Source organism: Roseateles puraquae, assembly GCF_002205845.1.
GTDB classification, from domain to species: Bacteria; Pseudomonadota; Gammaproteobacteria; order Burkholderiales; family Burkholderiaceae_C; genus Pelomonas; species Pelomonas puraquae.
Window position 1 is genome coordinate 1 of record NZ_NISI01000014.1, and the last position, 53,649, is coordinate 53,649.

The following is a 53,649-nucleotide window of genomic DNA, read 5'->3' on the forward strand; positions in this document are numbered from 1 at the left end:
CGCGCTCACGCACCTCGGGCGAGAACTTGTTCGACTTGCTCATGGCTCAATCCTCTCAGAGTGTTGAGCCTCCTCGAAACCCGGGGCGATTCAGTCCGTCTTGAACGGTGCTCCGTATGTACCTCGGTAGCCACATCGGCTCGCCTGTCCCAACCATGGAAGCACCTCATGAAAGTTGAAAGCTTGTCGCGACGCGCGCTGTGCGCCGCTGGCCTTGTTGCATTTGCCCTGACCGGCTGCGGAGGCGGTGGCAGCAGCTACCAAAGCGCCCCGATGTCCCAGCCGCCGGAAACCATCACGGCCACGATGACCGGCGACCAGGAAGTACCGGTTCGTGTGAACAGTGGCGCGACTGGTGTAGCGACCTTCTCGCTCACGCGATCCACCCGCACGCTCAGTGGCACCATCAAGGTCGATGGCGTGATCCCAACCGCTGCGCACATCCATCTCGGCGCGGCCGGAACGGCAGGCGCCGTTGCCATCCCGCTCTCCATCGCTGCGAACTACGACGTGACTTTGGCGGCGACGGTACTCACTCCGGAACAACTGGCCAGCCTCGATGCAGGTCAGCTCTACGTCAATATCCACAGCTCGGCCAACCCGAATGGTGAGATTCGCGGGCAACTGGGCCGCGAGGTCTACGTGGCACGCCTGAATGGAAGCCAGGAGAACCCTGCGGTGACCTCCGCCGCGACCGGCCAGGGTTACGTGGTGCTAAACCCAGCAACACGCGCGATCAGCGGCGAAGTAGAACTTGCCGGCATCACCGCGACGGCTGCTCACATCCACACTGGTGCCGTCGGCAACAACGGCGCAGTCCTGGTGCCGTTGACGGACCATGGTGGCCACGACCACTTCGTGATCCCTGACAACACGGTATTGAGCCCGTCCGACGTTGATGCGCTGCGCAGTGGTGGCCTCTATTTCAACGCGCACAGCGCAGCCAACCCCAACGGCGAGGTGCGAGGTCAGATCGGCCGACGGGTGCTCTACGCCTTTGCATCGGGCATGCAAGAGGTGCCCAGCACCACCTCTTCAGCGACAGGCAAAGGCGTCTTCGTCTACGACCCCGTGACACGCGGCCTCACTGGCAATTTCACGGTGTCCGATGTCACCGCAACGGCGGCGCATCTGCACACGGGCGCTGTGGGCGTCAATGGCGCCGTCAGCGTGCCGCTCACTGAATCCACCGCCGGCAGCGGCATCTGGGCTGTCCCTGCGAACACCGTCCTCGACGCGACCAAAGCCCAAGCTTTCCTCACCGGCGGCATGTATGCCAACGCGCACTCGGCCACATTCACCGGCGGCGAGATCCGTGGGCAGGTCGGTCGTGAGGTCTATAACGCGAGCCTCACCGGCGCACAAGAGACGGCAGTCATCGCGACCAACGCCACCGGGAAAGCCTTCGCGATTGTCGATCCGGAGACGTTGAGTCTCACCGCGGACCTGACCATCACCGGCCTCAAGGCCACGCTGGCTCACATCCATACGGCTGCGCTCGGCACGGATGGTCCCGTGACGTTCCCGTTGACAGACGCCGGCACAGGAGACCATTTCATGCTGGCCAACGGCAGCATCACCGCGGCGCAGCTGGATAGTCTGCGATCGGGTGGGATGTACTTTAACGCTCACAGCGCTGCGCATCCGACTGGCGAGATCCGCGGCCAGGCTGGCCTGTGGGTCCTGGCAGCCGCCGCCGCGGGGAGCCAGGAAGTTCCTGCAAACACCTCGACCGCGTCAGGCCGTGCGCTGTTCTCCATGACCCCCTTCACGCGGGAGATCAAGGGCACCTTCAGACTCACTGGCATCGCGGCGACGGCGGCACATATCCATGCGGCGCCTGTCGGAACCAACGGGCCAATCGTCCTTGCCTTCAGTGAGCTTCAGCCGCAGAGCGGCATCTTTGGCCCGGCGGCTGGTGCCGTGTTCACTGCCTCCCAAGCGCAGCAACTGATGACGGGCGGCATGTACGTCAACGCACATTCGGCAACGCTGCCCGCCGGCGAAATTCGCGGTCAGCTCTCTCTGCAGTAGTCGCCCACGCCACCTCGCGGCGGCCGAACCACCTGTTCTAGGGGTAGTCCGTCGCAGCCCAAGGCGCGTAGGTCTCACGGGTGGGCCCTGTGCCCACCTCTCTTACGTGCAACCTCAAGGAATCCGAATGAAATCTGTTTCTCTCAGTCGTACCTCGGCCACGCGCACGGTCGCGTTTGCCTCGCTGCTCGTGATGGCAGTCGCGGCCCACAAGAACGCCAGCGCTGATCCGGTGCTCTTGAATACTGACCCGTTTGCTGGTAGCACCGCGCTCACCACGCCAGGCCGTCAGATCTTTGCTGGTCAGGAACGGACCCTGCCCGGCTTCTCCACGCAGAACGACAGCTTCGTTTTCGACCTGAAGGCCTTCAGCGCCTATGGCGTGACCAGCCTGAGCTTCCTCAATGCCCCGTCCAGTGGCATTCCGAGCTCGGGTTTCAACGTCATCGTGTTGCAGGACTTCGACAATGACAACAACCCGGCCACACCGTTCGCCGCGGGCACCGCAGCCAACGTCATTGCGAACCGCATCGACACTGATGGGGCTGGTTTCTTCATCTACAAGAACAGCGCCCTCGACGTGAACCGCCTCGTGTTTTCGACGAACCTGAATAGTGCTTCCGCGGATCTGAGCATCCTGGCGCGTATTGCCTCACCGACCGGACAAGCGGCCATCGACGAGCTCCCCCGTTTCACCGCGGACAACTTTGTCGCTACGGTGCCCGAGCCCTCCTCACTCGCCCTGATTGGCGCCGGCCTTACAGGCGTTGCCGCCATCCGGCGCCGCAAGAAGGCTTGATCGACTGAGCAGGCAAGTCGGCCTTCACAGGTCGTCTTGCCGTTCAAGCGCGTTTGACAACCTAGGAGCTGAATATGAAATCAATGATGACGAAGAGCCTCGCGGCCACTGCCCTTGTCCTTCCGTTGATCTGCCAAACGGCTCGTGCGGCCGACATGTCGCCGCCTATCGCTGCCACTGGTCCCGCTACTGCCCTCAATCGCCTCGCTACAGCTCGCAGTCTTATCGAGTCCCGTCAGTGGGCCGCGGCGCTGGCCGAGTTGAAACGCGTCGATGACCGTGGTAGCGCCGACTGGAACAACCTGATGGGCTATACGCTGCGTAAGTCAGCGAACCCCGATCTGACTGCCTCGGAGCGCTACTACGACACTGCGCTTCGCATCGATCCCCATCATAGGAACGCACTCGAGTATTCGGGTGAGCTCTACCTCATGAAGGGCGACCTGACTAAGGCCCAGGAACGCTTGGCTCTGCTAGCAGCAGAGTGCAGGATGGGCTGCGAGCAACTCGCGGATCTAAAGGAGTCCATCTCGCGCTTCCAAGCCAACGGCAACAAGTACGTCGCCAAGGGGGGGTGAGCGCTTCTTCGGGCCCATTGTGGATTGCAGGTTTGCGCGCGATTGGCTCAGGGCCTTATGCATCTCGCGTTCGAGTTTCTTCACATGCTAGGCCTCGCTGGTCGTAACGCCCTCACGCACACAGGCATCGACGTCAGCGCGGTTAACCTATTCGTTCAGCGTCTGCGGCAGCGGCTGGTCTCGAGTTCGATGGTCACGATGGCCGTGTACCCCGACGGGTGTTCTCCTGGGCATTTCTGCACCTTCCTCACCGCGCGCTCACGCATCTCGGGCGAGAACTTGTTCGACTTGCTCTTAGCTCAATCCTCTCAGAGTGTTGAGCCCGCTCGATATCGTGGGGCGATTCAATCCACCATTGTGCCGAGCGACAGAGCGGCGGTCTTCAACTTCGCGGAGATCCGTGGTGGGCGGATCGCACGAGACTTCCTGCAGGTTGGCACCGCTGCCGGCTGGCGTGGTAGCCTGCGGAGACTTCCAAGGTGGCAACTCAATGCCGTTTGCGAATTGGTGCGTCTATTCCATTGCTTACCGAAATATCTCCCCATTCGGAGGGGTACCGACCCTGCTGAGTTCAGAGGCGGGGAGACGCACTTCGAATCTAGCCCCGCCCTCCAGACGATTCGACGCAAGCAACACACCCCCATGCTGCTCAACGATGCCGTAGCTGATCGATAGCCCTAGCCCGGTGCCCTTGCCCACCGGCTTGGTGGTGAAGAAGGGGTCGAAGATGCGGGATAGGTTGACCTCCGGGATGCCCGGCCCGTTGTCGTCCACGCGCAGCAGGTAGTGCGAGGGCATGGCGTCGATGGCGATGCTCAGCTGCGGCGTCTGGCCAGGGCGCTCGGCGATGGCGTCCAGTGCGTTCTCCAGGAGGTTCATGACGACCTGCTGCAACTGGCCGGCGTTGCCGCGCACCAGGTGCGGCTCGCCCGGCTGCCAGTTCAGCTGCAGGTCGCGCGGCGCGCCTTTGCTGACCCACAGCACCGAGCGGTCCACCACCTTGTTCAGGTCCACTTCCTGGCGGGTTTCGGTGTCTACCGCCGAAAAGCGCTTGAGCCCGTTGACGATGTCGGCCGTGCGCTGCGCGCCTTCGATGGTGCCCTCCAGCAGCGAGGGCAGATCGTCCAGGATGTGAGGCACGCGAAGCTTGGTGCGCAGGGCCTGCAGCTCGGCCGGCGTCAGGCCCTCGTGCACGGCGTGCAGGTAGTCGCGCAGACGCTCGCTGTAGCGCGAGAGCGCATGCACATTGCCGAGGACGAAGCTGATGGGGTTGTTCAGCTCATGGGCCACGCCGGCCACCAGGCGGCCAAGCGACGCCATCTTCTCGGAGTGCAGCAGCTGCTGCTGGGTGCGCTTGAGGGCTTCGTGCGCCGTGCGCAGCTCCTGGTAGGCGCGGCGGATCTCGGCGGTGGGGCGCGCCACCAGTACCGTGCCCACGCGGCGCTGCGAGGCCGCGAAACGCGGCGTGCAGTTGGCGTCGACCGGCACGCTGTCGCCCCCGGTGCCGCGCAGGTTCAGCTCGATCGAGTCGCCGCGCCGCGTCGGGCTGCGGTTGCCCATCACGGCGCGGGCGGCGGCCACGCTGGCCTCGTCGGCCAGCAGGTCGTAGAGCGAGGTGCCCCGCAGCTGCTGGTCCGTGCGGCCCACGAGCTCGCACAGCGCCGCATTGGTTTCCTCGATCAAGCCCTGCGCGTCGCAGACCACCAGCACATCCGACATCGCCGACAGCACGCTGAAGATGAACTGCTGCGACTGCTCCAGCTCGGCGTTCTTCTTCTCCAGCTCGATCTCGTCGGTGACGAGCTGGGAGTAGACCTCGTCCATCTTCTGGATCACGTCCACCCAGGCGGCGTCATCCATGCCTTGCGGAGGCGCGGGGGGCTGGGTGTCGATGCGGCGGCGCGGGGGCATGGCGGTCAATGAACGGTGCAGACCATGCACGGGTCGAAGGAGCGCACGACGTGCTGCACCGCCACCGGCGTGTCCTCGCCGTCCTGCACCGGCGTGTCGACGAGCGCCTGCTCCAGCGCGCCGGGCGTGCCGGCCGCGTCGCGTGGCGAGAAGTTCCAGCTCGTGGGCGCCACGATCTGGTAGTTGGCGATGCGCCCGCCGCGCACCTGCACCCAGTGCCCCAGCGCGCCACGCGCCGCCTCGTTCAGGCCCATGCCTTCGCCGTCCTGCGGCAGGCGCGTGGGCTCGCAATACGGCTGGCCGGGCTCCAGGGCGCGCAGCCAGGCTTCGATCAGCGGCACCACGCGCGCCAGCTCCAGCACGCGGGCCAGCACGCGCGTGAACACGGTGCCGCCGTGGCGACGAACTGCGTCCAGCACCAGCGGATGGCCCGCAGCGAGCTGGCGGGCGATGGCACCGGTCTCCACCACCTGCCCGGCCAGCCGCGGCGCCTTGTTCCAGGTGTAGGCGCCAGGCTTGTCGGCGTCGGGTTCGGTCACGCCCTCGCGTGGGTGGCGCGGGCCACCGGCGTCCAGCAACCAGGCGTGCGTGGCGTCCTCGGTGATGACGGCGGTGTCCAGCGGCTGCAGGGCACCCAGCGCCGCATCCCAGACGCCCGCCGCCAAGGCGTGGCCGCCTTCGGGCTGCGGGTAGGCGCCGTAGCTCAGGTAGCGCCCCGGCCCCGGGCCGAGCGCTGCCAGCGCCGGGTCCAGCATGGCACTGAGGAAGAGGCGGAAGTCGCCGCGCTCGGGCTGCTGCGCATGCCAGGCCCACAGCGCGTCCTCGTCGGGCAGCACATCGAACGCTTCCAGCGGCGTGCCGCCGAACAGCTCGCGCTCCAGGAAACCGCGGAACTCACGCACCCGCGCGAGCAGCCGCGTGCGCTCGGCAGGCTCGACGGCGCGGGACGAGCCGCCCGGCTCCAGCCCCTGGGTGTGCGGCCATTTGCCCGCCAGGGTGCCCAGCAGCTCGAACCAGCGCTGGCGCGCGGCAATCGCCTTGCGCGTTTGCTCGCCCCGATCCGGCAGGAAGCGCTCCACCGCCTCCGCATGCCAGGGCCGGCCGGCGTAGACGGCGCGGGCGAAGTCGGGCATGAAGAACAGGTAGAAGTGGCTCAGGTGGTCGGCCAGGTTCTCGATGGCCAGGATGGTGTTGGTGACGTGGCGACCGTTCGCCGGCATCGCCACGCCGGCCAGGTCGGCCAGCGCATGCGCCGCCGCGACGGACTGCGACACCGAGCAGATGCCGCAGATGCGCGGCACATAGACCAGCGCGTCGTGCGGGGCCTTGCCCTGCAGGATCTGCTCGAAGCCACGGTACATCGGCGCGTTGACATGCGCCGCGCGCACGCGGCCGTCGGCGATGTCGAGCGTGACCTCCAGGTCACCTTCCACGCGGTTGAAAGGACCGACGAGCAGGCGCTTCATTTCAGGCGGGTCTTGCGGATGGCCGGCGTGACGACGCGGTGGTCGGCCGTGGCGTTGAGTTTCACGCGCTTGGGCGTGGCCGACTTGGACAGCGAGGCCAGCGCCACGAACCAGGCCTTGGGCATGTCGGTGGGCAGGCCGATGGGGATGCCGGCGATCTTGGGCGTCTCGTGGAAAGGATGGCCGGGCTCCTGGAAGCCCGGCTCGGTGCAGGCGATGCAGGCGTAGCCGCCGCGCGTGCAGGAGCCCTCGCCATTCCACAGCCGCGTGTTGCAGTCGGCATGCACCTGGGTGCCCTTGCAGCCCATGTGTTCCATCATGCAGCCCAGGTCCGACGGCTTTTCGGCGCTGGCCTTGAACTCGTAGAACTCGTTGCGCGTGCAGCCGTGGTGCACGAGCTGGTCGGCATACAGGCGCGGCCGGCCCAGCGCGTCGAGCGACTCGGCCTGAAGCTCGCCCGCCGCCAGCGCCATCAGCGTGTCCATGACCCAGCCCGGGTGCGTCGGGCAGCCCGCCACGTTGACGACCGGCAGGCCCTGCTTAGACCGGAAGCCCGCGCCCAGCAGGCCGCCGATGCGGTCATCCTCGTACTGCAGGCCGCAGGCGTCGGTCGGGTTGGCACCGCCGGCGGTGATGCCGCCCCAGGCCGCACAGCTGCCGATGGCCGCGACGACACCCGCCACCTCCGCCAGCCGCTGCACCCAGTGGATCATCGGCAGCCCCGTGCCGGCCAGCACGTGGAAGCGCCCCGTGCCGTTGGGGCCGCGCAGCAGCGCGCCTTCCACGCACAGCGCGTCCAGCCGCATCCGGCCTTCGAGCACATCGTTCAGCAAGGCGACGACGCTGCCGCCGGTCTCCAGCGACAGCGACGGGTGCCAGAGCAGGTGGATGCCCGCGTCGCGCAGCTGGCCGTGGAAATCGGTCGTGTCGGCGCACAGCAGCGACATGCTGCAGCCACCGCAGCCACCCGACTGCAGCCAGAGCACGTTGAACGGCTGACGTTCCACTCTCAGTCCTCCAGCCCGAAGCGCTTCATCTTGCCGCGCAGCCCCACGCGCGACAGCCCCAGCTCCAGCGCCGCCCGCGTCTTGTTCCAGCGGTGGCGCAGCAGGGTCTCGCGCAGCAGCATGGCCTCCACGGCATCCAGCCGCTCGACCAGCGTGCCGCTGGACGGCAGCGCCTGCGACTGCGCCTGCACGCTGATCCCCGCCTGGCCCTGCAGCACGCGCGAAGAGAATGCCGACGCATTGATCGCATCGCCGTCGCTCAACGCCACCGCGCGCGAGATCTCATTGCGCAGCTCGCGGATGTTGCCCGGCCAGGGATAGGCCAGCAGCGCCGCCAGCGCGTCATCGCCCAGCCGGGCCTGCGGCCGGCCAAGCGCGGGCGCCACGTCGGCCAGCAGGCGGCGCGTGATGGGGCCGATGTCGCCACTGCGCTCGCGCAGCGGCGGCACGGTCAGCGTGACGCAGGCGATGCGGTAGTACAGGTCTTCGCGGAACAGTCCTTCACGCACACGCTGCTCCAGGTCGCGGTGGGTGGCGGCGATGACGCGCACGTCCACCGGCACCACCCGCGTCGCGCCCACCGGCCTCACCTCGCCCTCCTGCAGCACTCGCAGCAGGCGCAGCTGGAAGGCGGGCGAGGTCTCGCCGATCTCGTCGAGGAAGATGGTGCCGCCGTCGGCGCGCTGGAACAGGCCGATGTGGTCGTCGAAGGCGCCGGTGAAGGCGCCGCGCTTGTGGCCGAAGAGTTCGGACTCCAGCAGCGTGTCGGTCAGCGCCGCGCAGTTCTCGACGACGAAGGCGCCCGCGGCCCGCGGGCTGGCGTAGTGCATGGCGCGGGCCAGCAGCTCCTTGCCCGTGCCAGACTCGCCCTGCACCAGCACGCTCAGATCCACCCTCGCCATGCGCTCGGCGAGCGCACAGACGGCATCCATCGGGCTGCCGGCCAGGCGCTCGATGCGGTCGAAGTCGAAGGTGGCGCGGGCGCGCTCCAGCTTGCGCTCGGCGCGCTGGCGCAGCACCGGCGTGCTGGTGCGCAGCTCCAGGTCCAGCCGGTGCATGTCGCGCTGCAGCGTGCGCGCCTCGGCGGCGTTGCGCACCGTGCCCAGCAGGTGCTCGGGAATCCAGGGCTTGAGGATGTACTGGTAGATGCCGGCGTCGTTGATGCCGGCAATGATGTCCTCGGAGTCGGTGTAGCCCGAGATGACGATGCGCACCGTGTCGGGCCAGCGCTCGCGTACCTCCTTCAGGAAGGCCACGCCGGTCAGGCCGGGCATGCGCTGGTCGCACAGGATGACGCTGACGTCCTGGCGCTCCAGGTGCACGCGGGCCTCGTCGGCGCCGCTGGCGGTGAGCACGACGAAATCCTCGTCCAGCGTGCGGCGCATCGCATCCTGCGAGCGCACCTCGTCGTCGACGACCAGCACCACCGGCAGGGACAGCGCCAGGCTCATGTCAGGCAGCGGCGCCGCGCTCGCGGTGCACGGCAAGGTGGCGCGGCGTCCAGGCCTGCGGCAGCTTGTGGACGAAGTGGTAGCGCGCCACGTGATAGCTGGGATCGAAACCGTAGAAGTTGCGGTGCATGCGGGAGAGTTCGTCCTGGCGGTAGGCGGCGAGCGGGCGGCGCGCCTCGTCGGCGTGGCGCGCTTGCTGCTTGGCAGCGATGCGCTGCGCCAGATTGTGCGACAGGGCCAGGGCCTCGCCGTCGAGGATGGCGCCCGCCTCGAAGGCGGTCGCGTCGGCGTCGACACAGCGGTCGATCAGGCCCAGGCGCGCCGCCTCGGCCGCGCCCAGCGGCAGGCGCCGCCGCATCAGCGCCCGGGCGCCGTCGGCACCCAGCCGGCGCGGCAGCAGATAGGTCCAGTACTCCGAGCCATAGAGATTGCCCATGTTCTTGTAGTGCGGGTTCAGCACCACGCCGCGGTGGGCCCAGACCTCGTCGGCGGCCAGCGCCAGGAAGGCACCGCCGGCACCGGCATTGCCGCGCAGCACGGCCACGGTCAACCGGTCCGTCGTCGTGATCAGCTCCAACGCCACATCGTCCATCGCGTTGATGTTGCGCCAGGACTCGTCGGCGGCACTGTCGCCCGGGCGGTGGGCGGCGGCCTCGATGCAGTTCAGGTGGATGCCGTTGCTGAAGAAGTCGCCACCGCCCAGCAGCAGCAGCACCCGCGTGTCGCGGCGCTTCACCTCGCGCAGCGCCGCCAGCAGCCGCTCGCACTGGGCGGTGGACATCGCGCCGTTGTGGAAGTCGAAGGACAGGCAGCCGAGCCGCCCGCCCGGCGGGCCGGACTCGCGGTAGCGCAGCTCGCCCCATTCGTCGTCGGGGCGCTCCAGAGGCACGGGCAGCTGGGGCAGGCGCTCCGCCTGGGCGGCGAAGGCCAGCGCGGCGGGCAGCTTGAAGGGCTGGCCGTCGCCGCAGGCCGACGCGGCGCGCGCCTGGCCGATCCAGACCGCACCGTCAACGGTGCGGCGCAGCAGCGCGCCATCGCGGCGGGCCAGCAGCTCGCCCGGCAGGCCAGGCGGCAACGAGGCCAGAAGGGCCACGCTGGCGGCATGGCCGTCGCTCAGGTGGCAGGCATGGCCGAACAGCTCGTCGGCGACGCCGGGCTGGCCATCGGCGCTGCGCAGCTTGGCGAGCACGCGGGCGCTGCCGTCCTGCTGCCAGTCGATGCGCCGCTCCGACTGCGGCATCGCGGGCCGCCACGTGCCGGCCGCTGCCGCCGCCGCAACCGGCGCGCTCGCGCCACCCTCGGCGAAGCGCGCCAGCGCGCGCAGCACGGCCTGCACGGCGGCCTCAGCCACCTCGCGGCGGTAGAGGCTGCCCTTGGACGCAGCGCGCATGGCCACATGGCCATGGTCGCAGACCGGGCCGGCATCGAACTCGGCATTGGCCTGCAGCACCGTGACGCCCCACTCCGCCCGCCCTTCGAGCACCGCCCAGTCCAGCGCCGAAGGCCCACGATCACCCGGCGGGCCGGGGTGGACGACGAGGCAGGGCAGCCGCGTCCACACCGACTCGGGGATGCGCCGCTTCAGGAAGGGCGCGACGACCAGTTGCGGCTGGAAGAGCTCCACCGCCTCCTCGGTGACACGGTCGGCGATGTCGAACTCGACGGCCAGCGCATATCCGAGGGCGCCCAGCTCGACGAACAGCCGCTGCGTCAGGCTGTTGAAGCTGTGGCAGAGCAGCAGGATGCGCAGGGGCGCGGTCATGGCAGATCGCCCCCGGGGCGCAGGTCGGCGAGCAGGCTGCCGGCGCCCTTGCGGCCGAGATAGATGGCCAGCTTGGACTCGATCGCGGCCAGCGCCGTACCGTAGGCCTCGTTCGTGGCTGCCGCCAGCAGCGGGCGGCAGACGACATCGACATCGGGGCCGAAATGCGGCGTGAGCCGGACGATGGCCTTGCGCTTCAGTGATGCCAGACGCTCGTCGGCAGGGACCACCGGGGCGGGTGGCGGCGCAGGTGGCGCCGGGACGGGCGCGGCCACCACCTCCTCGATCAGCCTTCCGTCGAACAGCATCTCCACCAGCGCCACCGCATCCGCCCCCAGCTTGCCCGCCAGCAGCGCAAGCGAGTCGTGGCCGTTGACGAGGATCAACGCCATCCGGGCGCGCGGTGCGAGCGCGCCGGAGCGCGTGGCGAGTGCCGCCACGCCCCGTGCGGTCTTGCGGTAGACGCTGTCGTCGGCCCGGTTCATGCCGTTCGCGGGCCGGTCAGCAGATGCGCGGCAGCTGCTCGCCGCTGAGCCAGTCGACGACACGGCGGCCGCCGAAGCGCGTGGCCATCTGCACGAAGTGGTGCGGGTCTTCGGTCACGCTGCCGATGCGCACCGCCGCCGCGCCACGCGGGTGGGCGCGCATGGCCGCCAGCACAACCTCGGTCGCCTCGGGCGCGCAGACGGCCACCAGCTTGCCCTCGTTGGCGACGTAGAGCGGGTCCAGGCCCAGCAGCTCGCAGGCCGCGTCGACCTGGGGCAGCACCGGGATGGCCGCCTCGTCGAGCAGCATGCCGACACCGGACTGGCGGGCGATCTCGTTCAGCGTCGTCGCCAGGCCGCCGCGCGTCGGGTCGCGCAGCACGCGCACGCCGCCCGGCGCGGCTTCCAGCATGGCCGCCACCAGGGTGTGCAGGGCCGCAGTGTCGGAGGCGATGGTGGTCTCGAACTCCAGCGACTCGCGCTTGGACAGCACCGCCACGCCGTGGTCGCCGATGGTGCCGGACAGCAGGATCACGTCGCCCGGGCGGGCGTTGGCACCACCCACGTCGACGCCCTGCGGCACGACGCCCAGGCCGGTGGTGCTGATGAAGACGCCGTCGCCCTTGCCCTTCTCGACGACCTTGGTGTCGCCGGTGACGACCGGTACGCCGGCCTCGCGCGCGGCGGCCGCCATCGAGTCGACGATGCGCTTCAGCTCGGCCAGCGGGAAGCCCTCTTCCAGGATGAAGCTGGCCGTCAGATAGAGCGGGCGGGCGCCGCACATGGCCACGTCGTTGATCGTGCCGTGCACGCTCAGGCAGCCGACGTCGCCGCCAGGGAAGAACAACGGCGACACGACGTGGGCGTCCGTCGCCATCACGAGGCGGTGGCCGGCCGGGATGGCCAGCGCGGCGCCGTCGTTGCCCTGGCGCAGGTAGGGGTTGTCAAAGGCCTTGACGAAGACTTCCTCGATCAGCTGCGCCGCCGCACGGCCACCGGCGCCGTGGCCCATGTCGACACGGCCATGCTTGATGTCCAGCGGCCGTGTGTAGTCCTTGCGCGTCGTCATGCCGCAGCCCTCTCGACGCGGACCGGAATGTCGCGGAAGCGCCCGTAGGAGTAGTGCGCCGCGCAGGCGCCTTCCGACGACACCATGCAGGAGCCGACCGGGTTCTCGGGTGTGCAGACGGTGCCGAAGATCTTGCAGTCGGTCGGCTTCTTCACGCCGCGCAGGATGGCGCCGCACTCGCAGGCCTTGTTGTCGGCCACCGAGCGGTAGCCCAGTTCGAAGCGACGTTCGGCGTCGAAGGCCGCGTAGGCGGGCCGGATCTTCAGCGCGCTGTAGGGCACCTCGCCCAGGCCCCGCCACTCGAAGCTGGTGCGCAGCTCGAACATCTCGGACACCAACGTCTGCGCGGTGAGGTTGCCCTCCGGCGTGACGGCGCGGGTGAACTCGTTCTCCACCTCGGCCCGCCCTTCGTTGACCTGGCGCACCAGCATCAGCACGGCCTGCATCACGTCCAGCGGCTCGAAGCCGGCGATGACGACCGGCTTGCGGTATTCCTCGGCGAAGTGGTCGTAGGGCGCCGAGCCGATGACGATGCTGACGTGGGCGGGGCCGACGAAGCCGTCGAGGGGCACGGTGCCGTACTGGCGCACCTCGGGGCTTTCGAGGATGTGGGTGATGGCCGAGGGCGTCAGCACATGGCAGCACAGCACGCTGAAGTTGGCCAGGCCCTCGCGTTCGGCCGTGCGGATGGCCAGCGCCGTCGGCGGCGTCGTCGTCTCGAAGCCGATGGCGAAGAACACGACCTCGCGCTGCGGGTTCTGGCGTGCGATCTGCAGCGCGTCCGCCGCCGAATAGACCATGCGGATGTCGCCGCCGCGCGCCTTGGCCTTGACCAGCGACAGGCCGTCGGACGCCGGCACGCGCATGGTGTCGCCATAGGTGCAGACGATGGCGTCGCGTTCCAGCGCCAGCTGGATAGCGAGGTCGATGCGGCCGATGGGCAGCACGCAGACCGGGCAGCCCGGGCCGTGCACCATGCGCACATTGGGCGGCAGCAGCTCGGCCACGCCGTAGCGCGAGATGGCGTGCGTGTGGCCGCCGCAGAACTCCATGAAGCTGTACTGCCGGCCCGGCAGCGCTTCGGCGCGCAGGCGCTCGGCAATCTTGCGGGCGATGTCGCCGTCGCGGAACTCGTCGATGTACTTCATGTCAGCTCGCTTCCTGCGCCGTCAGCTCGCCGAACATGCGCAAGGTGCGCTCGGCTTCCTCGGGGTCGATCAGGCCGATGGCGTGGCCGACATGGACGATGACGTAGTCACCAACGGCGGCCTCGGGCACGAGGGCAATGGAAATTTCCTTGCGGATGCCGCCCAGGTCCACCAGGGCCTGCGCGCCGGGGCGGATCTCGATCAATCGGGTGGGAATGGCTAGGCACATGCGGCGGCCTCGGGTGAGATGACGAGTTGGTGGGCGGCGACCCAGGCCTGGCCCAGCGCCAGGCCGGCATCGCCGCAGTTGGTGGAGCGAGTGCCGAGCACGCGCAGGCCGTGCGACACCAGGCGGCGCACGACATGCTCGGTCAGCACCGCGTTGAAAAAGCAGCCGCCGCCAAGGCAGACGGTGCGCGTGCCGGTTTCGCGGGCGGCAGCGGCAGCCCAGTCGGCCAGGGCCTGGGCGAGCGACACGTGGAACCATGCAGCGTGCGCTGCGGCTTCGGCGGGCTCGGGGCTGTCGAGCAGGCGGGCCAGCAGCGGGCGCAGGTCGAGGCGCTGCAAAGCCTGCGAGTCGATCAGATCGGTACGTGGCTGCACGGTGGCCTGGGCCAGGTGCCGGGCGGCGAGCTTTTCCAGCGCGATGGCCGCCTCGGCCTCGTGAGCCTGGCGCACGCTCAGGCCCAGCGCGCCGGCGGCGGCGTCGAACCAGCGGCCGGTGCTGCTGGTGACGGGGCAGTTCAGGTTCGCCGCCAGCATGCGCTGCACACCCTTGGCGGCAGGCACCCCCACCACCGGGCCGAAGCGGCCCTCGATCTCGCCGCCACGGCCCAGCGCATGCAGCACCGCCGCGGCCATGCGCCAAGGCTCGCGGGCCGCCACGTCGCCGCCGGGCAGCTGCAGCGGCCACAGCCCGCCGAGGCGGCGCCATTCGCCGGGCGCCACCCACAGCAGCTCGCCACCCCAGGCCGTGCCATCGGTGCCCAGGCCCACGCCATCCAGCGCCAGGCCGACGACGGGCTCGTCCACGCCGTGGTCGGCCATCACCACGCCGATGTGGGCGTGGTGGTGCTGCACGGCCACGGCCGGCACACCCCACTCGGCAGCCAGTTCCAGCGCGAGACGGGTGCTGAAGAAGTCCGGGTGCAGGTCGTGCGCCACGGCCGCGACCAGCTCTGGCGATTGCGCGAAGAGCTGGCGCACCGACGCCTCCAGCGCGCGGCAGGCCTCCGGGTCGCCCAGGTCGCCGTGCACGGCCGACCACTGCGCCCGGCCGTCGGCCCGCAGGCAGGCGGCGTTCTTCAGCCAGGCGCCGAAGGCGAGCACGGCTGGCATTCAGCGCTCCAGTGCGGCGCGGGCCTGGGCCAGCTCGGCTTCGAGCGCCGCCACGCGGGCGCGCAGCGCGGCCTGGCTGTCGTCCTCGGGCGCCGTCCATTCCAGCAGCCAGTCCAGCCAGGCGTCCATGCCCTCCCCGGTCGTCGCCGACAGCTGCAGCACCTGCAGCGTCGGGTTCACGCGCCGCGCCATCTCGATGCAGCGCTGCACGTCGAAGCGCAGATGCGGCAGCAGGTCCACCTTGTTGAGCACCATCAGCTCGGCGGCGGCGAACATGTCGGGGTACTTCAGCGGCTTGTCCTCGCCCTCGGTCACCGACAGCACGACGACCTTGGCCGCCTCGCCCAGGTCCCACAGCGCCGGGCAGACGAGGTTGCCGACGTTCTCGATGAAGAGCAGGCTGGCCCGCTCGTCGTGGTGATGGTGGTGATCGTGGCTGTGCAGCTGGCCGAAGGCCTCGGCCACCATCGGCGCGTCCAGGTGGCAGCCCTTGCCGGTGTTGACCTGGATGGCCGGCGCGCCGGTGGCACGGATGCGGTCGGCGTCGAAGCTGGTCTGCTGGTCGCCCTCGATGACGGCCACGTCCACGCCCGGCGCGCGGGCTTTCAGCGCCTCGATGGTGGCGCACAACAGCGTCGTCTTGCCCGAGCCGGGGCTGGACAGCAGGTTGAGCGCCGTCACGCCATGGGCCTCGAAGTGATGGCGGTTCTGCCGCGCGATGCGACGGTTCTCGCCGAGGATGTCGGCCTCCAGCTTGACCGTGCGTGCCTGGCTCATGCCGGGCACCGACACGCGGGCCGCACCGGCGCCGAAGTGAAGGTCGCCATGGGTCGGGTCCACGTGAACATGGCCGTGGTCGTGCGCATGCCCGTGGGCATGTTCATGAGTCTTGGTCGTCGCCTCGCCACTGTCGGCGCATCCGCACACCACACACATCGTCGTCTCCTCAGTCATCTACAAGCAGGTCCACCACGCGCAGCTCGGTCCCGCCGGTGGGCTGCAGCTGGTGGCTTGAACATTGGGGGCAGGGGTCGCCGCGACGCGCCAGCGGCACGGTGGCAGCGCAGGGCAGGCACCAGGCCTGGCCCTCGGGCTCGTCGATGGCGATGCTGGCGCCCTGCAGCACCGTACCCGGGGCGATGGCCTCCAGCGCAAAACGCAGCGCGCGCACCTCCACGCCAGCCAGGCGGCCGGCCTCCAGGTGCAGCGCCGACACGCGGCGGAAGCCCTCGCGTCGCGCGGCGTCTTCCACCAGTTTCAGGATGCCGCCGGCCAGGCTGGCTTCATGCATGGGCGCCCTCCTCCTGCAAGGCCTGCGTCTCCACCTCGAAGCGCACGCAGGGATCGTAAGCGGCCATCAGCGCGGCAATGCGGCGCTGCGCGAACGCGCCATGCGCGGGGCGCAGGCCCTCCAGCGCAGCGGCCACGGCGCCCTCGGCGTGGAAGTTCCACTCCGTTGGCGCGAGCACGCGGTAGGCGGCCACGCGACCGTCACCGTCCAGGCAGGCATGGTGCACGAGCAGGCCGCGCGCCATCTCCACCCAGGCCAGGCCTTCGCACGGCGCGATCTGCAGCGCACCGAAGGCCAGCCAGCCACTGCCGCTGCGGCCGGGCTCGTCGGGCTGGCTCAGCCGCACCAGCTCGGCCACGCGGGCGCCCAGGCGCTGCCAGGGCGTGGTGGGCATGGGGCGGGCGGCGTCGTGCAGGCGGGTCCAGCTGCCGGTCTCGGCGCAGTCGTCATGCCAGCGGGGCTGGCGGGTGTAGCCAGGGTTCTCGCGCAGACAGGCGGCCAGCTGGCGAAGCGACACCGTACCGGCGTGCACATGCAGCGGCTCCGCGGCGGCTACGGGCCAGTCGGCTGCCGAGCGGGCGCTGCGCACCAGGGCCGGCAGCCAGCCATGGCCGGTGGCGCTCCAGTCGGCCCACCAGTCGGGCCGGGCCTCCCAGCAGCGAAGCCAGTCTGCCGCCGGCATGCCCAGCAGATGGCGTTGCAGCCAGAGCCGGGTGTCCCGGGAATCGGCCTCGCGCGACCGCAGGACCGGGCAGCAGCGCAGCGACAGGGCCGCGTCCTTGGCCGCAGCGGGCGACAGCGCGCCGGGCCAGTCCAACCCGATGCGCCGCGCGTGCTCGCACAGCGTCTCCAACTGCAGCGCACGGGCCGCACCAGCGTCAGCGTCCACCGCGCCCTGCTCGGCGGCGCGCAGTGCCATCTGCGAGCACAGGCGGTGGGCGTGGCCGCACAGGCTGTAGAGGCTGGCCAGCAGGCCCGGCACCTCCGCAGCCAGCTTGCCGCGCGCCAGCGTGCCCGCCCAGTCGGGCCTGTTGTTGAGCACGCTGCCCGGCCGAGCCTGGCCCGGACGCAGGCGCACCACGCCGGCCAGGGTGTCGAGACTCGTCATGCGCTGGCCTTCACGGCCGAGCGACCGAACAGGAAGCCGCGCCGCGCGCTGGACGCCTGCGGCGCGGCAGGCCGCAGCTCAGCCAGCACCGCCCAGGCGGTGGCGCGCGCCTGCGCCTGGTCGGGGAACTCGAACATCGGCGAGGCCAGCGAGCAGGCCTCGTAGGCCCCCAGGCCGGGCTCGTGCGCGCCGATGAATTCGAAGCTCGTGCCCCCCACGTCCCGTGCCCTCGCCTGCCCGACGCGATCCGCGCCGGCCTCGGGCTGCAGCGGCAGCCAGACGAGGTTCATGAACCATGGCGTGACGAGCACGCCCACGGCGGCGGGCGGCTCGCCGGCCTCCACGGGCACCGGCTGGAAGCCCACGGCCTCGACCGCCAGCGCCGCGTTCAGCACCGGCACGCCCGCCATGCGCGTGGCCTGCACGTGGCGGAACAGCGCCTCCAGCGCCTGCACGCGTGCCGTCAGCTCATTCATGCCGCCAGCACCATGAACTGCTCGGCATCGCCGTCGCACTGCGGGCAGCGCCAGTGCGGCGGCAGGTCGGTGAAGGCCGTGCCGGGCGCCACCTGCCAGACCTCGTCGCCCAGCGCCGGGTCGTACACCCACCAGCAGATCTTGCACTCCAGCCGCGCCGCAGCCGGCAGCCGCGCTGCGTCGCCGAGGTAGCTGCCCTCGAACGTCATGACAGCCCCTCGCCCGCCGCGAACGGCGGTCGGTCCCCCGAGGGGACGCGTGCCGGCTTGGGAGCGGCCCGGCGCTCGGCACTCATGCCTGCTCCACCCACGCCAGCACTTCCTTCAGGCGCTCCAGCGAATCCTCCAGGTCCTCGGCGGCGGCTTGAGCCACCTCGGGCAGCTCGCTGATCTCGACCGAGTTCAGGATCACGACGTCCTGCGAGTTGTAGTAGACGACCCGCCAGGTGTTGGGCCGGTGCGTGTTCGTGATGCGGCAGTTGCCGTAGCCGCGCGACAGGATGAGGACGCGACCGGTGCCCAAGTGATGGTCAAGGAAGCCAATGTCCTCGACCGACATGGGCAGCAGCGTGAGGTTCACGACATGCGCCGGCTGGCCCGGGCGCCACAGGCGCCACTGGTCCTCGATCTCGGCGAGCAGCGCCGGCGCGTTCTGCACATTGGGCGGCAGCCCGCCCTGCCAGCGCGGCACGACAGGGTCGACATCCTGGCGGGCCGCAAGCTTGAGCACCTCGGGGATGTGGCCCAGCTCGATAATGTCGGACACCACGCGGCCCTGGGCCGTGGTCACGACGCGCCAGACGCCGGCGAACACGGCCTCCTGCACCTGCACGCCGAGTGCGGCATCGCCAGCCGCGTGCACCACGGCGCTGACCTCGCCTTCGCCCAGCACCTGGTTCACGAGGGCCAGATCGTCGGCGTCCAGCCCGGCCAGGTCCACATGGCGGTTGCCACCGCCGCGGCAGACGACCTCGAGCTGGGCCAGCGCATCACGCAAGGCGGCGTGGGCGCGGTGCCGGCCGGCCAACTGCTCGGGTTCCGGCAGCAACGGCGCGCGGAAGGTTTCCATGCCCTGGGGCATGGGCATGTAGTCCAGCACCTCGTCCTCGACCTGGCTGCCGGGGCCGATGCTGCGCACGGGGATGGGGAAGTCTTTCATGGGGTGTGTGGTGTGAAGGTCAGTGGCAGCTGCTGTCGTTGGCGGCAGCGCTGACGAGGGGGATGCCGATGGTGGGCGCCCGCGAGACGGGGGCGGCAAGAGCCTCCTCGGTCAGGCGCAGGAAGTCCTCCCAGTCGTGCATGCCCGACAGCGTGGTGACGTACTGGCCGTCACGCAGGAAGAGCAGCGTGGGCCAGCGCTGCGAGCCGAAGCGGCGGGCCAGCGCCTCTTCCTGATGGCGCTGCACGACGCCGATCTGGAAGCGGCCGGGCAGGCAGCGTTGCAGCTCGGGCAGCACGACGGCCACGTCCTGGCCTTCGGGGAAGCGCACCGCATCGCCCGCGAACAGCACGACGCGGTCGCCGCCCTGGGCGGCCCAGGCGTCGATGCTGTCGCCGTCCACCCAGGTGGCGCCGCAGGACTCGGCCAGGCGGGTGACCAGGGGCGAGGTGTCGGGGCGGGATTGCGGCGCCTGCACGGGCAGGCTCAGCAAGGATTCGGTGCTCATGTCGTCGTCTCCATCGTGGGGTTGTTGGCGCCGGTCAGGGCCAGCAGTTCGTGGGCGCTGAGTTGCGAGGGCAGCGCGAAGGCGGCGTCGGCCCCGCCGCCCTCGCCCGCCTGCACGGCGGCCAGCAGGTCCAGCGTGGCGTTGACCTCGGCGGCGCGCTTGGCGGTGATGCGTTCCTGGGCGCTGTCCAGGAACACCAGCAGCCAGTCGCCCGGCGCCGGCTCACCGACGAGGGCCGTGCGCACGCGGCGGCGCTCGCCGCGGCCCAGGCAGACCGCGTGGCCCGGCTCCAGCTCGAACACCTGCATGGGAATGCCGATGCACATGGTCAGCCCGCCTCGCGCACGGGCATGAAGCGCTCGTCGCCGCTGCGGCAGGCGAGGTCTTCGGGCGGGCGCTCCGCCTCATAGCGGCCCAGGGCCAGCTCGGCGAAGGTCACCGTCTCGACGTCGCTGAGCGGCCGCTGGCGCGGCGTGGGCTGGGCACCCCAGTCGCGCAATGCGTCCAGCCCGAGGGCCAGCGCGTCTTCCAGCGCCTGCTTGACGACCGGGCGCAGGCTGCCACCGTAGTCCTCGATCTCCTGGGGCTGGCAGCCGATCAGCAGCACCTCCTTGGGGTACTTCTCGGTCAGCAGGGCCAGCATCAGCACCTCCTGGAAGCCGGTCTGGTGCAGGCTCATCTTCTTGGCGCCCATGAAGCGGGGCACGTCCTCGTTGAGCACGAGCTTGAGCTCGCCGGGTGCGAGGCCGTAGTCGATGGCATCGAAGATCAGCAGGCGGTCGGCCTGCTGCACATGCTGCACGAGGTAGAGGCCCTGCGTGCCGCCGTCGATGAGCTGCACATGCGGCGCGAACTCGTAGCGCTGCTGCAGAGCCTCGATGCAGCGCACGCCGAAGCCCTCGTCGGCCCACAGCACGTTGCCGATGCCGAGCACGCAGATGGACTCCAGGCTGTCACCGCCGGGGTGACAGGTGCTCGCAGGCGAAATGGGGCGTAGCGGGTCCATCACGAAACGATTCAGGGTTGGGGGAGGAGGCGCGACTGCGCGCGCATCTGCTTCCAGGCGTGGAAGCTGTCCCAGGCGGACTGCATGGCCAGCAGGAAGGCGGCGTCGCTGCCGAAGACCAGGGCGCAGCGCAGCGCGGTGTCGGGCGACACGGCGCGCTGGCCGTGCACCAGTTCATGCAGGCGGCGGCGCGACATGCCCAGGCGGCGTGCGGCGTCACTCTGGTTCATCGCCAGCGGCGCCAGGTAGTGGCGCTGCAGGAAACGGCCTGGATGGGGCGGCAGGCGCACCGGCACGCCGGCGGGCGGGTGCCGCAGGTGTTGACCGGTGCGCTGCACGAAGCTCATCGCGGGTTCAGTCTTTGAACGTGCGGTGGCCGGAGATCATGGTGCTCACGACGCTGGAGCGGCCCATGATGTCTTCGCGGATAGCGGCGTAGATGTGCAGGATGATGAAGCAGATCAGCGCCCACATGCCGACGTGGTGCCAGGTGTGCACGTCCTGCGACTGGCCGAACAGCGGGATGACCCAGCCGAACAGCCGCTCCTGCCACGACCCCATCTGCGCGCCCTCCGCGTAGAGCGCGAAGCCGGTGACGATCATGAAGAGCGTCAGCAGGAAGAAGCCGAAGAACATCGCGAAGCGCGCCAGCGGGTTGTGGCCCACGTAGCGCCCCGGCCGGGCGGCGATGAAGGCATACCACTTCATCATCCCCCACACCTCGGTCCAGTAGGCGCGCTGGAACAGCGGAACCCAGAAGAGCTCCCGGGCGTGGTGGTTGCCCACCAGCGCCCAGTAGAGGCGGCCGATGAGCCCCACCGCCAGCAGATAGCCAGCAGCGAAGTGGGCGAAGCGGATATAGCCCATCAGGTAGTTGGCGCTGGCCTCACCCGGCTGGGTGGGCAGGGGCGAGCCGATGAAGTAGCCCGTCAGGGCCAGCACCGTGATGGCCAGCGCATTGATCCAGTGCCAGATGCGCACCGGCGCCTCGTAGACATAGACCGACTTGATCGAGCGCGCCGCGGCGACCTCGCTCGCGTTGGTGATGTCCTCACGGCTGAGGCCGTGGTGGGTGGTGGTGTTGGACATGGGTTGCCCTCCTGTGGCGGCCGGCTCAGAGGCGCCCGGCCAGCAGGGCCAGGCCGCTGAAGCCCACCAGCCCGGCCGTGGCGCGCCAGGCCCAGGTTTGGCCGGCCTGCAGCAGCCAGCCGCCCACCGCCAGGCCCGCGCCGTGCAGCAGGGCCGAGGCGGTCATGAAGCCGACGGCATAGCCCGCGAAGGACTGGCCCGCGCCCAGCTCGGCGCCGTGCGCCAGGCCGTGCAGCAGCGCAGCGACGCCGACCAGGGCCAGGCCGGCCGGCACCGGAAGGCGCAGCGCGGGCGAGCGGGCTGCGATCATCAGCCCGGCCAGCGCCGTCACGCTCAGCGCGACACCGGCTTCCAGCCCCGGCAGCTGCAGGCCGAACTGCGGCAGCGCCGCGCCCAGCAGCAGCATCGTCAGGAAGGCGGCGGGGCCGGCGACGCGCCGGCCGGCCGGCAGCGCGGCCGCCGACCACAGGCCCACGGCCACCATGGCCAGCAGGTGGTCGAAGCCCGTGAAGGGGTGAACCAGGCCGTCGACGAGGCTGGTCGTGTCGTGGCCGGGGTGGGCCTGCGCGGCGCCTGCCGCGAGCAGGGCCAGCGTGGCCAGGCCGCCGCGGCGGGCCAGCGAGTTGAAGCGTGTCATGTTGTCTCCTGTTCTTGTGGGGTTCAGCGCACCTTGACGGTGGTGAGTTCCTGACCGTCGGGGCTCATCACGTGCGTGGAGCAGGCCAGGCAGGGGTCGAAGGAGTGCAGGGTGCGCAGGATCTCCACCGGCTGCTCGGGGTTGACCATGGGCGTGTTCATGAGGCTGGCCTCGAAGGCGCCGATCTGGCCCTTGGTGTCGCGCGGCGAGCCGTTCCAGGTGGTGGGCACCACGCACTGGTAGTTCTCGATGCGGCCGTCCTTGATCCTGATCCAGTGGCCCAGCGCGCCGCGCGGTGCGGCCACCGTGCCCACGCCCTTGGCCTCCTTGGGCCAGGTGGACGGGTCCCACTTCTCGACGTTGGCGGTGGTGAGGTCGCCGGCCTTGATGTTGGCGACCAGCTCCTTGTAGTCCTCCAGCATCATTTCGCCGCAGTACTGCGACTCCAGTGCCCGAGCCAGCGTGCGGCCGATGGTGGTGGGCAGCAGCTGCTTGGCCGTGTAGTTCGTCGTCGGCAGGCCCAGGGCCTTGGGGATGTCGGTGTTGATCGCGCGCGCCGAGCTTTCGACCTGCTCCTTCACGCGCTGCGAGTACTTGTGGCCCTTGAGCGCGTGGGCGTAGCCGAGGATGTAGCGCGACAGCGGCCCCACCTCCACCGCATGGCCGCGCCAGCGCGGCGACTTGATCCACGAGTACTTGGCGCTCTCGTCCAGCTCCTTGATGTCGGTGCGCGTGCCCTTGGTGTTGGCACCGAGCTGGTAGTTGGGCTCCGTGACGCCGTCCCACGGGTGCAGGCCCTTGCTCTCGTCGGCGTACTTGTACCAACTGTGGGCCACGAACTCCTGCACCTGCTCGGGGTCGCGCGGGTCCACGGGCAGGATCTCGTCCCAGTTGCCGCCGATGATGGCGCCGCCCGGCAGCTGCTGGGTGCCAGCCTGGCCCATCACCTTCTCGTAGGTGCCGTAGTCCATCACGTTGGTGGCCGACAGGCCGCCGCCGTGCAGCCAGCCGGCCTGCTTGTAGATCGTGCCGATGGCCAGCACGTCCGGGATGTAGACGTTGTTGTTGAACTCGATCATTTCCCGGATGCGGGCCTCGACGAAGTTCAGGCGCTCCATGTTGATCGGCGCACCGGCGGCGCCGTTGCCGTCGATGTTGATCGCGCAGGGCACACCGCCCACCAGGTAGTTCGGGTGCGGGTTCTTGCCGCCGAAGATGGTGTGCACCTTGACCCATTCCTTCTGCAGGTCCAGCGCCTCCAGGTAGTGGGTCACGGCCATCAGGTTGGCCTCGGGCGGCAGCACGTAGGCCTTGTTGCCCCAGTAGCCGTTCATGAAGGGGCCCAGTTGGCCGCTCTCGACGAACTTCTTCAGCCGGTTCTGGATGTCGCGGAAGTAGCCCGGCGACGACAGCGGGTGGGAGGGCGACACCAGCTGCTGCAGCTCGCTGGTCTTCTTGGGGTCGGCCTTCAGGGCCGACACCACGTCCACCCAGTCCAGCGCATGCAGGTGATAGAAGTGCACGGCGTGGTCGTGCACCTGCAGCGTCTTGGCCATGATCTCGCGGATCAGGTAGGCGTTCTTGGGGATGGTGATGCCCAGCGCATCCTCCACGGCGCGCACCGAGGTCAGCGCGTGGCAGCCCGTGCACACGCCGCAGATGCGCTCCACGAACGCCCAGGCATCGCGCGGGTCGCGGCCCTTGAGGATGACCTCCAGGCCGCGCCACATCGTGCCGGTGGAGACGGCGTTGCGGATGACGTTGTTGCTGTCGACGTTGACCTCGCAGCGCATGTGGCCTTCGATGCGGGTCACCGGGTCGACGACGATGCGCCGCCCCGAGTTGTCCATCTTGAAGCCTTGAGTTTCGTAAGCACCCATGTCGTGTCGTCTCCGCCTCAGACCTTGGAGGTCGTGTCGTTGTTCTGTTCGCGCTTCTGCGAGGCGCGCTTGATGGCCGAGGCCGCGGCGTGGGCCACCGCGGCGGCGCCAACCACACCGGCCGCCGTGCCACCCACCTTGTCGGCGTTGGCCTCGATGCCGAACTGGTGGATGTCGGTCAGGCGGTTGTAGAACGAGCCCTTGTCCCAGAAGCCGTCCTCGGAGCAGCCGATGCAGCCATGACCGGCCTTGATCGGGAAGCTCGTGCCCTCGTTCCACTGCACCGTGGAGCAAGCGTTGTAGGTCGTCGGGCCCTTGCAGCCGACCTTGTAGAGGCAGTAGCCCTTGCGCGCAGATTCGTCGTCGAAGGCCTCGACGAACTGGCCGGCGTCGAAGTGGGGCCGGCGGTAGCACTTGTCGTGGATGCGCTGGCTGTAGAACATCTTCGGCCGGCCCTGGCGGTCCAGCTCGGGGATGCGGTCGAAGGTCAGCATGTAGGTGATGACGCCCGTCATGACCTCGGCGATGGGCGGGCAGCCCGGCACCTTGATGATGGGCTTGTCGAAGATGACCTTGTGCACCGGCGTCGCCTGCGTCGGGTTGGGCTTGGCGGCCTGCACGCAGCCCCAGCTGGCGCAGCTGCCCCAGCTGATGATGGCCTTGGCGTCCTTGGCGACGTGCTTGAGCTGGTCGATGAAGGGCTTGCCGCCGATGATGCAGCTCATGCCGTCCTGGTTCAGCGGCGGGTTGCCCTCCACGGCCAGGATGTAGTTGCCCTTGTACTTCGTCATGATCTCTTCGAGGATGGCCTCGGCCTGGTGGCCGGCGGCGGCCATCAGCGTGTCGTCGTAGTCGAGCGAGATCATCGAAAGCACCACGTCCTTGGCGAGCGGGTGCGCGGAGCGGATGAAGGACTCGGAGCAGCAGGTGCACTCCAGCCCGTGCAGCCACAGCACCGGCGTGCGCGGCTTGGTTTCCATCGCGTGGGCGATCTGCGGCACGAAGGCCGGGCCCAGGCCCAGCGATGTGGCGGTGAGCGAGCAGTACTTCAGCAGGCTGCGGCGCGAGATGCCTTGCCGGCGCATGACCTCGTAGAAGGTTTCCATCTGGGCTTGTCTCCTTGGCCTCATCAGGCCTTGTCGTTGGGCCGCTCCTCGGCGGGTGACGTTCTTCTTACAAGTCGCGCGCCAGTTCCGGGGCGTCCAGGGAAAACACCGAACGGGCGCTGCAAGTCCTTGATCTGCCTCAACTAAAAAAAGGGCCTCGGCGACGCGTCGCGAGGTCCGTGCAAGCGACGCTTCCAGTCGGCTCGACGCACTGGAAGCCGCGCTTGCAGCCGACCTCAATCGAGATGCCAGACGCCTATGGCCGCCTGCAGCCGCGCCGTTTCCTGGCGAGCCTGGGCGCTGGCGTCCACGCTGTCGCGGGCCAGCGTGGCATTGAGTCGGGTGGAGCCGTCCAGCGCGCGCAGGCGGTCGTTGATCTGCTGCACGCCCTCGGATTGGGCCTGGGCCGCCTGGCGGATCTGTGCCACCTGCTCGCCCAGGGCGCGGATACGCTGCGCGGCGCCATCGACCTTGTCGGCCATGGCCTGCGCCAGGCGCAGGCCGGCCTCGGTCTTGTCGCGCGACTCACCACTCAGCGCGCGGATCTGCTGGGCCGCCTCGCCGCTGCCGCGGGCCAGCGAGCGGACCTCGGCGGCCACGACGGCGAAGGTGCGCCCCAGCTCCCGGTCCCGGCTGGCCGCGGCCGCGGCGTTCAGCGCCAGGATGCCGGTCTGCACCGAGATGCCGTCGATGCGGCCACTGATCTCGCCGATGCGCTCGCCGAAGGCCGAGATGTCCTGCATGGACGCCTGCAGCGTGCGGGCGATGGCACAGGCCTCGTCCGCCTGAGCCGTGGCCAGCTGCGACATCTCGTGGGCCAGCCGGGCCGACTCCGCCGTGCCCGTGCTCAGCCCGTCGATGGCCGCGGTGTGCTGGGCCACGTCGCCCACGTCGCCCGACTGCTCGGCCGAGCGCACGGCCAGCCGCTCGGCGCCGTCGGCCAGGCCGGCCACCTGCTCGCCGACCTGCACCGAGTGGTCGTGCGCGTCGCGCAGCACGGCGGCCATCTTGGCGACGAGCTGATTCAGCGCGCGGTTCAGGTCGCGCAGCTCGCCGGCCTGCGGGCTGTCGTCGAAGGGGCGATGGATGTCCCCGCCGGCAATCGCTGTGGCGGCATCACACGACGCACGCAGCGGCGTCACGATGCGCCCCTGGAAGTACACGGCAATCGCGCCCGAGGCCACGATGCCGAGCAGCCCGCCCGCCACGGCCCAGGCCTGCCAGCCACCCAGGCCCGCGAGCAGGCCGGCGACGACCTGCGGCGCCAGCGCACCGCCCACACCCGCCGCGAACAACATCGCCAGCAGCCCGGCCGAGCCCTGCACGCGGCGCTGCACCGGCAGGTCCAGCGGGTTGCGCAGGGCGCGCATCCAAGCCGTCCAGCCGGTCTCCACGATGCGGCCCTGGCGGATCTGGTGGCCGCTGCCATGGCCGGCCTGCCAGGCGCGGTAGACCGCTTCGGCACGCTCGATCTCGTCGCGCGACGGCGGCAACTGGATGGAGGTGTAGCCGATGGCCTCGTCGCCGCGCCGCGCCGGGATGACGTTGGCCTGCACCCAGTAGTCGCGCCCGTCGCGGTGGCGGTTGCGGATCAGGCCCGTCCAGGGCTGGCCGCGGCGCAGCGAGGCCCAGAGGTCGGCGAACACGCGCGCCGGCATCTCGGGGTGGCGCACCACGCTGTGCGGCGCGCCCACCGCCTGGTCCACCGCCAGCCCGGAGGCGCGCTGGAAGGCGGAGTTGGCATAGGTGATGCGGCCCTGCGCATCGGTGACGGTGACGATGGGCGCGCCGGCGGCCGCAGCCTGCAAGAGTTGAGGCAAGAGGATGTCTCCAGAGCTGTTGTTGTGCCTGGCGCCCTGCAAGCTCTGCGCCTGCACCCCTGGCGTGACATCCGCACGCCCTGCCGGGCCACAAGTTCAACAACACCGGTCATCGCCGTGCCGGAGTGGCAGCGCCACCGGAAGGCTGGCTTCCAGCGTCAGTGCGCCTGTGCGAGATGGCGCCGCAGACGCCGCAGGTTCCACATGACCGCCAGGCCCACGACGGGCACCAGGGCGCCGATGACCCAGGCCTCGTTGGCACCCACCGCCTTGGCCAACGGCTTGAGGGCATAGGCCGCCAGGCCCACGCCGTAGTAGCTCATCGCGATGACGGACAGGCCCTCCACCATCTCCTGCAGCCGCAGCTGCATGCCCTGGCGGCGGTCCAGCGACGCGAGCAGCGACTGGTTCTGGCGCTCGCGCTCGACCTCCGAGCGCGTCTGCAGCAGCTGGGCGGCGCGGGCGATGCGCTTGGACAGCTCCGCCTGACGCGCCGCCGTGGCCGCACAGCTCTCGACGGCCGGGCGGAAGCGCCGGTCCAGGAACTCCGACAGCGGCTGCAGCCCCGGCACCACCGCCTCGCGCAGCTCGGCCATGCGGCGGTCCACGATGCCGCCGTAGGCTCTTGTCGCCGAGAAGCGCGCGCCGTGGTCGGCCAGCGCATGCTCCACTCGGGCAGCCAGGCTCACCAGCTCGCCCAGCAGGGCTTCGTCACCGTCGGCCGCGCCGCGAAAGCGCTCCATCAGCGAGGCCAGCTGCGCCTCCTCGGCGCCCAGCTCGCCCATGCGGCGCGCGGCCAGCGGCAGGCTCAGCAAGGCCATCATGCGGTAGGTGTCGATCTCCACCAGCCGCTGCGCGGTGCGGCCAGCGCGGCGGCGGTTGAGCGCGTGGTCGAACACCAGGAAGCGTGTCACGCCGTCCACGGCACGCAGGTCCGTCACCACGGTCGCGGCGCCGTCGGCGATGCGGTTGCCCACCACCGGCTCGCTGCCGAACAACGGCGCCACCTCGCGCACATGCGGCGGCTCGCCCGCGCAGGGCACCAGGGCTACCAGCGTGGCCGACACCATCTCGCCGGGCAACCGTTCCAGCCAGCCATCGGGCAACACGTCCAGCCAGGCCGTGTCGAAGGCGCCGCCCTCCCCGCCTTCGCAAAAGAGGCTCAGGCTGAAGAACTCCGTGTGCCGCTCCCACTTGATGCGCAGGCCACGCCACTGCAGGCGCAGGTGTGTCGCTCCGCTGGCGGCGAGTGAGGGCTCCAGCTCGGTGAGGTGGGCCAGCCACTGCGCGTCCTGCGCAGCGCCGGTGCGCAGCGTGGCGATGGACAGCACCCGCCCCGGACTGGCCAGCGTCTCGAAGGGGCGGGCGTGCAGTTCATCGGCCAGGCGCTGGCGCTGCGGCAGCTCGCGCGGCAGCGCCAGGGTTTGCATGGAGGGCTGGAGGTTCATGCCCCCTTCTGCCGCACATTGCGTGCCTGCGCCGTTCTGGAACGCGGTGCGCGGGATGTCACGCCGGGGGTGGCAGCGCCCGTGCGCAGTTGCTCAAGGATGAGACGCTGCCCGTCGTCGGCCAGGAACTGCTTGAAGGCCGACGCCACCTGCGGGAGCCGGCGCGTGGCCAGGTGCATGACGTGCCACTCCCGGTCCAGCGGGTTGCCGGCCATGGGCAGCAGTGCCAGCAGCCCGGCCTGCAGCTCCAGCCCGCAGGTGTGCAGCGACAGGAACGCCGCGCCGAAGCCCGCCGCGCACATCTGCTTGATCGCCTCGTTGCTGGACATCTCGGAGCCGATGCGCAGCGGCAGCCCCGCGTCCTTGTACAGGCGCTCCAGCGTCGTGCGCGTGCCCGAGCCGCGCTCGCGCACCAGCAGGTTGGCGCTGTGCAGGTCCGCCAGCGTCAGGTCGCGCTGAGCCATCAACGGGTGCTTCGGCGACGCAAGGAAGGCCATCGGATGCTTGGCGAAAGCCGCCGACGTCGTCTTCAGCTCACCGGGCGGGCGGCCCATGATGGCGATGTCCACCTCCTGGCCCCCGAGCATGGCGACGATCTCGTCGCGGTTGCCCACCCGCAGCTTGACCTTCACGTCCGGGTGCTCGGCCGCGAAGGCCACCAGCAGCGGCGGCAGCAGGTACTCGGCCGTGGTCACGGCGCCCACGCGCAGCGTGCCGGAGAACTGCCCGCGCTGGGCCGCCATCTCGTCGCCGGCCTCGCGCCAGAGGTCGAGGATGCGCGCCGCGTAGTCGGCCATCACCTCGCCGGCCGCACTCAGGCGGATGCCACGCCCCTGGCGCTCCAGCAGGGGTGCGCCGGCACTTTCCTCCAGCAGCTTGAGCTGGATGGACACGGCCGGTTGGGTCAGGTGCAGCTCGCCCGCGGCACGCGAGACGCTGCCCAGCCGGGCCACCGCATGGAAGGCCGCGAGCTGGCGGAAGGTGGCGTTTTTCAACATCAGTCAAAGCCAATGATTGACGTAAAAGAATTAACTATTACGAATGTATTCGCGTCCCTACATTCGCGTCCATCGCCACCGACCGCAGCAAGGAGAGTGCCCATGGGCAACATGTCAGAAGCCACGCAGATCACCGACGCGAAGAAGCGTTATTCCGCCGGAGTCCTCAAGTACGCCCAGATGGGCTACTGGGACGCCGACTACGTGCCCAAGGACACCGACATCCTGGCCCTGTTCCGCATCACGCCCCAGGATGGCGTGGACCCCATCGAGGCCGCCGCCGCCGTGGCCGGCGAGTCCAGCACCGCGACTTGGACGGTGGTCTGGACCGATCGCCTGACCGCCTGCGACATGTACCGCGCCAAGGCCTACCGAGTCGATCCGGTGCCCAACAACCCGGGCCAGTACTTCTGCTACGTCGCCTACGACCTGAGCTTGTTCGAGGAGGGCTCCATCACGAACGTCGCGGCTTCCGTCATCGGCAACGTGTTCAGCTTCAAGCCCTTGAAGGCCGCACGGCTGGAGGACATGAAGTTCCCGGTCGCCTACGTCAAGACCTTTGCCGGCCCGCCGACCGGCATCGTCGTCGAGCGCGAACGCCTGGACAAGTTCGGCCGCCCGCTGCTTGGCGCCACGACCAAACCCAAGCTGGGCTTGTCGGGCCGGAACTACGGCCGCGTCGTGTACGAAGGCCTGAAGGGCGGCCTGGACTTCATGAAGGACGACGAGAACATCAACTCGCAGCCCTTCATGCACTGGCGCGACCGCTTCCTGTTCGTGATGGACGCCGTCAACAAGGCCAGCGCCGCCACCGGCGAGGTCAAGGGCAGCTACCTCAACGTGACCGCCGGCACGATGGAGGAGATGTACCGCCGCGCCGAGTTCGCCAAGTCGCTGGGCTCGGTCATCATCATGGTGGACCTCGTCGTGGGCTACACGGGCATCCAGAGCTTGAGCCACTGGTGCCGCCAGAACGACATGATCCTGCACCTGCACCGCGCAGGCCACGGCACCTACACGCGCCAGAAGAACCACGGCGTGAGCTTCCGCGTCATCGCCAAGTGGATGCGCCTGGTCGGCGTGGACCACATCCATGCGGGCACCGCCGTCGGCAAGCTCGAGGGCGACCCGCTGACCGTGCAGGGCTACTACAACATCTGCCGTGACACGCACACGGCCATCGACCTGCCGCGCGGCGTGTACTTCGACCAGGACTGGGGCGCGATCAAGAAGGTCATGCCCGTGGCCTCCGGCGGCATCCACGCCGGCCAGATGCATCAGCTCATCGATCTGTTCGGCGACGACGTCGTGCTGCAGTTCGGCGGCGGCACCATCGGCCACCCGCAGGGCATCCAGGCTGGTGCCACGGCCAACCGCGTGGCACTCGAAGCCATGGTGCTGGCCCGCAACGAGGGCCGCGACATCGCCAACGAAGGCCCGCAGATCCTGCGTGACGCAGCCAAGTGGTGCAGCCCACTGGCTGCAGCCCTCGATACCTGGGGCGACATCACCTTCAACTACACGTCGACCGACACCTCGGACTACGTGCCCACCGCCTCGGTGGCCTGACCTTTCCATCCCCAAGTCGCCAGCGTGGCCGCGCAGATTCGCGGCCAGCGCGGGCGGCGCTCGCCCCGACACACCAGGAGCGCACACCATGCGAATCACCCAAGGCACTTTCTCCTTCCTCCCCGACCTCAGCGACGCGCAGATCGTCAAGCAGATCGATCACTGCCTGGCCCGCGGCTGGGCCATCGGCATCGAGTACACCGACGACCCGCACCCCCGCAACACCTACTGGGAGATGTTCGGCAACCCGATGTTCGACATCGGCGACGCGGCCGGCGTGATGCTGGAACTCAAGAGCGCCCGCAAGAGTTTTCCCAGCCACTACATCCGGCTGAGTGCCTTCGACTCCACGCACGGCACGGAGTCGGTCGTGCTGTCCTTCATCGTCAACCGGCCGGCGGCCGAGCCGGGCTTCCGGCTGATCCGCACGGAGGAGCCGGGCCGGACGGTGCGCTACGCCATCGAGAGCTACTCGGTGCAGCGCGCCGCCGAGGGTGCCCGCTACTGAGGCCACCGCGATGACTGCCCTGACCACACCCCCTGTCGACCAGACCCCGGCCGCCCTGCTCGAATCCTCGGGCGTGCGCGAGGTGCTGGACCAGCTCGACCGCGAGCTGATCGGCCTTGCGCCGGTGAAGGGCCGCATCCGCGACATCGCGGCCCTGCTGCTCATCGACAAGCTGCGGGCGGCCCAGGGGTTGCAGTCCACGCCGCCCTCGTTGCACATGTGCTTCACCGGCAACCCCGGCACCGGCAAGACGACGGTGGCCCTGCGCATGGCCGCCGTGCTCAAGCAGCTCGGCTACGTGCGCAAGGGCCACCTCGTTGCCGTCACCCGCGACGACCTCGTCGGCCAGTTCATCGGCCACACGGCGCCCAAGACGCGCGAGGTCATCAAGAAGGCCATGGGCGGCGTGCTCTTCATCGACGAGGCCTACTACCTCTACAAGCCCGAGAACGAGCGCGACTACGGGCAGGAGTCCATCGAGATCCTGCTGCAGGTGATGGAAAACCATCGTGACGACCTCGTCGTCATCCTGGCCGGCTATCGGGACCGCATGGACACCTTCTTCTCCAGCAACCCCGGGATGGCCTCGCGCATCGCCCACCACATCGACTTCCCCGACTACAGCGAGGCCGAGCTGATGCAGATCGCGCAGCTGATGCTGGGGCAGCTGAACTACCGCTTCGACGACGCGGCCGAACCCGCCTTCGCCCGCTACGTGGGCCTGCGCCGCCAGCAGCCCCACTTCGCCAACGCCCGCTCCATCCGCAACGCGCTGGACCGCATCCGCCTGCGCCACGCCACACGGCTGTTCACCGCCGATTCGGCGCTCACACGCGACCAGCTGTGCACGCTGCGGGCCGAGGACGTGCTGGCCAGTCGCGTGTTCGCGCCGACAGGAGACCGCCATGGCGATTGAAGCCCTGATCTTCGACGTGGACGGCACGCTGGCCGACACCGAGGAGGCCCACCGCGTGGCCTTCAACCTGGCCTTCGAGCGCCATCGCCTGGGTTGGACCTGGAACCGCGCCGACTACCGCCATTTGCTGGAGGTAACCGGCGGCAAGGAGCGCATCGCCAGCTACATCGACACGCTGGCTGTGTCACCCGCCGAACGCGCACGGCTGCGCAGCCTGGTGCCGGCTCTGCATGCCGAGAAGACGCGCTTCTACACGGCCGCCGTGCAGGACGGCGGCTTGGGCCTGCGCGCGGGCGTGGCCCGCCTCATCGACGAGGCCCTGCACGCCGGCTGCCGCCTCGCCATCGCCAGCACGACGACCGCCGCGAACATCCACGCGCTGCTGGCCAGCACGCTGGGCCCGCGCGGGCTGGACCTGTTCAGCGTCATCGCCTGCGGCGACCAGGTGCGCGCCAAGAAGCCCGCGCCCGACATCTACCGGCTCGCCTTGGCCACGCTGGGCCTGCAGCCCGAGCAGGCCGTGGCGCTGGAGGACTCCGTCAACGGCCTGCGCTCCGCCACTGGCGCCGGCCTGTGGACGCTGGTGACACCGACCTTCTGGACCGAGGGCGGCGAGTTCGGCGCCGCCGCCCTGGTGTTGCCCGGCCTGGGCGAGCCCGACGCCCCTCTTGCCGGCGAGCCCGGCTGCCAGCTCCACACCGCCGGCTGGCTGCGCTTCGACGAACTCTGCGCCCGCGCCAGCCCACCGCCCGCCCTCACACCCCTTCAAGCACTCTATCGAGGCCTGACGACATGACCTCCCTGCGCATCGCTCCCAGCCTGCTGTCCGCCGATTTCGCCCGCCTGGGCGAGGAGGTGCGCGCCGTCATCGCCGCCGGCGCGGACCTCATCCATTTCGACGTGATGGACAACCACTACGTGCCCAACCTGACGGTGGGCCCCATGGTGTGCCAAGCCATCCGCCCGCACTGCCAGACGGCCGACGGCCGGCCCGTGCCCATCGACGTGCACCTGATGGTGCAGCCAGTGGACGCGCTGATCCCGATGTTCGCCGAGGCTGGCGCGTCCCTCATCACCTTCCACCCCGAGGCAAGCCTGCATGTGGACCGCACGCTGCAGCTGATCCGCTCGCTCGGCATGAAGGCCGGCCTGGCGCTGAACCCGGCCACACCTCTGCACCTCATCGACCATGTGATGGACCGGCTGGATCTGGTGCTGCTGATGTCGGTCAACCCGGGCTTCGGCGGCCAGGCCTTCATCGAGAGCAGCCTGCCCAAGATCGAGCTGCTGCGCAAACGCATTGACGCCAGCGGCCGCGACATCTGGCTGGAGGTGGATGGCGGCGTCAACGCCCGCAACATCCGCCGCGTCGTGGCGGCCGGTGCCGACACGGTGGTCGCCGGCTCGGCCGTGTTCACCGGCGGCGACTACCGCCACAGCATCGCTGCCCTGCGCGATGAAGCCGCTGGAGGCAAGGCATGAACCTCCAGGCCATCGCCTTCGACCTCGACGGCACGCTGGTGGACAGCGCCGCCGGCGTCGCCCTCGCGCTGAATGCCGCGCTGATGAACGCGGGCCTGGCGCGCTTCGACCTCGCCACCGTGCGCGGCTGGATCGGCGACGGTCCGGACGCCCTCATCCAGCGCGCACTGCGCGCCTCCGACCTGGACGGCGTGGCGCCCGCGACGCTGGCCTGGCGGCTGCGCCGCGACTTCGACGAAGTCACGCTGCAGGACCCGGCCGCGCAGGGCACGCCCTTTCCCGGCATGGCCGACCTGCTGCGGGCGCTGAGCGACGTCTACCCGCTGGTGGTCGTCACCAACAAGCCCACGCCGCTGGCACGCGCCGTGCTGGAAGCCGCCGGACTGCTGGCGTTTTTCTCGGCCGTCCACGGCGCCGACACCCCGGCGCAGCGCAAGCCCTCGCCGCTGCTGATCGAGCAGGCGGCGCAGCGACTGGGCCTGCCCACGGCCGAGCTGCTGATGGTGGGCGACGGCTCCGCCGACCTGCGCGCCGCCCGCGCTGCCGGCTGCCGCGCGGCCTGGGTGAGCTGGGGCTACGGCGAGCCGCCGGCCGTGCTGGTCGGCGACATCTGGCGCCTGGACACGCCGCGCGACCTCATCGCCCGCCTGCAGCCCGACACCGAATCCATTCAATAGGAGACAAGCATGCCCACCGGAGGACGTTCCACCCTCACCCAGTTCCTCATCGAGGAGCGCCGCCGCCACCCGGACGCCACCGGCGACCTCAACGCGCTGATCACCGACGTGTCGCTGGCCTGCAAGGCCATCGCTCGCAAGGTGGCCTACGGGGCGCTGGCCGACGTGCTGGGCAGCGCCGGCACGGGCAATGTGCAGGGCGAAGACCAGAAGACGCTGGACGTGCTTGCCAACGACATGTTCCTGCGCGCCGCCGAATGGGGTGGACACAGCGCTGGCATGTTGTCCGAGGAACTGGAAGCGCCGTATGCGCTGCCGTCCCAGCACCCGCGCGGCAAATACCTGCTGCTGTTCGACCCGCTGGACGGCTCCTCCAACATCGACGTCAACGTGTCGGTCGGCAGCATCTTCTCGGTGCTGCGCGCGGCCACGCCGGGCGAGGACCCGCAGCCGGCGGACTTCCTGCAGCCCGGCACCCAACAGGTCTGCGCCGGCTACGCCATCTACGGCCCCTCCACCATGCTGGTGCTGACGCTGGGCCGCGGCACGCACGCCTTCACGCTGGACCCGCAGCTGGGCGAATGGGTGCTCAGCCACCCCGACCTGAAGCTGCCCGAGAAGACCAGCGAGTTCGCCATCAATGCGTCCAACAGCCGCTTCTGGGAGCCGGCCGTGAAGCGCTATGTCGACGAGTGCATGGCCGGCAAGGCCGGCCCGCGCGGGCATGACTTCAACATGCGCTGGATCGCGTCGCTGGTGGCCGAGACCCACCGCATCCTGATGCGCGGCGGCGTCTTCCTCTACCCGCGCGACAGCAAGGACCCGTCCAAGGCCGGCCGCCTGCGCCTGCTCTACGAGGCCAGCCCGATCTCCTTCCTCATCGAGCAGGCCGGCGGCCGCGCCAGCACCGGCCGCAGCCGGCTGATGGACGTGCAGCCCGACGCGCTGCACCAGCGCATCGGCTTCGTCTTCGGCTCGGCGCAGGAAGTGGCGCGCATCGAGAAATACCACGCCGAGGAACCCGGCCAGAGCTACGACTCGCCCCTCTTCGGCCGGCGCGGCCTGTTCGCCGCCAACGCCTGATCCAGCAACCCGACGGGGAACCCCATGTCCGCCAAGCATCCCATCATCGCCATCACCGGCTCGTCCGGCGCCGGCACCACCTCGGTGACGCGCACCTTCGAGAACATCTTCCGCCGCGAGGGCGTGGCCGCCGCCGTCATCGAGGGCGACAGCTTCCATCGCCATGATCGCCAGGCCATGAAGGCTGCCATGGCCGAGGCCGAGAAGAACGACCAGCCCCACTTCAGCCATTTCGGCGAAGACGCCAACCTCTTCGGCGAACTGCAGGAGCTGTTCCGCAGCTACGGCGAGACCGGCACCGGCCAGAGCCGCAAATACCTGCACAACGACGAGGAGGCCGCGCCCTACCAGCAGCCCCCTGGCACCTTCACCGCCTGGGAGCCGCTGCCCAGGAGCGACCTGCTGTTCTACGAGGGCCTGCACGGCGGCGTGACCACCGACAAGGTGGACGTGGCCCGCTTCGTGGACCTGTTGATCGGCGTCGTGCCCGTCATCAACCTGGAATGGATCCAGAAGATCCACCGCGACCGCAGCACGCGCGGCTACTCCACCGAGGCCGTCACCGACGTCATCCTGCGCCGCATGCACGAGTACGTGCACTACATCTGCCCGCAGTTCACGCGCACCCACATCAACTTCCAGCGCGTGCCGGTGGTGGACACGTCGGACCCCTTCATCGCCCGCACCATCCCGACGGCGGACGAAAGCCTGGTCGTCATCCGCTTCGCCAACCCGCGCGGCTTCGACTTCCCCTACCTGCTCAGCATGCTGCACGACTCCTGGATGTCGCGCGCCAACACGCTGGTGGTGCCGGGCGGCAAGATGGAGCTGGCCATGCAGCTGATCTTCACGCCGATGATCATGCGGCTGGTGGAGCGCCGTCGCAACCTGCTGGCCGCGTGAGGGAGCGTGCGATGAAGAACGACCTCCCCACCCGCACCCTGCGCCAGAGCTGCGCCAACGCGCTGCGCATGCTGGCCGTCGACGCCGTGCAGGCCGCCCACTCCGGCCACCCCGGCATGCCGATGGGCATGGCTGACATCGCCGAGGCCCTGTGGCGCCACCACCTGCGCCACGACCCGGCCGACCCGGCCTGGCTGGACCGCGACCGCTTCGTGCTGTCCAACGGCCACGGCTCCATGCTGCTCTACGCGCTGCTGCACCTGAGCGGCTACGAGCTGCCCATGGACGAGCTGAAGCGCTTCCGCCAGCTGCACAGCAAGACCCCCGGCCACCCCGAGTTCGGCATGACGCCGGGTGTCGAGACCACCACCGGTCCGCTGGGCCAGGGCATCGCCAACGCGGTGGGCATGGCGCTGGCCGAGAAGCTGCTGGCCGACGAGTTCAACCGCCCCGGCCACGAGGTCGTCAACCACCGCACCTATGCCTTCCTGGGCGACGGCTGCCTGATGGAAGGCATCAGCCACGAGGTCTGCTCGCTGGCCGGCACCTGGCGGCTGAACAAGCTCATCGCCTTCTACGACGACAACGGCATCTCCATCGACGGCGACGTGAAGGGCTGGTTCGGCGACGACACGCCGGGCCGCTTCGAGGCCTATGGCTGGACGGTGCTGCGCGAAGTGGACGGCCACGACTTCGACGCGCTGGACCGCGCCATCGCCGCAGCCCACCAGTCCGACAAGCCGGTGCTGATCTGCTGCCGCACCACCATCGGCAAGGGCTCGCCCAACCGCGCCGGCACGGCCAAGGTCCACGGCGAGGCCCTGGGCGCCGACGAGATCGCGCTGACCCGCGCGGCGCTGGGCTGGACGGCCGCGCCCTTCGTGGTGCCGGCCGACGTGCAGCAGGCCTGGTCGGCCCGCGAGCGCGGCGCGGCGCTGAACGGCGCCTGGCGGCAACGCCTGTCCGCCTATGCCCTCGCCTACCCCGACCTCGCCCGCGAGCTGCTGCGCCGCTGCGACCGCCACGCACCGCTGACGCCCGAGACGGAAGAAGCGCTGGCCCACGCCTGCGCCACGGCAGAAACCAAGGCGGTGGCCGTCGCCACCCGCAAGGCTTCGCAGGACGTGCTGCAGGACCTCGGCCCCGCGACCCCCGAGCTGCTGGGCGGCTCGGCCGACCTGACCGGCTCCAACCTCACGGACTGGAAGGGTCACCGCGCGCTGAAGGGCACCGGTACCGGCAACCACGTGCACTACGGCGTGCGCGAGTTCGGCATGGCGGCCGTTATGAACGGCCTGGCCCTGCACGGCGGCTACCGGCCCTTCGGTGGCACCTTCCTGGCCTTCTCGGACTACGCCCGCAACGGCGTTCGCATGGCGGCACTGATGAAGCTGCCGGTCGTGCACGTCTACACCCACGATTCCATCGGCCTGGGCGAGGACGGCCCCACCCACCAGCCGGTGGAACATGCCAGCAGCCTGCGGCTGATCCCCGGCCTGGACGTCTGGCGCCCCGCCGACGCGACCGAAACGGCCGTGGCCTGGCGCGAGTCCATGCGCCGGCTGGACGGGCCCAGCGCGCTGCTGCTGTCGCGCCAGGCCCTGCCGCATGCCGGCGACGGCCGCGCGCGCCTGGACGACATCGCCCGCGGCGGCTACGTGCTGCGCCGGCCCGAAGGCGAGCGCGTCGCGCTGCTGGCCAGCGGCTCTGAGGTCGGCCTCGCACTGGCAGCGGCCCCGCTGCTCGCCGAGGCCGGCATCCCGGCCCGCGTCGTGTCCCTGCCCTGCCTGGATGTGTTCGACCGCCAGGACGCCGCCTGGCGTGCTGACGTCATCCCCCGCCACCTGCCCCGCCTGGCCATCGAGGCCGGCAGCACCGGCCTGTGGTGGAAGTACGTCGGCGAGAACGGCGACGTGGTCGGCATCGACCGCTTCGGCGAATCCGCCCCGGCCGGCGAGCTGTTCCCGCTGTTCGGCCTCACCGCCGAGGCCGTGGCCGCGCGTGCCCGCGCCCTGCTTTCATAACGACAACCCGAGAGACATTCCCTTGACCCTCCGCATCGCCATCAACGGCTATGGCCGCATCGGCCGCAACGTGCTGCGCGCGCTGTTCGAGACCCAGCGCACGCACGAGATCGACATCGTCGCCATCAACGACCTGGGCGACGCCCGCGTCAACGCCCACCTGACCCGCCACGACACGGCCCACGGCCGCTTCGGCCTGCCGGTGTCCTGCGAGGGCGAGCACCTCGTCGTGGACGGCCGGCGCATCCGCGTCACCTCCATTCGCAACCCCGCCGAGCTGCCGTGGCGTGACATGGGCGTGGACCTCGTCATGGAATGCACCGGCCTGTTCACCAGCAAGGCCAAGGCCGGCGCCCACCTGGCGGCCGGCGCGAAGCAGGTGCTGATCAGCGCGCCCGGCGGTGCCGACGTGGACGCCACCATCGTCTATGGCGTCAACCACGGCGTGCTGAAGGCCGAGCACCGCGTCGTCTCCAACGCCTCCTGCACCACCAACTGCCTGGCACCCGTGGCCCGGGTGCTGCACGCGGGCGTCGGCATCGCGCACGGCCTGATGACCACCATCCACAGCTACACGAATGACCAGGTGCTGACCGACGTCTATCACGAGGACCTGCGCCGCGCCCGCTCGGCCACGCAGTCCATGATCCCGACCAAGACCGGCGCCGCCGCCGCAGTGGGCCTAGTGTTGCCCGAACTGGCCGGGCGGCTGGACGGCTTCGCGGTGCGGGTGCCGACGATCAATGTCTCGATGGTGGATCTCGTGTTCACCGCCGGGCGCGACACGACGGTCGAGGAGGTCAACGGCCTGCTGCGCGAGGCGGCCTTCGCCGGCCCGCTGCAGGGCATCCTCGGCTACAGCGACGAACCGCTGGTGTCGGTGGACTTCAACCACGATGCGCGCTCCAGCATCGTCGACGCCAGCTGCACCAAGGTGGCCAGTGGCCGCCTCGTCAAGGTCTGTGCCTGGTACGACAACGAGTGGGGCTTCTCCAACCGCATGCTCGACACGGCCCTTGCCATGTCCCGCGCCTGAGGAGGCGCGGCATGGCCTTCAAGACTCTCCACGAGATCAACCTGCGCGGCCAGCGCGTCTTCATCCGCTGCGACCTCAACGTGCCGCTGGACGCCGCCGGCCGCGTGGCCGATGACACCCGCATCCGCGCCAGCCTGCCCGGCATCCAGCAGGCGCTGCAGCAGGGCGCCCGCGTGATGGTGACCTCCCACCTGGGCCGGCCCGCGGAAGGCAGGCTCGAAGCGCGTGACTCGCTGCGCCCCGTCGCCGAGCGGCTGGCGCATCTGCTGCGCACACCCGTGCCACTGGTCACCGACTGGCTCGACCAGCCCTTCGACGTGGCGCCCGGCGCGGTGGTGATGCTGGAGAACTGCCGCGCCAACCCCGGCGAGAAGGCGAATTCGCGCGAGCTGGCCCACCGCATGGCCGCGCTCTGCGACGTCTATGTGAACGATGCCTTCGGCACCGCCCACCGCGCCGAAGCCACCACCGAGGCCCTGGCCCGGCTGGCCGGCGAGGCCTGCGCCGGGCCGCTGATGGCGTCGGAGCTCCAGGCGCTGGGTCGCGCGCTGGCGGCGCCCGAGCGGCCCATGGCGGCCATCGTCGGCGGCTCCAAGGTGTCCACCAAGCTGGCCATCCTGAACGCGCTGGCGCAGCGCGTGGAGCTGCTGATCGTCGGCGGCGGCATGGCCAACACCTTCCTGCTGGCGGCCGGCCAGCCGGTGGGCAAGTCGCTGTGCGAGCCCGGCATGGTGGACGCCGCCCGCGAGGTGATGGCCACGCTGAAGGCCCGCGGCGCGCGGCTCTTCCTGCCGAGCGACGTCGTCGTGGCCGACGCCGTCTCCGAGACCGCCCTGCCCGCCATCAAGCCGGTGGCCGAGGTCGGCGGCAGCGACCTCATCCTCGACTTCGGTCCGCAGTCCATGCGCCGCCTCGTCGACGAGTTGGAGACCTGCAAGACCATCGTCTGGAACGGGCCGCTCGGCGTGTTCGAGATCGAGAAGTTCTCGCACGGCACGCGCATGCTGGCCACGGCCATCGCCAACTCCAAGGCCTTTTCCATCGCCGGCGGCGGCGACACGGTGGCCGCCGTCAACCAGTTCGACGTGGCCGACCGCATCGACTACGTCTCCACGGCCGGCGGCGCCTTCCTCGAATTCCTGGAAGGCAAGACCCTGCCCGCCGTGCGCGCGCTCGAAGACCGCGCCAACTGAATACTCAAACCCACCGGAGTCCCCGATGCCCATGATTTCCCTGCGCCGCCTGCTCGACCACGCCGCCGAGCACCGCTACGGCGTGCCCGCCTTCAACGTCAACAACCTGGAACAGATCCAGGCCATCCTGCAGGCCGCCCAGAAGACCGATAGCCCGGTCATCCTGCAAGCCTCGGCCGGCGCGCGCAAATACGCGGGCGAGCCCTTCCTGCGCAAGATGGTGGAGGCCGCCGTCGAGATGTATCCGCGCCTGCCCATCGTCATGCACCAGGATCACGGCGCCAGCCCCGCGGTGTGCATGCAGTCCATCCGTTCGGGCTTCACCAGCGTGATGATGGACGGCTCGCTGCTGGAGGACGCCAAGACCCCAGCCAGCTACGAGTACAACGTGGCCGTGACCCGGCGCGTCGTGGAGATGGCGCATGCGGTGGACGTGTCGGTGGAAGGCGAACTGGGCTGCCTGGGCTCGCTCGAATCCGGCACCGCCGGCGAGGAGGACGGTGTGGGCGCCGAAGGCGTGCTGACCCACGAGCAGATGCTGACCGACCCCGACCAGGCCGCCGACTTCGTCGCCCAGACCGGCGTGGACGCCCTGGCCATCGCCATCGGCACCTCGCACGGCGCCTACAAGTTCAGCCGCAAGCCCACGGGCGACATCCTCGCGATCGACCGCATCAAGCAGATCCACGCGCGCATCCCCGACACCCATCTCGTCATGCACGGCTCGTCGTCGGTGCCGCAGGAGTGGCTGACCGTCATCCGCGAGCACGGCGGCGACATCAAGGAAACCTACGGCGTGCCGGTCGAGGAGATCCAGGAAGGCATCCGCCACGGCGTGCGCAAGATGGGGTTTGGGGAGCAATGGAACCAAAAACCAACGTAAGCCCTACCAACGCTTTTCGGTGTCTTCTTCCCAGGCGCCCATCTCGACAAAACAGTTGCGCATGTCGGCCTCCTGGCTGATCTCGGTCAGCAGGTCATGCACGCTCTTGTCCAGCTCATCGTCGCTCCGATACGGAATGGTCAACTCATAGTGGCCGGCATCCAGCCGCTTCATGCCATAGGGCTCCAGGCAGTAGCGCTCAATGTTCTCCGTGGCCCGCTTCCGGCCGCGCACGAACTTGCTGTTATTCACCACCGCGAGGCGCAGGGTGACGGTGGCCACCCGCTCGGCGGCGGGCGGCTCTGCCGGCGACGCGGCCGAAGGCTGCTGGTCGCGTGACCTGGCGCTCTTCTGGTACGCGCCGATCTCGACACCACGGTGGCGCAGGTAGCTGTACAGCGTGCTCTTGGAGATGTGCAGCTTCTCGCCGATCGCGCTGACGCTCAGGCGACCTTCGCGGTAGAGGGTTTCGGCCGCCATGGCGGTGGCCTCAGCCTTGGCTGGCAGGCCCTTGGGACGGCCACCGATCCGGCCACGCGCCCGTGCGGCCGACAGACCCGCCTGAGTCCGCTCGCGGATCAGCTCGCGCTCGAACTCCGCCAGCGAGGCGAACAGGTTGAACACCAGGCGGCCTTGGGCGTGGGTGGTGTCGATGGGGTCATTCAGGCTCTGTAAGCCGACCTTGCGCTCTGCCAGCTCGCCGACCAACTCGACCAGGTGCTTGAGGGAACGCCCAAGGCGATCCAGCTTCCAGATCACCACGGCATCACCCGGCCGCACGTTGGCCAGCAGTTTGTCCAACTCCGGCCGGGCGCTTTTCGCGCCGCTGGCGATGTCTTGGTAGATGCGTTCGCACCCGGCCTGTTTCAGGGCATCGACTTGTAGGTCGGCTTTCTGATCCCGAGTGCTCACTCGCGCATAACCGATCTTCATCAAAAGTACTGTTTACTCGACTACGTTAGTAATAGTTGAACTTTGATTAAGCGTACCAGTTATTTGAACCGTAGCGCGGGGAGCTTAACGAACCGAGCCATTCCTCGATAGAGTTCGGCAAAACCTTCGTTTTGTCGAACCATTGCATCGCCCTTTGTGATTGGCGTATAAACACACAAACACCTATTAGCGGAGAACGCTATGAATACCATTCGCTGGAATGTCGCCGTCTCGGCCGACACCGACCAGTCGCTTCGGATGTTTCTGGCCAGCCAGGGCGGCGGCCGTAAGGGCGACCTGTCGCGCTTCATCGAAGAAGCGGTACGGGCACACATCCTGGAGCTGAGCGCTGAGCAGGCCAAGGCCGCTAACGCCCATCTGAGTGAGGCAGAATTGACCAACGCGGTTGACGAAGCGCTCGACTGGGCACGTAAGCGCTGATGCGGGTCGTGTTGGATACCAACATCCTGTTCAGCGCCCTGATCTCGCCACATGGCGCGCCCGATGCGATCTACCGTGCCTGGCGGGCGGCGCGTTTCGAGGTGGTGACCTCGCGGATGCAACTCGATGAAATTCGTCGAGCCAGCCGCTATCCCAAGCTTCAGGCCATCCTACAGCCCGCCAAGGTGGGCGCCATGATCAATAACCTGCAACGGGCTGTGGTACTGGAGCGCCTGACCATCGAGGTCGAAGCCGATGATCCGGATGACTCGTTTTTGCTGGCCATGGCCTTGGCGGGCGATGCGGACTACCTGGTAACCGGTGATCGCCGCGCCGGCCTGCTGCAACGCGGGCACATCGAACGCACGCGGATCGTCACGCCCGCCGTGTTCTGCGTCGAGGTGCTGTGATCAATGCCGGTCGGTTTTCTGACTCAAGAGCAACGCGACGGTTTTGGCCGCTATGTTGATTCGCCCAGCCGTGAAGAGCTGGAACGTTACTTCCACCTGAGCGATGAAGACCGTGAAGCCATCCAGGTGCTGCGGGGTAACCATAACCGTCTGGGTTATGCCGTTCTGCTGACCACCGTCCGCTTCGTTGGCGTTCTGCCGGACAAGCCCGCCGCCGTGCCGGTGGAAGTCCTGCAGGTGCTTTGCCGACAACTGGCGATTCCAGACCCCGACTGCCTCCAGCGCTATAGCGATCATCGCCGCTGGATACATGCCACCGATATTCAGAACCGCTTTGGCTATCGTCATTTCACCGATCCGGGCATCGGCTTTCGCTTGAGCCGCTGGCTGTATGCCCTCTGCTGGACGGGCACCGACCGGCCGGGAGTGCTGTTTGAGCGAGCCACCTCGTGGCTGTTCACACAGAAAGTCCTCCTGCCTGGTGTGTCTCAACTAGAGCGCTTTATCGCCCAGTTGCGCAGTCGGGTCGAAGAACGCCTCTGGTTTACGCTGGGCCGCAGCGTGACTGAGGAACAGCGATTGCAACTGCAAGACTTGCTGACGGTGGCCGAAGGCAACCGCAGCTCCCGGCTGGATCAATTGCGCTCCGGCCCGGTCATGGTCAGTGGCCCCGCGTTGATTCGGGCACTGCGCCGGCTCGATGACGTGCGCGGCATCGGCATCACCTTGCCGGCGGCGGCGCACATCCCTCCCAGCCGTATCGCCGCCCTGGCCCGCTTCGCCAACACGGCCAAGGTCACCGCGATTAATCGGCTGCCGGCGTCGCGGCGGATGGCGACACTGGTGGCCTTCGCACTCTGCCTGGAGGCGACTGCGCACGACGACGCACTGGAAGTCCTGGAGGCCTTGCTGCGCGACCTGTTCAGCAACGCGGAGAAGGCCGACAAGAAAGCCCGCATGCGCAGCCTGAAAGACCTGGATCGGTCGGCCGCGACGCTCGCCGCCGCGTGCAAGGTCGTGCTGGACAGCTCGATCAGCGATGACAACGTGCGCGCCCGGCTGTTCAACGACCTGCCGAGGACCACCCTGGAAAAGGCCCTGGAAGGGGTGATGTTGGTTTCGATGCAGGAACTGGCGGTTTAAAGTTAGCGTAAACCCGATGCTCCGGTGCCGATGTTTTCCGCAGCGCGGCCGAGCCGCAGCCCGGTCTAGGTGCCAGCAACGCCTGCGAGCGGTTTGTCCCAAACCGCCAGTTTTTGCACCGAAAGCCAGGCGCCTACAAAATCACCGCGCCTGTAAGTGCTTGATCTGTAGGTGCGCTTCTATCCAAGGCGCCAGTTTTTGCACGACCAACCATGGCGCCTTCGAGATGCTCAGCCCCTAGCCTTCCGCTTGGCGGACCCCTGGTTGCGCAACAGCGCATCGACGTACTTGTCGATGCTGAAGGTCAGCATGCCTCGGAAGTTCACGTGCCCGAAGTGAGCCGGGCCCATCCTGCGCAGCCAGGAATCCTCCAAGGGATGCTTGTGCTTCTCTTTGCGCCACTTATCGACGACGGACTGCATCTGCGCCGTGTTCCATGCGATGAGGATGTTGGACAGCAGCGCGTGCGACCCGGAGATCGCGCGCATCTCCGAATCACGGCGACCGCGCTCGGGCTCCAGCCGGCCGGAGTAGACCGCGCGCTGCAGTTGGTGCACCGACTCGCCCCGGTTCAGTAGCGTATGGATCTCGCGGCGGAACTCGGGGTTGCTGTGGTACTCGCAGAGATAGATGGTCCGCAGGAGGCGGCCCAGCGAGTCCAGCGTTTTGTGCAGTGGATCCCCCTGGGCCGCACTGCCGAGTTTTTCAAGGAGGAACTTCGGCGTGACTCGACCGGTCTTGACAGACGCCAGCATGCGCAGGTAATCGTCGTATCCGTCTTTGATCGTCTTCAACGCGATGGTCCCTACCGCGGCCCGCTCCAGGGATTCCGGCACTTCGAATCCCCTGGGGACGAACAGCTTCTGTTCGGAGAGGTTCTTCAGCCGAGGGCAAAGATCGAAGCCGAGACCCTTGGCCGTCGCCATCGCGGCGTTGGTGTATCCGTGGGTGTCTACCGCCAGCAGCGAAAGTTTGATCTCATCGCTTTGACGCGATGCGTTGTAGGTCTCAGCGCCGTGCACGGCCATGCTGTGTTGGCGGACGTTGAGCACAATGGCCTCGTCGTGGAAGATGCCGTACGAGCCCAACACGTGGGTGTAGATTCCCACGGCATGTGTGCGCCGCCGCGGATCCACGCGCGCGTTGTACAAGTGCTGGGTCGCGTCCAAGGACATCATGTCCGATGAGGCCTTGTCGCCGCGGTCCCAGAGCTTGGTGATCGCGAACTGGTGTTGGTAGGCCAGCACACGTTCGTTGGCCTTCCTCAGCCGCCCTGGCACTTCCAGCGACCGCATCGCAGACGTGATCTGCGACACCTCGATGTTGGGAATCATGGCCGCAACCGCCTTGGCAGAGACTTCAGTGCCGTGCGCCAGCAAGGCGCCATAGTTGGCCAGCAACTCGTTGACGGAGTCGGCCTTACGGCCTAGCAGCGCTTCGGTGAAGTTGCACGCCACGTCGACGGCGACCATCACGTCGCTGAGCTGCGTCTCACCGATGGCCTGGAAAATGGCGTTGCGAGTGTTGATGACGTTGTCGTCGACCTCCATTGCCTCGATGGGCGGGATGTGCAACTCGCCCTTCGGACCGATGGTGACCCTCTCCGCGTCCACGGTCTCGGCCAACGCCTGCAGACTGACTCTCAGCGTGGCCAGCAGCGGCTCAAGGAAACGCTCAGGATCGACGGGCATGTTCAGCGTGCCCATGAGGATGCTGCGCTTCTTCTTCCACTCCTCCTTGGAAATCAGCATGCCGTCGCGGCTACGGAAGTCCTCGCTGTGGTCGATCCACATCCGGCCACCCTTGAGGCATTTGCGCACCGCCATCAGCGCGCATGCACGCAGACCGGTGAGGCCTTGCTTGCGGTCTGCACCGTTGACGATCGAGTGCCAGACCGGGTCAACCATGCTGGCGTCGAAGCCCTCCGGCAGCTCGGCCAAGTCCTTCTCATGCAGATCGCGAAGCGCGGCGATCTGTTTCATGGCCGGGAGGCCATCGCGGCCTTGGAAGTCCAGCGCCATCATGTCCTTGATGAGGTTCTTCACGCGCACGTGGTCCTCGCTCAAAGCCTGGCGCACCATCGCGGCGTTGCTCATGTCGATGGGCTTGCTGTCGTCGGGGAACATCTCCTGGAGCGCGGAGATCTTCTGTTCAGCGCTCTTGCTGTCGTCATACAGCACCGACCGCGTCTGCGTCTCGCGCGTCCGGAACTCGCCCAGCGTCTGTATCTTGCGGCGGTTCACGGTCGTGCCGGCCTGGCTGACCAGGTTGCAGATCCGCCGGCCGCACATGAAGAGCGCGACGTCCGTCAATTCAAGTAGGGAACTGCGCAGGAAGCAGACGATCTCCAGGTGAAGGGTGTCTCGAGCCAGACGCTGGCTGTGCGCCGGCGGGCGGTTGACGATGCCCTGGCCAAAGGCATGCATGCGCAGCAATGGGATGCCTTCCAGCGTCCATTCATGCACGCCCAGGCCCTTGAGAAACTGGACCTTGCCGATGACGTCGGTCAGGTTGCTCGGGCTGTGTTTTCCGGTTGGCACCTTCAACCATTCGACGACGGTCGTGCTCTTGCGGCCCTTTCTCTTGGCGAATACCTCGGCCACTACGCGATCGAGCTTGTCGGGCGGCACGTGCTTTCGCACCACTTCAAGCGCCGAGACTTCTGCCGAATTGAACGCGTCGCGGGCCACGTCGCGAATGGCCCGGTCGGACGGCAACTGGACCTTGCGATCGAAGAGCCATAGCTCACCCGCCCTGACCAGGTCATCGACGGAGATGGCATTGCCTGCGTGCGACTGCAGCGAGGCCAACAGCTCAAGCAGATCGGCATCCTCGGCTGACCTGAAGCCAGCCTCCTCGAACGCCCATTTCCGGTGGTCGAAGAGCGTCTTCTCCCGCGAATACAGTGCCTTGATCGACGCGATCGACGTGTCACTGACGCCGAGTGTGCGTGACAGGTACTGCAGCAGCGTGGCTGGCAGCACCTTGCTGTGCGTGAAGCTTCGACCCGTCGCCCGAGCCAACACCAGTTGCGCCGCAGCCGCCAGGCGAGCCTTGGTCGGGAACTTCCGTATCTTCTCGACGTCCGTCTGCGAGAGGCCGAAGGCATGTTCGGCATCGAACTCACTCAGTCCTCTAGGAAGCTCGGTCAGGCCGACAAATCGCTGGCGGTAGGACGACAAGAAGCACCTCCAAAGAAGATGTAGTTGCGACGTCAGCGTCGCTCGATCGGATCCCTATGACGACGAGGGCGCACTGCGCGCGAGCCCGCTTTCAAACTTGGTCTTCATCCCGTCCAGCGAGATGTCGATGTAGCGCAGCGCGGAGCTGACGTCGCGCCAGCCAACGTGCTCCATCAGTTCCTTGAGGTCCCAGCCGTTGCTGCTGGCCCAGTTGGCGAAACCACGGCGAAGCGAGTGGCTGGAATAACTGGCGGCCTCCTCGGCGCCAGCCGCGTGCAGGATGCGCCGCAGCAGCGGCAGCACAGTCTTGCTCAGCATGTGCTCGTTCGAGACGTTGCCCCAACGATCGATGCTAGGGAACACCGGCCCGGTCTTGCGGCCGCTCAGCTCGATCCAGTCGAGGTAGGCGTCCACAGGGCACAGCCGCGACAGCGCCGGGCAATGGAATGCACGGTCCTCGCCCTCGTCAGTGGTCTTGGTCTTTCGAGGCCGGCAGGTCAGCCCTTTGCCCCGCTGGGCTTGGACCTCCTCGATGCGCATGCTGGCCAGCTCGTCGGATCGGAATGCGCGCCAAAAGCCCAGCAGGAGCATCGCGCGGTCGCGGCTGCGGCGCAGCTGCTCGGTCTGGCGGCCGTGCTCGCGTGCCGACGCCTGCGCCTTCAGCAGCCAGTCGGACACCGCTTCGAGCACGTCGAGCTGCAGCGGCCGGGCCCGCTTCTGCGGCACCGCGTGCTTGGCCCGGACGCCACGCAGCACCTTCTGCACCAGCGGCGACCGGGTGGGATCGCCGAAGCCGTTGTCGGCATGCCATCGCGCCAGTGCCGCCAGATGCAGACGCAGCGTGCTGATGCGGTAGACCTCAGCGTGCTCGGCCACGTAGCGCGCCACCGTGTCAGCCGTTGCGGGCAGCAGCCCGCTCCAGACTTGCTCGAAGTTGCGCAGCGCTGCGGCATAGCTCTTGACCGTGTTGTCCCGGTCGGCCGCTAGGACGTACTGCTCAACGGTGGCGCTCATGGCGCCAAGCTCGTCGCTTCCAATCGGCGGAAGGACTTCGGTGAAGGCCGTCGCCGCATAGCCGCCCGTTCCAGCGCCGCCAGGCGGGTTTCCGATGGTGCAAATGCCTGGCTGCCTTGCAAGCGGTCCAGCGCGAACTCGACGAAGGCGCCGACCTGCGGCAGCACTTCACCGCTGTAGTGGCAAAGGAACAGGTGGGCCGAATCGACCCCCAACGACGGTAGCGGCACAAGCGTGCCGTCCTCGATGTACGGCATCGCAGTCAGTGAGATCAGCTGCATCGCCAAGCGGCCAGACCGGGCGATCTGCAGTTCGAGTTGGTCGTCGTTGGTCGAAAGCATCGGCCCGCGATCCTTGCCGCCCGTCCGGGCCTCAAGCACCGGCATCCCGGCTTGGCGCGCGTCCAGCGCCTCGACCGACCGCGGCACCCCGTGCTTGGCCAGGTAGCCCGGCGAGGCGCAGTACAGGAGTAGCGCTTCCATCAGGAAGGTGCTGCTGACGGCCTGCTCCAGCATCGGCCCGAAGCTGAAGCACACCTCGTCTTCCCCCTGGAGCGCCGGCGTGGCTTGGTCGACGGACCTGACGTGCAGGTTCAGCTTGGGATGCAGCGCGCTGAAGGCGTCGACCACCGGCGCCAGCACGGTCGACACCACCATCCGCGGCGCTGCGATGGACAGGTGGCCGGTGAGCGGCTTGAACGACGCCTTGCGCACGGCGTCCAACGCTGCGTTCATCGCCTCCAGTGCTGGTCGGGATGCGTCGACCAGCACCTGACCTTCGGGTGTCAGCGCCAGCCGCCGCGTCGTGCGCTCCAGCAGCTTGACTCCGAGCTGCCGCTCCAGCTGTGCCAGCGTCTTGCTCGCGGCCTGGGGCGTGATGCCCTGGTCGGCAGCGGCGTTGGTCAGGCTACCGAGTTCGTCCGCCTTCAACAACGTGGCAAGGGCTCTAAGTTCGCGCATAGGGGTTGGCATGGTTGCCATCTACAACAGACGGTTGTAAATCATATGTATTTTAAACCGTGTGTCTACTGGAGCCCGTTCTCCGAGTGCGCCCCGGTTAGGTGCGTGGAGTCGGTGGCCTTGCATCCCTAGCGCTGTTTTCTATAATCCAACTTAACGAACTTTTCTGAGTTATCCGTTTTGACCTGGGACACCCTTCACCTGCTTGCAGCGCATGACGCCGGACTGGACTCAGTCATGGCGGAGATGCGCCAACTGCGCCGGTACGGCCTGTCCGAGCGCGAGCGGCTCGCTGGCGCTGCCGGCTGGAACGAGGTGGTTCGCCATGCCCGCGAGATGCGCGGACTGGGCCTCGACGACACGATGCTGGAAGTGCTGCGCGAGGTGCAGCGCATCAAGGCGGCGGCAGTCTCGCTGCCGCCCCACTTCCTAAACGAGATCAGCGCTGCCCTGGAACAGCAGCGCTGGCTGGCTGCCTACCGGACCGCCACGCTGGAGTTGTTGAACAACTGCCGGCGCTTCTTGCTGAGCCGACGGTTGCGCCTGCGCAACCTCATCAGCCTGCTGGACACGTTCTGCCGATCCGTGAGGTTGAGGCCGCCAAGGCGGGTCCGTGGCATCACGCTGGTCCGCCGGGCCCTCGGCTTTTTCAGCGCCGCGAAGGTCGATGGGCGGAATCTCCCATGAGGGTTCTCTCAATTGGTGCGCATTGCGCGACTTCACGATGATTTATCCCTCAACCACCTCCGCGCGGCGCCCCGATGAGGCGCCCGGCGAGCAAGCAACACCCTATGTCTCGGCCTCTGAAACCCAAGCACTGCTGCGCAGCAGTCTGGCCGCGCGCAACGCGCGCCTCGAGGCCTCCGACATGGTGAACACCGATCAAGCGGCCAAGCTGGCCGGGACTACTCGAGTGACGATCAACGCCTGGATTGCCAAGGGACGCGCCATCGGCGTGCCACGCATGCAGCGCGGCTTTCGGCTGCCGGCATGGCAGTTCGAGCCGATGCTGTGGGACGTGATCCCCAAGCTGTCCAAGGCGTTGGGCACCCTCGATGGCTGGACCCTGCTGGCATTTCTGGAGACCCCGCACGGCGGCCTTGGTGGAGTTCCCCCCCGCCAGGCTCTTGAACAGGGCCAAGCAGATCGGGTGTTGGCGTTGGCCAGCGCGGAGGGTCTCTGACCCTCCAAGATGAACTTCCAAGACTTTGATGAACTCCCACCGTATCGTCTGACGCCAGACCGACATCTCTTCAGGATCCAGCCGGTGCGCTCACGTCCCGGCAACCGCGCCGTCGGCCCCCTCCGCGTCTCGCTGCCAGGCGCGCTGAGCGGCCGCTTCTGTCTGCCGGACCAGCGCGTCGCCTACTTCGCCGACTCGCCAGAGACAGCCGGCTACGAGGCGTTCGGGCGCCGCGAGCAGACACTTCTTTCGCTGGACCGCCTGCGCCGCGGCGAGCTGCTCTGTGCCGGAGTGGCCGACGGCATAACCTTGCTCGACATGACGCCGCATGCGGCCGATTACCCGGCGCTGCAGTCGACCCGTTTCGGCCCGACCCAGGGCCTGGCCGCCCGCGCCGCTTCAGCTGGCTACGACGGCATCGCCTACCTGTCGGCGCAGCGCTACGCCGGCATCTGCTACGCGCTCTTCGAGCACGTCCTCCCAGCCATTCGCGCCCGCTGGCGCCAGCGCCTGATCGACCCTGAGACTGGCAACCTGCACCGCGTTGTGGCAACTGTTGCTCGGGGCAGCGGTCTGCCACTTGCATGAGGCCTAGCCGGGAGGCTCAACGAGCCCAGGCCCATGTCCAGATCGATCGCTTGAACTCCGGCCGCGCGTCCGGAAGGCGTGACACTGCCACCAGGGCCGCCAGCTCTTCGCCCCTCAAGCGCTCGCACCGCTCAAGCTGGAGCACCGGCTCAGGCTCAGGCCACAGCCGACCGGGCCAACGCGTCTCGCCAGCCGACCAGGACGTGTCGAACTGCTCGACCCAGACGCGGTCGCGGTCCGGCGACAGCGTCAGCACATGGACACGGCTGAGGGCGAGTTCGCGCAGCGGCACCGGCAGCAGATGCGTCATGACGCGGGTGAATGCGGGGATTTCGCTGCCAAGGTTGAAGGCAGCGACGCTGCCGGAAAGGGCCATTGGTGTTTCTTGTTGAAGTCGCAACTGAACGTCGAAGTCGCAACTCGACATCAGCAGATTTGGACCTGATCCCAGGCGAGCACGCTGACGTCGACGGCGTCGCCCAGGCCCAACCTGACAGCCCCGCCCTGTAGCAGCTCGCGCTCGAACTCTCGCTCCTCGGCCGGCCGCATCAGCGCGTACTGCCGACCCGATGAGGTGGTCACGATTCCGGCTTCCTGGTCGACGGCCGTGATCGCCGAGGTGACGCGAACGGTACCGCGCTCTTCGGTAAGGTCCCTGAGGGTCACCAGGTGAAGGGTTCCGGCTGGCGCCCGGATCAACCGCCAGGAATGCACCTCAATGCGCGGCTGTGCGTAGACCGCCGGCCCATCCCTCAGATTGACGAAGGCAACGGCGGGAACCCCCGGCTCACTTTCGCTCATGCGGCGTCCTTGCGCGCGCCGGCCCGACGAGTGCCGCGGTTTCCCGCAGGCGGTGTCTTGCGCCGGCTGCGCGGCTGGCGCCCAGCCTTGGCGGGCGAGACACGCAGCAAAAGATCCTTCGTCGTCGGCTCCACGTGCTCCGGCACCAACCCACAGTCGAACTCCTGACCGGCCGCGTCGAGCAGGAACACGCTCTGCCCCGCCGGGGAACTGCACATCCAAACCTCGCGGACCTCTCGCGACGACCATTGACCGTTGGGGGATGCCCAGGCCGGCATCATGCAGACGATCCCCCGAACAAGATCGGGATCGAGCCCGCGAAGCACTTCGGCCAGGTCGTAGTCCCAGGCGATGCAGATGGTGCGCGTCATGCTGCAGTCGTGGATCTCAGCGTCGACGACTTCCACCGACAGCAGGAACCAAGGAGCATGCAAGGTCAGTTCGACCATGCGCCAGTGCTGGGAGCCGGGCTGCTCCAGGGCCGGCGGAAAGGGAAATTCATATTGCGGCTGGGACACGAACATTGGGTGCGAGGCCGTGAACAGCTACAGGTTCAGCGGCCGGATTGTTGAACTCCCATAAATTGTTCGACCTACCTGGCCATATCAAAATTCCTGATATGGCGCCGGCTCAGCTACGGTGCGAGGCTGAGAACCATCGCGTCCATGTCCAAAGCCCTGCACAGTCGCCACAACAAAATCTTCCTGGACAAGCTTCGCAAGCTGCGAGAGTCCCGCCAGCTTCGGCAAGCCGACCTTTGCAAATTGCTCGGCCGCAGCCAGGGCTGGGTCAGCTACGTCGAATCCGGCCAAACAACCCTGCACATCATCGAGCTGCGGCAGTGGCTCGCCGCGCTGGGTGTCGAGTTCCTGGAGTTCCTCAACGAGCTGGATGCCGAACTGCGGCTTCTTGAGGCGATACGACTTCGGGCCAAGCCTCCCCACCGGCTGGCGCGCAGTCCGTTGAGCCAACTCGTGCAGGCCGGCCTGTCCATGGACCAGTCCACGGCGACGCCGGCGCAGGCGAAGCCCGTCAAGCGACAGGTGCGGCGATGACAACGCCAGACGAGAGACGGCGCAACCTGATCTGGGGGCGGGAGGCGCTTGAGGAGCAGTCAGTCGACGTAGCACTGCCCAAAAACTGGCGCG

At 68.5% G+C, this 53,649-nt stretch carries 57 protein-coding genes (1 of these 57 only partly in view); 23 read left to right on the forward strand and 34 right to left on the reverse strand.

The window, feature by feature from the left end; all coding sequences use genetic code 11:
• Positions 1 to 168: 168 nt before the first annotated feature.
• The 3 genes from CDO81_RS23645 (at position 169) to CDO81_RS23655 (ending at position 3,411) form a co-directional block, all read left to right on the forward strand.
• Positions 169 to 2,034, forward strand: a complete 1,866-nt coding sequence (locus tag CDO81_RS23645) for a CHRD domain-containing protein (RefSeq protein WP_088485722.1) — start codon at positions 169 to 171, stop codon at positions 2,032 to 2,034.
• 127 nt (positions 2,035 to 2,161) lie between these two features.
• Positions 2,162 to 2,833, forward strand: a complete 672-nt coding sequence (locus tag CDO81_RS23650) for a PEP-CTERM sorting domain-containing protein (RefSeq protein WP_088485723.1) — start codon at positions 2,162 to 2,164, stop codon at positions 2,831 to 2,833.
• Positions 2,834 to 2,907: 74 nt separating this feature from the next.
• The gene (locus CDO81_RS23655; RefSeq protein WP_088485724.1) at positions 2,908 to 3,411 is read left to right on the forward strand and encodes a tetratricopeptide repeat protein; all 504 of its coding nucleotides are present in this window, start codon (positions 2,908 to 2,910) and stop codon (positions 3,409 to 3,411) included.
• Between the two features lie 525 nt (positions 3,412 to 3,936).
• Here CDO81_RS23655 and CDO81_RS23660 read toward each other — a convergent pair.
• The 27 genes from CDO81_RS23660 to CDO81_RS23790 all read right to left on the reverse strand — a co-directional run bounded on the left by CDO81_RS23660 (position 3,937) and on the right by CDO81_RS23790 (position 29,573).
• The gene (locus CDO81_RS23660) at positions 3,937 to 5,322 is read right to left on the reverse strand and encodes a sensor histidine kinase (RefSeq protein WP_088485725.1); all 1,386 of its coding nucleotides are present in this window, start codon (positions 5,320 to 5,322) and stop codon (positions 3,937 to 3,939) included.
• A 5-nt stretch (positions 5,323 to 5,327) separates the two neighbouring features.
• Complete coding sequence (locus CDO81_RS23665; protein WP_088485726.1) at positions 5,328 to 6,788, reverse strand: nickel-dependent hydrogenase large subunit; 1,461 nt, start codon at positions 6,786 to 6,788, stop codon at positions 5,328 to 5,330.
• Positions 6,785 to 7,795 (reverse strand): NADH-quinone oxidoreductase subunit B family protein, encoded by a 1,011-nt coding sequence (locus CDO81_RS23670; RefSeq protein WP_277596038.1) that lies wholly within the window; start codon positions 7,793 to 7,795, stop codon positions 6,785 to 6,787. Before CDO81_RS23670 ends, CDO81_RS23665 begins: the two co-directional genes overlap by 4 nt.
• 2 nt (positions 7,796 to 7,797) lie before the next feature.
• Positions 7,798 to 9,246, reverse strand: a complete 1,449-nt coding sequence (locus CDO81_RS23675; RefSeq protein ID WP_088485845.1) for a sigma-54-dependent transcriptional regulator — start codon at positions 9,244 to 9,246, stop codon at positions 7,798 to 7,800.
• Position 9,247: 1 nt separating this feature from the next.
• On the reverse strand, positions 9,248 to 11,008 hold the full coding sequence (locus CDO81_RS23680) for an enoyl-CoA hydratase-related protein (RefSeq protein ID WP_088485727.1): 1,761 nt from the start codon (positions 11,006 to 11,008) through the stop codon (positions 9,248 to 9,250).
• Positions 11,005 to 11,493: a hypothetical protein gene (locus CDO81_RS23685; RefSeq protein ID WP_088485728.1), complete on the reverse strand. Its 489-nt coding sequence runs from the start codon at positions 11,491 to 11,493 to the stop codon at positions 11,005 to 11,007. The genes CDO81_RS23680 and CDO81_RS23685 overlap by 4 nt, the downstream gene beginning before the upstream one ends.
• 16 nt (positions 11,494 to 11,509) lie before the next feature.
• On the reverse strand, positions 11,510 to 12,562 hold the full coding sequence (hypE, locus tag CDO81_RS23690; RefSeq protein WP_088485729.1) for a hydrogenase expression/formation protein HypE: 1,053 nt from the start codon (positions 12,560 to 12,562) through the stop codon (positions 11,510 to 11,512).
• Positions 12,559 to 13,710: a hydrogenase formation protein HypD gene (hypD, locus tag CDO81_RS23695; RefSeq protein WP_088485730.1), complete on the reverse strand. Its 1,152-nt coding sequence runs from the start codon at positions 13,708 to 13,710 to the stop codon at positions 12,559 to 12,561. The genes hypE and hypD overlap by 4 nt, the downstream gene beginning before the upstream one ends.
• Before the next feature lies 1 nt (position 13,711).
• A complete protein-coding gene (locus CDO81_RS23700) occupies positions 13,712 to 13,939 on the reverse strand; it encodes a HypC/HybG/HupF family hydrogenase formation chaperone (protein WP_088485731.1) in 228 nt (75 codons plus the stop codon).
• Positions 13,930 to 15,048, reverse strand: coding sequence for a Kae1-like domain-containing protein (locus tag CDO81_RS23705; RefSeq protein ID WP_088485732.1), 1,119 nt, complete (start codon positions 15,046 to 15,048; stop codon positions 13,930 to 13,932). Before CDO81_RS23705 ends, CDO81_RS23700 begins: the two co-directional genes overlap by 10 nt.
• Positions 15,049 to 15,984 (reverse strand): hydrogenase nickel incorporation protein HypB, encoded by a 936-nt coding sequence (gene hypB, locus CDO81_RS23710; RefSeq protein WP_088485733.1) that lies wholly within the window; start codon positions 15,982 to 15,984, stop codon positions 15,049 to 15,051. It abuts the gene before it with no gap.
• 10 nt (positions 15,985 to 15,994) lie between these two features.
• A complete protein-coding gene (locus tag CDO81_RS23715; RefSeq protein ID WP_088485734.1) occupies positions 15,995 to 16,339 on the reverse strand; it encodes a hydrogenase maturation nickel metallochaperone HypA/HybF in 345 nt (114 codons plus the stop codon).
• Positions 16,332 to 17,447, reverse strand: coding sequence for a hydrogenase formation protein (locus tag CDO81_RS23720; protein WP_088485735.1), 1,116 nt, complete (start codon positions 17,445 to 17,447; stop codon positions 16,332 to 16,334). The genes CDO81_RS23715 and CDO81_RS23720 overlap by 8 nt, the downstream gene beginning before the upstream one ends.
• On the reverse strand, positions 17,444 to 17,923 hold the full coding sequence (gene hybE / locus CDO81_RS23725) for a [NiFe]-hydrogenase assembly chaperone HybE (RefSeq protein ID WP_088485736.1): 480 nt from the start codon (positions 17,921 to 17,923) through the stop codon (positions 17,444 to 17,446). Before hybE ends, CDO81_RS23720 begins: the two co-directional genes overlap by 4 nt.
• Positions 17,920 to 18,132, reverse strand: a complete 213-nt coding sequence (locus CDO81_RS23730; RefSeq protein ID WP_088485737.1) for a rubredoxin — start codon at positions 18,130 to 18,132, stop codon at positions 17,920 to 17,922. Before CDO81_RS23730 ends, hybE begins: the two co-directional genes overlap by 4 nt.
• An 82-nt stretch (positions 18,133 to 18,214) precedes the next feature.
• Positions 18,215 to 19,081, reverse strand: coding sequence for a hydrogenase expression/formation protein (locus tag CDO81_RS23735; protein ID WP_088485738.1), 867 nt, complete (start codon positions 19,079 to 19,081; stop codon positions 18,215 to 18,217).
• A gap of 19 nt (positions 19,082 to 19,100) precedes the next feature.
• Positions 19,101 to 19,589: a thioredoxin domain-containing protein gene (locus tag CDO81_RS23740; protein WP_088485739.1), complete on the reverse strand. Its 489-nt coding sequence runs from the start codon at positions 19,587 to 19,589 to the stop codon at positions 19,101 to 19,103.
• Positions 19,586 to 19,915: a HypC/HybG/HupF family hydrogenase formation chaperone gene (locus CDO81_RS23745; protein ID WP_088485740.1), complete on the reverse strand. Its 330-nt coding sequence runs from the start codon at positions 19,913 to 19,915 to the stop codon at positions 19,586 to 19,588. The genes CDO81_RS23740 and CDO81_RS23745 overlap by 4 nt, the downstream gene beginning before the upstream one ends.
• Positions 19,916 to 19,917: 2 nt before the next feature.
• On the reverse strand, positions 19,918 to 20,595 hold the full coding sequence (locus CDO81_RS23750) for a HyaD/HybD family hydrogenase maturation endopeptidase (RefSeq protein WP_088485741.1): 678 nt from the start codon (positions 20,593 to 20,595) through the stop codon (positions 19,918 to 19,920).
• 11 nt (positions 20,596 to 20,606) lie between these two features.
• Positions 20,607 to 20,942, reverse strand: a complete 336-nt coding sequence (locus tag CDO81_RS23755) for a HigA family addiction module antitoxin (protein ID WP_088485742.1) — start codon at positions 20,940 to 20,942, stop codon at positions 20,607 to 20,609.
• A gap of 7 nt (positions 20,943 to 20,949) precedes the next feature.
• Positions 20,950 to 21,684, reverse strand: coding sequence for a Ni/Fe-hydrogenase, b-type cytochrome subunit (gene cybH, locus CDO81_RS23760; protein ID WP_088485743.1), 735 nt, complete (start codon positions 21,682 to 21,684; stop codon positions 20,950 to 20,952).
• A 25-nt stretch (positions 21,685 to 21,709) separates the two neighbouring features.
• Entirely contained in the window at positions 21,710 to 22,321 is a 612-nt protein-coding gene (locus CDO81_RS23765; RefSeq protein ID WP_088485744.1) for a HupE/UreJ family protein, read from the reverse strand.
• A gap of 23 nt (positions 22,322 to 22,344) precedes the next feature.
• Positions 22,345 to 24,201, reverse strand: coding sequence for a nickel-dependent hydrogenase large subunit (locus tag CDO81_RS23770; RefSeq protein ID WP_088485745.1), 1,857 nt, complete (start codon positions 24,199 to 24,201; stop codon positions 22,345 to 22,347).
• Between the two features lie 17 nt (positions 24,202 to 24,218).
• Positions 24,219 to 25,307, reverse strand: a complete 1,089-nt coding sequence (locus tag CDO81_RS23775) for a hydrogenase small subunit (protein WP_088485746.1) — start codon at positions 25,305 to 25,307, stop codon at positions 24,219 to 24,221.
• 236 nt (positions 25,308 to 25,543) lie between these two features.
• A complete protein-coding gene (locus tag CDO81_RS23780) occupies positions 25,544 to 27,127 on the reverse strand; it encodes a methyl-accepting chemotaxis protein (RefSeq protein WP_158218403.1) in 1,584 nt (527 codons plus the stop codon).
• A 158-nt stretch (positions 27,128 to 27,285) separates the two neighbouring features.
• Complete coding sequence (locus CDO81_RS23785; RefSeq protein ID WP_088485748.1) at positions 27,286 to 28,575, reverse strand: DUF3422 family protein; 1,290 nt, start codon at positions 28,573 to 28,575, stop codon at positions 27,286 to 27,288.
• The gene (locus tag CDO81_RS23790; RefSeq protein ID WP_088485749.1) at positions 28,572 to 29,573 is read right to left on the reverse strand and encodes a LysR family transcriptional regulator; all 1,002 of its coding nucleotides are present in this window, start codon (positions 29,571 to 29,573) and stop codon (positions 28,572 to 28,574) included. The genes CDO81_RS23785 and CDO81_RS23790 overlap by 4 nt, the downstream gene beginning before the upstream one ends.
• Positions 29,574 to 29,675: 102 nt before the next feature.
• Between CDO81_RS23790 and CDO81_RS23795 the strand changes: the two genes are divergently transcribed.
• The 12 genes from CDO81_RS23795 (at position 29,676) to fba (ending at position 41,847) form a co-directional block, all read left to right on the forward strand.
• Complete coding sequence (locus tag CDO81_RS23795) at positions 29,676 to 31,142, forward strand: form I ribulose bisphosphate carboxylase large subunit (protein ID WP_088485750.1); 1,467 nt, start codon at positions 29,676 to 29,678, stop codon at positions 31,140 to 31,142.
• Positions 31,143 to 31,230: 88 nt separating this feature from the next.
• Positions 31,231 to 31,650: a ribulose bisphosphate carboxylase small subunit gene (locus CDO81_RS23800; RefSeq protein WP_088485751.1), complete on the forward strand. Its 420-nt coding sequence runs from the start codon at positions 31,231 to 31,233 to the stop codon at positions 31,648 to 31,650.
• 10 nt (positions 31,651 to 31,660) lie between these two features.
• Positions 31,661 to 32,566, forward strand: coding sequence for a CbbX protein (gene cbbX, locus CDO81_RS23805; protein WP_088485752.1), 906 nt, complete (start codon positions 31,661 to 31,663; stop codon positions 32,564 to 32,566).
• Positions 32,556 to 33,362, forward strand: a complete 807-nt coding sequence (locus tag CDO81_RS23810; protein ID WP_088485753.1) for an HAD-IA family hydrolase — start codon at positions 32,556 to 32,558, stop codon at positions 33,360 to 33,362. The genes cbbX and CDO81_RS23810 overlap by 11 nt, the downstream gene beginning before the upstream one ends.
• Positions 33,359 to 34,048: a ribulose-phosphate 3-epimerase gene (gene rpe, locus CDO81_RS23815; protein ID WP_088485754.1), complete on the forward strand. Its 690-nt coding sequence runs from the start codon at positions 33,359 to 33,361 to the stop codon at positions 34,046 to 34,048. Before CDO81_RS23810 ends, rpe begins: the two co-directional genes overlap by 4 nt.
• Entirely contained in the window at positions 34,045 to 34,725 is a 681-nt protein-coding gene (locus tag CDO81_RS23820; protein WP_088485755.1) for an HAD-IA family hydrolase, read from the forward strand. The genes rpe and CDO81_RS23820 overlap by 4 nt, the downstream gene beginning before the upstream one ends.
• 9 nt (positions 34,726 to 34,734) lie before the next feature.
• A complete protein-coding gene (locus CDO81_RS23825) occupies positions 34,735 to 35,808 on the forward strand; it encodes a class 1 fructose-bisphosphatase (protein ID WP_088485756.1) in 1,074 nt (357 codons plus the stop codon).
• 24 nt (positions 35,809 to 35,832) lie between these two features.
• Positions 35,833 to 36,711, forward strand: a complete 879-nt coding sequence (locus CDO81_RS23830; protein ID WP_088485757.1) for a phosphoribulokinase — start codon at positions 35,833 to 35,835, stop codon at positions 36,709 to 36,711.
• A gap of 11 nt (positions 36,712 to 36,722) precedes the next feature.
• Positions 36,723 to 38,735, forward strand: a complete 2,013-nt coding sequence (tkt, locus tag CDO81_RS23835; protein WP_088485758.1) for a transketolase — start codon at positions 36,723 to 36,725, stop codon at positions 38,733 to 38,735.
• 22 nt (positions 38,736 to 38,757) lie between these two features.
• A complete protein-coding gene (gene gap / locus CDO81_RS23840; protein ID WP_088485759.1) occupies positions 38,758 to 39,771 on the forward strand; it encodes a type I glyceraldehyde-3-phosphate dehydrogenase in 1,014 nt (337 codons plus the stop codon).
• An 11-nt stretch (positions 39,772 to 39,782) separates the two neighbouring features.
• A complete protein-coding gene (locus CDO81_RS23845) occupies positions 39,783 to 40,964 on the forward strand; it encodes a phosphoglycerate kinase (RefSeq protein ID WP_088485760.1) in 1,182 nt (393 codons plus the stop codon).
• 25 nt (positions 40,965 to 40,989) lie between these two features.
• Positions 40,990 to 41,847, forward strand: a complete 858-nt coding sequence (gene fba, locus CDO81_RS23850) for a class II fructose-bisphosphate aldolase (RefSeq protein WP_241517119.1) — start codon at positions 40,990 to 40,992, stop codon at positions 41,845 to 41,847.
• A 3-nt stretch (positions 41,848 to 41,850) separates the two neighbouring features.
• Here fba and CDO81_RS23855 read toward each other — a convergent pair whose 3' ends face one another.
• Positions 41,851 to 42,780 carry a recombinase family protein gene (locus tag CDO81_RS23855; RefSeq protein ID WP_003150544.1) on the reverse strand — a complete coding sequence of 310 codons (930 nt, stop codon included), beginning with the start codon at positions 42,778 to 42,780 and terminating at the stop codon, positions 41,851 to 41,853.
• 201 nt (positions 42,781 to 42,981) lie between these two features.
• On the opposite strand from CDO81_RS23855, the gene CDO81_RS23860 reads away from it, so the two are divergent.
• Genes CDO81_RS23860 through CDO81_RS23870 form a run of 3 tightly spaced genes read left to right on the forward strand, consistent with a single transcriptional unit; the run spans position 42,982 to position 44,774 of the window.
• The gene (locus tag CDO81_RS23860; RefSeq protein WP_003089107.1) at positions 42,982 to 43,221 is read left to right on the forward strand and encodes a ribbon-helix-helix domain-containing protein; all 240 of its coding nucleotides are present in this window, start codon (positions 42,982 to 42,984) and stop codon (positions 43,219 to 43,221) included.
• Positions 43,221 to 43,631, forward strand: coding sequence for a putative toxin-antitoxin system toxin component, PIN family (locus tag CDO81_RS23865; protein ID WP_003150546.1), 411 nt, complete (start codon positions 43,221 to 43,223; stop codon positions 43,629 to 43,631). Before CDO81_RS23860 ends, CDO81_RS23865 begins: the two co-directional genes overlap by 1 nt.
• 3 nt (positions 43,632 to 43,634) lie before the next feature.
• Entirely contained in the window at positions 43,635 to 44,774 is a 1,140-nt protein-coding gene (locus CDO81_RS23870; RefSeq protein ID WP_241517120.1) for a DUF4158 domain-containing protein, read from the forward strand.
• A gap of 230 nt (positions 44,775 to 45,004) precedes the next feature.
• On the opposite strand, the gene CDO81_RS23875 is transcribed toward CDO81_RS23870, so the two are convergent.
• The 3 genes from CDO81_RS23875 to CDO81_RS23885 are packed head-to-tail and all read right to left on the reverse strand — an operon-like array spanning position 45,005 to position 49,950.
• Positions 45,005 to 47,956, reverse strand: a complete 2,952-nt coding sequence (locus CDO81_RS23875; RefSeq protein ID WP_088485761.1) for a Tn3 family transposase — start codon at positions 47,954 to 47,956, stop codon at positions 45,005 to 45,007.
• Between the two features lie 54 nt (positions 47,957 to 48,010).
• A complete protein-coding gene (locus CDO81_RS23880; protein WP_088485762.1) occupies positions 48,011 to 48,970 on the reverse strand; it encodes a site-specific integrase in 960 nt (319 codons plus the stop codon).
• On the reverse strand, positions 48,967 to 49,950 hold the full coding sequence (locus CDO81_RS23885; RefSeq protein WP_088485763.1) for a LysR family transcriptional regulator: 984 nt from the start codon (positions 49,948 to 49,950) through the stop codon (positions 48,967 to 48,969). The genes CDO81_RS23880 and CDO81_RS23885 overlap by 4 nt, the downstream gene beginning before the upstream one ends.
• Positions 49,951 to 50,166: 216 nt before the next feature.
• Between CDO81_RS23885 and CDO81_RS23890 the strand changes: the two genes are divergently transcribed.
• The 3 genes from CDO81_RS23890 to CDO81_RS23900 are packed head-to-tail and all read left to right on the forward strand — an operon-like array spanning position 50,167 to position 51,700.
• A complete protein-coding gene (locus CDO81_RS23890; RefSeq protein WP_088485764.1) occupies positions 50,167 to 50,616 on the forward strand; it encodes a hypothetical protein in 450 nt (149 codons plus the stop codon).
• Positions 50,617 to 50,638: 22 nt separating this feature from the next.
• A complete protein-coding gene (locus tag CDO81_RS23895; RefSeq protein WP_088485765.1) occupies positions 50,639 to 51,112 on the forward strand; it encodes a hypothetical protein in 474 nt (157 codons plus the stop codon).
• Positions 51,113 to 51,121: 9 nt separating this feature from the next.
• Positions 51,122 to 51,700 (forward strand): RES family NAD+ phosphorylase, encoded by a 579-nt coding sequence (locus CDO81_RS23900; RefSeq protein ID WP_088485766.1) that lies wholly within the window; start codon positions 51,122 to 51,124, stop codon positions 51,698 to 51,700.
• A 16-nt stretch (positions 51,701 to 51,716) separates the two neighbouring features.
• On the opposite strand, the gene CDO81_RS23905 is transcribed toward CDO81_RS23900, so the two are convergent.
• From CDO81_RS23905 to CDO81_RS23915, 3 genes are read right to left on the reverse strand one after another with little or no spacing between them, the layout of a single operon-like run.
• The gene (locus CDO81_RS23905) at positions 51,717 to 52,076 is read right to left on the reverse strand and encodes a hypothetical protein (RefSeq protein WP_088485767.1); all 360 of its coding nucleotides are present in this window, start codon (positions 52,074 to 52,076) and stop codon (positions 51,717 to 51,719) included.
• A 50-nt stretch (positions 52,077 to 52,126) separates the two neighbouring features.
• Positions 52,127 to 52,501, reverse strand: coding sequence for a hypothetical protein (locus tag CDO81_RS23910; RefSeq protein ID WP_088485768.1), 375 nt, complete (start codon positions 52,499 to 52,501; stop codon positions 52,127 to 52,129).
• Positions 52,498 to 52,950, reverse strand: a complete 453-nt coding sequence (locus tag CDO81_RS23915) for a hypothetical protein (RefSeq protein WP_158218404.1) — start codon at positions 52,948 to 52,950, stop codon at positions 52,498 to 52,500. Before CDO81_RS23915 ends, CDO81_RS23910 begins: the two co-directional genes overlap by 4 nt.
• 216 nt (positions 52,951 to 53,166) lie before the next feature.
• Here CDO81_RS23915 and CDO81_RS23920 point away from each other — a divergent pair, with 216 nt between their 5' ends.
• Both CDO81_RS23920 and CDO81_RS23925 read left to right on the forward strand, forming a co-directional pair.
• Positions 53,167 to 53,556 (forward strand): helix-turn-helix domain-containing protein, encoded by a 390-nt coding sequence (locus CDO81_RS23920; protein ID WP_088485770.1) that lies wholly within the window; start codon positions 53,167 to 53,169, stop codon positions 53,554 to 53,556.
• On the forward strand, positions 53,553 to 53,649 hold the 5' portion of the coding sequence (locus CDO81_RS23925; RefSeq protein ID WP_088485771.1) for a BPSL0761 family protein. Its footprint extends 203 nt past the window's final position; 97 of the gene's 300 nt are visible here — the first part of the coding sequence; its start codon is at positions 53,553 to 53,555; the stop codon falls past the right edge of the window. Before CDO81_RS23920 ends, CDO81_RS23925 begins: the two co-directional genes overlap by 4 nt.

What these genes read in the sequence shown, in the direction of transcription:
- CDO81_RS23645 (WP_088485722.1), top strand. Translation starts at nt 169, where the DNA reads ATGAAAGTTGAAAGCTTGTCGCGACGCGCGCTGTGCGCCGCTGGCCTT.
- CDO81_RS23650 (WP_088485723.1), top strand. Translation starts at nt 2,162, where the DNA reads ATGAAATCTGTTTCTCTCAGTCGTACCTCGGCCACGCGCACGGTCGCG.
- CDO81_RS23655 (WP_088485724.1), top strand. Translation starts at nt 2,908, where the DNA reads ATGAAATCAATGATGACGAAGAGCCTCGCGGCCACTGCCCTTGTCCTT.
- CDO81_RS23660 (WP_088485725.1), bottom strand. Translation starts at nt 5,322, where the DNA reads ATGCCCCCGCGCCGCCGCATCGACACCCAGCCCCCCGCGCCTCCGCAA.
- CDO81_RS23665 (WP_088485726.1), bottom strand. Translation starts at nt 6,788, where the DNA reads ATGAAGCGCCTGCTCGTCGGTCCTTTCAACCGCGTGGAAGGTGACCTG.
- CDO81_RS23675 (WP_088485845.1), bottom strand. Translation starts at nt 9,246, where the DNA reads ATGAGCCTGGCGCTGTCCCTGCCGGTGGTGCTGGTCGTCGACGACGAG.
- CDO81_RS23680 (WP_088485727.1), bottom strand. Translation starts at nt 11,008, where the DNA reads ATGACCGCGCCCCTGCGCATCCTGCTGCTCTGCCACAGCTTCAACAGC.
- CDO81_RS23685 (WP_088485728.1), bottom strand. Translation starts at nt 11,493, where the DNA reads ATGAACCGGGCCGACGACAGCGTCTACCGCAAGACCGCACGGGGCGTG.
- hypE (WP_088485729.1), bottom strand. Translation starts at nt 12,562, where the DNA reads ATGACGACGCGCAAGGACTACACACGGCCGCTGGACATCAAGCATGGC.
- hypD (WP_088485730.1), bottom strand. Translation starts at nt 13,710, where the DNA reads ATGAAGTACATCGACGAGTTCCGCGACGGCGACATCGCCCGCAAGATT.
- CDO81_RS23700 (WP_088485731.1), bottom strand. Translation starts at nt 13,939, where the DNA reads ATGTGCCTAGCCATTCCCACCCGATTGATCGAGATCCGCCCCGGCGCG.
- CDO81_RS23705 (WP_088485732.1), bottom strand. Translation starts at nt 15,048, where the DNA reads ATGCCAGCCGTGCTCGCCTTCGGCGCCTGGCTGAAGAACGCCGCCTGC.
- hypB (WP_088485733.1), bottom strand. Translation starts at nt 15,984, where the DNA reads ATGTGTGTGGTGTGCGGATGCGCCGACAGTGGCGAGGCGACGACCAAG.
- CDO81_RS23715 (WP_088485734.1), bottom strand. Translation starts at nt 16,339, where the DNA reads ATGCATGAAGCCAGCCTGGCCGGCGGCATCCTGAAACTGGTGGAAGAC.
- CDO81_RS23720 (WP_088485735.1), bottom strand. Translation starts at nt 17,447, where the DNA reads ATGACGAGTCTCGACACCCTGGCCGGCGTGGTGCGCCTGCGTCCGGGC.
- hybE (WP_088485736.1), bottom strand. Translation starts at nt 17,923, where the DNA reads ATGAATGAGCTGACGGCACGCGTGCAGGCGCTGGAGGCGCTGTTCCGC.
- CDO81_RS23730 (WP_088485737.1), bottom strand. Translation starts at nt 18,132, where the DNA reads ATGACGTTCGAGGGCAGCTACCTCGGCGACGCAGCGCGGCTGCCGGCT.
- CDO81_RS23735 (WP_088485738.1), bottom strand. Translation starts at nt 19,081, where the DNA reads ATGAAAGACTTCCCCATCCCCGTGCGCAGCATCGGCCCCGGCAGCCAG.
- CDO81_RS23740 (WP_088485739.1), bottom strand. Translation starts at nt 19,589, where the DNA reads ATGAGCACCGAATCCTTGCTGAGCCTGCCCGTGCAGGCGCCGCAATCC.
- CDO81_RS23745 (WP_088485740.1), bottom strand. Translation starts at nt 19,915, where the DNA reads ATGTGCATCGGCATTCCCATGCAGGTGTTCGAGCTGGAGCCGGGCCAC.
- CDO81_RS23750 (WP_088485741.1), bottom strand. Translation starts at nt 20,595, where the DNA reads ATGGACCCGCTACGCCCCATTTCGCCTGCGAGCACCTGTCACCCCGGC.
- CDO81_RS23755 (WP_088485742.1), bottom strand. Translation starts at nt 20,942, where the DNA reads ATGAGCTTCGTGCAGCGCACCGGTCAACACCTGCGGCACCCGCCCGCC.
- cybH (WP_088485743.1), bottom strand. Translation starts at nt 21,684, where the DNA reads ATGTCCAACACCACCACCCACCACGGCCTCAGCCGTGAGGACATCACC.
- CDO81_RS23765 (WP_088485744.1), bottom strand. Translation starts at nt 22,321, where the DNA reads ATGACACGCTTCAACTCGCTGGCCCGCCGCGGCGGCCTGGCCACGCTG.
- CDO81_RS23770 (WP_088485745.1), bottom strand. Translation starts at nt 24,201, where the DNA reads ATGGGTGCTTACGAAACTCAAGGCTTCAAGATGGACAACTCGGGGCGG.
- CDO81_RS23775 (WP_088485746.1), bottom strand. Translation starts at nt 25,307, where the DNA reads ATGGAAACCTTCTACGAGGTCATGCGCCGGCAAGGCATCTCGCGCCGC.
- CDO81_RS23785 (WP_088485748.1), bottom strand. Translation starts at nt 28,575, where the DNA reads ATGAACCTCCAGCCCTCCATGCAAACCCTGGCGCTGCCGCGCGAGCTG.
- CDO81_RS23790 (WP_088485749.1), bottom strand. Translation starts at nt 29,573, where the DNA reads ATGTTGAAAAACGCCACCTTCCGCCAGCTCGCGGCCTTCCATGCGGTG.
- CDO81_RS23795 (WP_088485750.1), top strand. Translation starts at nt 29,676, where the DNA reads ATGGGCAACATGTCAGAAGCCACGCAGATCACCGACGCGAAGAAGCGT.
- CDO81_RS23800 (WP_088485751.1), top strand. Translation starts at nt 31,231, where the DNA reads ATGCGAATCACCCAAGGCACTTTCTCCTTCCTCCCCGACCTCAGCGAC.
- cbbX (WP_088485752.1), top strand. Translation starts at nt 31,661, where the DNA reads ATGACTGCCCTGACCACACCCCCTGTCGACCAGACCCCGGCCGCCCTG.
- CDO81_RS23810 (WP_088485753.1), top strand. Translation starts at nt 32,556, where the DNA reads ATGGCGATTGAAGCCCTGATCTTCGACGTGGACGGCACGCTGGCCGAC.
- rpe (WP_088485754.1), top strand. Translation starts at nt 33,359, where the DNA reads ATGACCTCCCTGCGCATCGCTCCCAGCCTGCTGTCCGCCGATTTCGCC.
- CDO81_RS23820 (WP_088485755.1), top strand. Translation starts at nt 34,045, where the DNA reads ATGAACCTCCAGGCCATCGCCTTCGACCTCGACGGCACGCTGGTGGAC.
- CDO81_RS23825 (WP_088485756.1), top strand. Translation starts at nt 34,735, where the DNA reads ATGCCCACCGGAGGACGTTCCACCCTCACCCAGTTCCTCATCGAGGAG.
- CDO81_RS23830 (WP_088485757.1), top strand. Translation starts at nt 35,833, where the DNA reads ATGTCCGCCAAGCATCCCATCATCGCCATCACCGGCTCGTCCGGCGCC.
- tkt (WP_088485758.1), top strand. Translation starts at nt 36,723, where the DNA reads ATGAAGAACGACCTCCCCACCCGCACCCTGCGCCAGAGCTGCGCCAAC.
- CDO81_RS23845 (WP_088485760.1), top strand. Translation starts at nt 39,783, where the DNA reads ATGGCCTTCAAGACTCTCCACGAGATCAACCTGCGCGGCCAGCGCGTC.
- fba (WP_241517119.1), top strand. Translation starts at nt 40,990, where the DNA reads ATGCCCATGATTTCCCTGCGCCGCCTGCTCGACCACGCCGCCGAGCAC.
- CDO81_RS23855 (WP_003150544.1), bottom strand. Translation starts at nt 42,780, where the DNA reads ATGAAGATCGGTTATGCGCGAGTGAGCACTCGGGATCAGAAAGCCGAC.
- CDO81_RS23860 (WP_003089107.1), top strand. Translation starts at nt 42,982, where the DNA reads ATGAATACCATTCGCTGGAATGTCGCCGTCTCGGCCGACACCGACCAG.
- CDO81_RS23865 (WP_003150546.1), top strand. Translation starts at nt 43,221, where the DNA reads ATGCGGGTCGTGTTGGATACCAACATCCTGTTCAGCGCCCTGATCTCG.
- CDO81_RS23870 (WP_241517120.1), top strand. Translation starts at nt 43,635, where the DNA reads ATGCCGGTCGGTTTTCTGACTCAAGAGCAACGCGACGGTTTTGGCCGC.
- CDO81_RS23880 (WP_088485762.1), bottom strand. Translation starts at nt 48,970, where the DNA reads ATGAGCGCCACCGTTGAGCAGTACGTCCTAGCGGCCGACCGGGACAAC.
- CDO81_RS23885 (WP_088485763.1), bottom strand. Translation starts at nt 49,950, where the DNA reads ATGGCAACCATGCCAACCCCTATGCGCGAACTTAGAGCCCTTGCCACG.
- CDO81_RS23890 (WP_088485764.1), top strand. Translation starts at nt 50,167, where the DNA reads ATGGCGGAGATGCGCCAACTGCGCCGGTACGGCCTGTCCGAGCGCGAG.
- CDO81_RS23900 (WP_088485766.1), top strand. Translation starts at nt 51,122, where the DNA reads ATGAACTTCCAAGACTTTGATGAACTCCCACCGTATCGTCTGACGCCA.
- CDO81_RS23905 (WP_088485767.1), bottom strand. Translation starts at nt 52,076, where the DNA reads ATGGCCCTTTCCGGCAGCGTCGCTGCCTTCAACCTTGGCAGCGAAATC.
- CDO81_RS23910 (WP_088485768.1), bottom strand. Translation starts at nt 52,501, where the DNA reads ATGAGCGAAAGTGAGCCGGGGGTTCCCGCCGTTGCCTTCGTCAATCTG.
- CDO81_RS23915 (WP_158218404.1), bottom strand. Translation starts at nt 52,950, where the DNA reads ATGGTCGAACTGACCTTGCATGCTCCTTGGTTCCTGCTGTCGGTGGAA.
- CDO81_RS23920 (WP_088485770.1), top strand. Translation starts at nt 53,167, where the DNA reads ATGTCCAAAGCCCTGCACAGTCGCCACAACAAAATCTTCCTGGACAAG.